The 57,671-nt window shown below is 49.4% G+C and carries 49 protein-coding genes and 3 tRNA genes (2 of these 52 running past the window's edge); 18 read left to right on the top strand and 34 right to left on the bottom strand.

Features of this window, described 5'->3' with window-relative positions:
* The 12 genes from gspL to ACJJI7_RS18585 form a co-directional block, all read right to left on the bottom strand.
* On the bottom strand, positions 1–456 hold the 5' portion of the coding sequence (gene gspL / locus ACJJI7_RS18530; RefSeq protein WP_444901529.1) for a type II secretion system protein GspL. 879 nt of this gene lie to the left of the window's left edge; the window shows 456 of its 1,335 coding nt (coding positions 1–456); the start codon lies at positions 454–456; its stop codon lies beyond the left edge, outside the window.
* Between the two features lie 17 nt (positions 457–473).
* On the bottom strand, positions 474–1,463 hold the full coding sequence (gene gspK / locus ACJJI7_RS18535) for a type II secretion system minor pseudopilin GspK (protein ID WP_444901528.1): 990 nt from the start codon (positions 1,461–1,463) through the stop codon (positions 474–476).
* 22 nt (positions 1,464–1,485) lie between these two features.
* Entirely contained in the window at positions 1,486–2,199 is a 714-nt protein-coding gene (gspJ, locus tag ACJJI7_RS18540) for a type II secretion system minor pseudopilin GspJ (RefSeq protein ID WP_353376245.1), read from the bottom strand.
* Between the two features lie 5 nt (positions 2,200–2,204).
* Complete coding sequence (gene gspI / locus ACJJI7_RS18545; protein WP_020412893.1) at positions 2,205–2,588, bottom strand: type II secretion system minor pseudopilin GspI; 384 nt, start codon at positions 2,586–2,588, stop codon at positions 2,205–2,207.
* On the bottom strand, positions 2,578–3,165 hold the full coding sequence (gspH, locus tag ACJJI7_RS18550; RefSeq protein ID WP_282953401.1) for a type II secretion system minor pseudopilin GspH: 588 nt from the start codon (positions 3,163–3,165) through the stop codon (positions 2,578–2,580). The genes gspI and gspH overlap by 11 nt, the downstream gene beginning before the upstream one ends.
* A 21-nt stretch (positions 3,166–3,186) precedes the next feature.
* The gene (gene gspG, locus ACJJI7_RS18555) at positions 3,187–3,615 is read right to left on the bottom strand and encodes a type II secretion system major pseudopilin GspG (RefSeq protein ID WP_020412895.1); all 429 of its coding nucleotides are present in this window, start codon (positions 3,613–3,615) and stop codon (positions 3,187–3,189) included.
* A gap of 187 nt (positions 3,616–3,802) precedes the next feature.
* Positions 3,803–5,020: a type II secretion system inner membrane protein GspF gene (gene gspF, locus ACJJI7_RS18560; protein ID WP_020412896.1), complete on the bottom strand. Its 1,218-nt coding sequence runs from the start codon at positions 5,018–5,020 to the stop codon at positions 3,803–3,805.
* Positions 5,021–5,022: 2 nt separating this feature from the next.
* Positions 5,023–6,519: a type II secretion system ATPase GspE gene (gene gspE / locus ACJJI7_RS18565; RefSeq protein ID WP_020412897.1), complete on the bottom strand. Its 1,497-nt coding sequence runs from the start codon at positions 6,517–6,519 to the stop codon at positions 5,023–5,025.
* A complete protein-coding gene (gene gspD / locus ACJJI7_RS18570) occupies positions 6,516–8,543 on the bottom strand; it encodes a type II secretion system secretin GspD (RefSeq protein ID WP_020412898.1) in 2,028 nt (675 codons plus the stop codon). The genes gspE and gspD overlap by 4 nt, the downstream gene beginning before the upstream one ends.
* A 58-nt stretch (positions 8,544–8,601) precedes the next feature.
* The gene (locus tag ACJJI7_RS18575) at positions 8,602–9,285 is read right to left on the bottom strand and encodes a type II secretion system protein N (RefSeq protein ID WP_353376246.1); all 684 of its coding nucleotides are present in this window, start codon (positions 9,283–9,285) and stop codon (positions 8,602–8,604) included.
* 210 nt (positions 9,286–9,495) lie between these two features.
* Entirely contained in the window at positions 9,496–10,425 is a 930-nt protein-coding gene (locus ACJJI7_RS18580) for an electron transfer flavoprotein subunit alpha/FixB family protein (RefSeq protein WP_444901527.1), read from the bottom strand.
* Positions 10,425–11,174 carry an electron transfer flavoprotein subunit beta/FixA family protein gene (locus tag ACJJI7_RS18585; RefSeq protein ID WP_444901526.1) on the bottom strand — a complete coding sequence of 250 codons (750 nt, stop codon included), beginning with the start codon at positions 11,172–11,174 and terminating at the stop codon, positions 10,425–10,427. Before ACJJI7_RS18585 ends, ACJJI7_RS18580 begins: the two co-directional genes overlap by 1 nt.
* A gap of 353 nt (positions 11,175–11,527) precedes the next feature.
* Between ACJJI7_RS18585 and ACJJI7_RS18590 the strand changes: the two genes are divergently transcribed.
* Positions 11,528–13,165 (top strand): electron transfer flavoprotein-ubiquinone oxidoreductase, encoded by a 1,638-nt coding sequence (locus ACJJI7_RS18590; RefSeq protein ID WP_444901525.1) that lies wholly within the window; start codon positions 11,528–11,530, stop codon positions 13,163–13,165.
* A gap of 134 nt (positions 13,166–13,299) precedes the next feature.
* Here the strand turns inward: ACJJI7_RS18590 and ACJJI7_RS18595 are convergent, their stop codons facing one another.
* The 5 genes from ACJJI7_RS18595 to ACJJI7_RS18615 form a co-directional block, all read right to left on the bottom strand.
* The gene (locus ACJJI7_RS18595) at positions 13,300–16,029 is read right to left on the bottom strand and encodes a TonB-dependent receptor domain-containing protein (RefSeq protein ID WP_282953397.1); all 2,730 of its coding nucleotides are present in this window, start codon (positions 16,027–16,029) and stop codon (positions 13,300–13,302) included.
* A 121-nt stretch (positions 16,030–16,150) separates the two neighbouring features.
* Positions 16,151–17,800 carry a beta-helix domain-containing protein gene (locus tag ACJJI7_RS18600; protein WP_282953396.1) on the bottom strand — a complete coding sequence of 550 codons (1,650 nt, stop codon included), beginning with the start codon at positions 17,798–17,800 and terminating at the stop codon, positions 16,151–16,153.
* 471 nt (positions 17,801–18,271) lie between these two features.
* The gene (locus tag ACJJI7_RS18605) at positions 18,272–18,835 is read right to left on the bottom strand and encodes a DUF1285 domain-containing protein (RefSeq protein ID WP_282953395.1); all 564 of its coding nucleotides are present in this window, start codon (positions 18,833–18,835) and stop codon (positions 18,272–18,274) included.
* On the bottom strand, positions 18,828–19,511 hold the full coding sequence (locus tag ACJJI7_RS18610) for a TetR/AcrR family transcriptional regulator (RefSeq protein WP_020412906.1): 684 nt from the start codon (positions 19,509–19,511) through the stop codon (positions 18,828–18,830). The genes ACJJI7_RS18605 and ACJJI7_RS18610 overlap by 8 nt, the downstream gene beginning before the upstream one ends.
* A 345-nt stretch (positions 19,512–19,856) precedes the next feature.
* The gene (locus ACJJI7_RS18615) at positions 19,857–20,537 is read right to left on the bottom strand and encodes a hypothetical protein (protein WP_444901524.1); all 681 of its coding nucleotides are present in this window, start codon (positions 20,535–20,537) and stop codon (positions 19,857–19,859) included.
* A gap of 346 nt (positions 20,538–20,883) precedes the next feature.
* Here ACJJI7_RS18615 and ACJJI7_RS18620 point away from each other — a divergent pair, with 346 nt between their 5' ends.
* From ACJJI7_RS18620 to ACJJI7_RS18645, 6 genes are all read left to right on the top strand, one after another.
* On the top strand, positions 20,884–21,732 hold the full coding sequence (locus ACJJI7_RS18620) for an acyl-CoA thioesterase (RefSeq protein ID WP_020412908.1): 849 nt from the start codon (positions 20,884–20,886) through the stop codon (positions 21,730–21,732).
* A gap of 72 nt (positions 21,733–21,804) precedes the next feature.
* Positions 21,805–21,881 (top strand) — tRNA-Pro (locus ACJJI7_RS18625).
* Between the two features lie 232 nt (positions 21,882–22,113).
* On the top strand, positions 22,114–22,563 hold the full coding sequence (locus ACJJI7_RS18630) for a phosphate-starvation-inducible PsiE family protein (protein WP_020412909.1): 450 nt from the start codon (positions 22,114–22,116) through the stop codon (positions 22,561–22,563).
* Positions 22,564–22,868: 305 nt separating this feature from the next.
* Entirely contained in the window at positions 22,869–24,083 is a 1,215-nt protein-coding gene (locus tag ACJJI7_RS18635; protein WP_282953393.1) for a hypothetical protein, read from the top strand.
* A gap of 491 nt (positions 24,084–24,574) precedes the next feature.
* Positions 24,575–24,648 (top strand) — tRNA-Cys (locus ACJJI7_RS18640).
* A 91-nt stretch (positions 24,649–24,739) separates the two neighbouring features.
* A tRNA-Leu gene (locus ACJJI7_RS18645) sits at positions 24,740–24,826 on the top strand.
* A gap of 360 nt (positions 24,827–25,186) precedes the next feature.
* Here the strand turns inward: ACJJI7_RS18645 and lepB are convergent.
* The gene (lepB, locus tag ACJJI7_RS18650) at positions 25,187–25,837 is read right to left on the bottom strand and encodes a signal peptidase I (RefSeq protein WP_282953392.1); all 651 of its coding nucleotides are present in this window, start codon (positions 25,835–25,837) and stop codon (positions 25,187–25,189) included.
* A 194-nt stretch (positions 25,838–26,031) separates the two neighbouring features.
* Positions 26,032–26,580 carry an NADPH-dependent FMN reductase gene (locus ACJJI7_RS18655; RefSeq protein WP_282953391.1) on the bottom strand — a complete coding sequence of 183 codons (549 nt, stop codon included), beginning with the start codon at positions 26,578–26,580 and terminating at the stop codon, positions 26,032–26,034.
* Positions 26,581–26,827: 247 nt separating this feature from the next.
* On the opposite strand from ACJJI7_RS18655, the gene ACJJI7_RS18660 reads away from it, so the two are divergent.
* From ACJJI7_RS18660 to ACJJI7_RS18670, 3 genes are all read left to right on the top strand, one after another.
* Positions 26,828–27,367: a Dps family protein gene (locus ACJJI7_RS18660; RefSeq protein ID WP_020412931.1), complete on the top strand. Its 540-nt coding sequence runs from the start codon at positions 26,828–26,830 to the stop codon at positions 27,365–27,367.
* Between the two features lie 523 nt (positions 27,368–27,890).
* Positions 27,891–28,433 (top strand): RNA polymerase sigma factor SigZ, encoded by a 543-nt coding sequence (gene sigZ, locus ACJJI7_RS18665; protein WP_020412932.1) that lies wholly within the window; start codon positions 27,891–27,893, stop codon positions 28,431–28,433.
* Positions 28,434–28,498: 65 nt separating this feature from the next.
* Positions 28,499–29,200 carry a glutathione S-transferase family protein gene (locus ACJJI7_RS18670; RefSeq protein WP_026305039.1) on the top strand — a complete coding sequence of 234 codons (702 nt, stop codon included), beginning with the start codon at positions 28,499–28,501 and terminating at the stop codon, positions 29,198–29,200.
* An 82-nt stretch (positions 29,201–29,282) separates the two neighbouring features.
* Here the strand turns inward: ACJJI7_RS18670 and ACJJI7_RS18675 are convergent, their stop codons facing one another.
* Positions 29,283–29,702, bottom strand: a complete 420-nt coding sequence (locus tag ACJJI7_RS18675) for a GFA family protein (protein WP_020412934.1) — start codon at positions 29,700–29,702, stop codon at positions 29,283–29,285.
* 148 nt (positions 29,703–29,850) lie between these two features.
* Positions 29,851–30,870, bottom strand: coding sequence for a dipeptidase (locus tag ACJJI7_RS18680; protein ID WP_282953390.1), 1,020 nt, complete (start codon positions 30,868–30,870; stop codon positions 29,851–29,853).
* A gap of 331 nt (positions 30,871–31,201) precedes the next feature.
* Between ACJJI7_RS18680 and ACJJI7_RS18685 the strand changes: the two genes are divergently transcribed.
* The gene (locus ACJJI7_RS18685) at positions 31,202–31,675 is read left to right on the top strand and encodes an LEA/WHy family protein (protein WP_282953389.1); all 474 of its coding nucleotides are present in this window, start codon (positions 31,202–31,204) and stop codon (positions 31,673–31,675) included.
* Between the two features lie 116 nt (positions 31,676–31,791).
* On the opposite strand, the gene ACJJI7_RS18690 is transcribed toward ACJJI7_RS18685, so the two are convergent.
* From ACJJI7_RS18690 to ACJJI7_RS18745, 12 genes are all read right to left on the bottom strand, one after another.
* A complete protein-coding gene (locus ACJJI7_RS18690; RefSeq protein WP_282953388.1) occupies positions 31,792–32,748 on the bottom strand; it encodes a lipid A deacylase LpxR family protein in 957 nt (318 codons plus the stop codon).
* Between the two features lie 56 nt (positions 32,749–32,804).
* A complete protein-coding gene (locus ACJJI7_RS18695) occupies positions 32,805–34,514 on the bottom strand; it encodes a sulfatase-like hydrolase/transferase (RefSeq protein ID WP_444901523.1) in 1,710 nt (569 codons plus the stop codon).
* A gap of 257 nt (positions 34,515–34,771) precedes the next feature.
* Positions 34,772–35,338 carry a CDP-diacylglycerol--glycerol-3-phosphate 3-phosphatidyltransferase gene (gene pgsA / locus ACJJI7_RS18700; RefSeq protein WP_020412939.1) on the bottom strand — a complete coding sequence of 189 codons (567 nt, stop codon included), beginning with the start codon at positions 35,336–35,338 and terminating at the stop codon, positions 34,772–34,774.
* Positions 35,339–35,442: 104 nt separating this feature from the next.
* Positions 35,443–37,257, bottom strand: a complete 1,815-nt coding sequence (uvrC, locus tag ACJJI7_RS18705; RefSeq protein WP_020412940.1) for an excinuclease ABC subunit UvrC — start codon at positions 37,255–37,257, stop codon at positions 35,443–35,445.
* Positions 37,258–37,298: 41 nt separating this feature from the next.
* A complete protein-coding gene (locus ACJJI7_RS18710) occupies positions 37,299–37,952 on the bottom strand; it encodes a response regulator (protein WP_026305042.1) in 654 nt (217 codons plus the stop codon).
* A gap of 601 nt (positions 37,953–38,553) precedes the next feature.
* A complete protein-coding gene (gene murB / locus ACJJI7_RS18715; protein WP_282953385.1) occupies positions 38,554–39,570 on the bottom strand; it encodes a UDP-N-acetylmuramate dehydrogenase in 1,017 nt (338 codons plus the stop codon).
* Positions 39,571–39,582: 12 nt separating this feature from the next.
* The gene (gene kdsB, locus ACJJI7_RS18720; RefSeq protein WP_282953384.1) at positions 39,583–40,350 is read right to left on the bottom strand and encodes a 3-deoxy-manno-octulosonate cytidylyltransferase; all 768 of its coding nucleotides are present in this window, start codon (positions 40,348–40,350) and stop codon (positions 39,583–39,585) included.
* Complete coding sequence (gene lpxK / locus ACJJI7_RS18725; RefSeq protein WP_282953383.1) at positions 40,340–41,374, bottom strand: tetraacyldisaccharide 4'-kinase; 1,035 nt, start codon at positions 41,372–41,374, stop codon at positions 40,340–40,342. The genes kdsB and lpxK overlap by 11 nt, the downstream gene beginning before the upstream one ends.
* A gap of 9 nt (positions 41,375–41,383) precedes the next feature.
* Positions 41,384–43,213, bottom strand: a complete 1,830-nt coding sequence (gene msbA / locus ACJJI7_RS18730; RefSeq protein WP_444901522.1) for a lipid A export permease/ATP-binding protein MsbA — start codon at positions 43,211–43,213, stop codon at positions 41,384–41,386.
* 88 nt (positions 43,214–43,301) lie between these two features.
* Complete coding sequence (locus tag ACJJI7_RS18735) at positions 43,302–43,721, bottom strand: ExbD/TolR family protein (protein WP_020412947.1); 420 nt, start codon at positions 43,719–43,721, stop codon at positions 43,302–43,304.
* Positions 43,722–43,736: 15 nt separating this feature from the next.
* The gene (locus tag ACJJI7_RS18740) at positions 43,737–44,360 is read right to left on the bottom strand and encodes a MotA/TolQ/ExbB proton channel family protein (RefSeq protein WP_020412948.1); all 624 of its coding nucleotides are present in this window, start codon (positions 44,358–44,360) and stop codon (positions 43,737–43,739) included.
* Between the two features lie 79 nt (positions 44,361–44,439).
* Positions 44,440–46,980 (bottom strand): DNA internalization-related competence protein ComEC/Rec2, encoded by a 2,541-nt coding sequence (locus ACJJI7_RS18745; protein ID WP_475717143.1) that lies wholly within the window; start codon positions 46,978–46,980, stop codon positions 44,440–44,442.
* 285 nt (positions 46,981–47,265) lie between these two features.
* Between ACJJI7_RS18745 and ACJJI7_RS18750 the strand changes: the two genes are divergently transcribed.
* Positions 47,266–48,204, top strand: a complete 939-nt coding sequence (locus tag ACJJI7_RS18750) for a porin (RefSeq protein ID WP_282953379.1) — start codon at positions 47,266–47,268, stop codon at positions 48,202–48,204.
* A 133-nt stretch (positions 48,205–48,337) separates the two neighbouring features.
* Here the strand turns inward: ACJJI7_RS18750 and ACJJI7_RS18755 are convergent, their stop codons facing one another.
* Entirely contained in the window at positions 48,338–49,822 is a 1,485-nt protein-coding gene (locus ACJJI7_RS18755; RefSeq protein WP_282953378.1) for a bifunctional 2-methylcitrate dehydratase/aconitate hydratase, read from the bottom strand.
* 342 nt (positions 49,823–50,164) lie between these two features.
* On the opposite strand from ACJJI7_RS18755, the gene ACJJI7_RS18760 reads away from it, so the two are divergent.
* The 6 genes from ACJJI7_RS18760 to ACJJI7_RS18785 form a co-directional block, all read left to right on the top strand.
* Positions 50,165–50,782, top strand: a complete 618-nt coding sequence (locus tag ACJJI7_RS18760; RefSeq protein ID WP_020412953.1) for a Crp/Fnr family transcriptional regulator — start codon at positions 50,165–50,167, stop codon at positions 50,780–50,782.
* A 118-nt stretch (positions 50,783–50,900) separates the two neighbouring features.
* Positions 50,901–51,461, top strand: coding sequence for a cytochrome P460 family protein (locus tag ACJJI7_RS18765; RefSeq protein WP_282953377.1), 561 nt, complete (start codon positions 50,901–50,903; stop codon positions 51,459–51,461).
* A gap of 224 nt (positions 51,462–51,685) precedes the next feature.
* On the top strand, positions 51,686–52,984 hold the full coding sequence (gene trhP, locus ACJJI7_RS18770) for a prephenate-dependent tRNA uridine(34) hydroxylase TrhP (protein ID WP_444901520.1): 1,299 nt from the start codon (positions 51,686–51,688) through the stop codon (positions 52,982–52,984).
* Between the two features lie 499 nt (positions 52,985–53,483).
* Positions 53,484–54,734 (top strand): efflux RND transporter periplasmic adaptor subunit, encoded by a 1,251-nt coding sequence (locus ACJJI7_RS18775; RefSeq protein ID WP_282953375.1) that lies wholly within the window; start codon positions 53,484–53,486, stop codon positions 54,732–54,734.
* Between the two features lie 35 nt (positions 54,735–54,769).
* Entirely contained in the window at positions 54,770–55,486 is a 717-nt protein-coding gene (locus ACJJI7_RS18780; RefSeq protein WP_282953374.1) for an ABC transporter ATP-binding protein, read from the top strand.
* Positions 55,483–57,671: the 5' portion of an ABC transporter permease gene (locus ACJJI7_RS18785; RefSeq protein ID WP_282953373.1), read on the top strand. The gene runs 247 nt beyond the window's last position; only the first 2,189 of its 2,436 coding nucleotides appear in the window; it begins with the start codon at positions 55,483–55,485; the stop codon falls past the right edge of the window. Before ACJJI7_RS18780 ends, ACJJI7_RS18785 begins: the two co-directional genes overlap by 4 nt.

Genomic DNA, 57,671 nt, shown 5'->3' on the forward strand with positions numbered 1-57,671 from the left:
AACCTGGCTGTGCAGCGCTTCCATTTTATCTTTGGCTATGGCATAGACACTGCAGAGATCACCATTCTGTGGCGTACAGACAAAATGCAAATCTTCAACGTCCTCCGCCAGATGCTCTTCCACCATATAGCCAATGGCATTGGCCTGCCGTCGTGCAGCTTTGGGAATAGTTTCCACACCGCTCCACACCCAGTTGCCAGGTAATAACAACAAGGCCTTGGCCCCATCGGCAAAGCTCAAGGGAGCAGTTTCCTGAGAGAACTCTGAAGTTTCAAATTCAGGGGTAAAAGCCGCAATAAATTCATCATCTAATGCAGCAGGCTGCCAGGCACCCCCCTGCCACTGATGGAGTGTGAGCTTTCTATCCGCATTTTCAGTGAGTCTCAGCATTACCAGCGATGGCTTTGGTGGATCCGCAGGCATGCCTATTTCATTCAGGCTTTTCTTTTTAAACATACGATCTTATTGACTACCTACTCTCGTTCTTCTGCCGTGCCGTCATAGTCGAGTAGCTCCTGCATCATTGCACCGGAAAATGTCCGGCGTTGGCGCTGCACTACTTTCACCGTTACTTCTCCGCCTTCCTCAAGCCGGAGCACAGTCTCCCAGTACTGGCGGTGGTCTTCGCCATCTCCCAATTGGACAGCGATACGCGCCAGAAAGTGCTGGCTATGGAATACAAACGAATCTGTCTTGGTGATATTGATTGAGGATAAGTCCCCAGAGTTACTAAAGACCTCTCCCGATTCACGAAGCTGTTCCAGTTTCGAAATACTTGCTGAAGGGTCAATCGCCTCTACCAGTTCTTGGGAGGCAAAATTGATATTGATCTTGGATCCGGTTTCCGGCAATGCACAGAGAAAAGGAGCAAGTTTTTGCCAATCCTCGGCTTCTATTCCCTGTACTGAAGACAATTCAGAAACATCACTGATCGAGGTATCCGGAGTACGGTGTGAGATATCCCTACCGAGATAGCCGTCATCCTCGGTTGCGGACGAGCGCGGTGTATCGTCGTCATCCACCCAATCGGCAATAATCACCGCCAACTCCGGTTTACCAGTGACATTACTCACCAATCTACGAAAAATATCAAACTGGTCATTAGCCGACCTATCAACAAGATTATTGACATTAAAACATGAATTTAAGTCTTTGATATTAATACGAATTTTTCCGTTATCGGGATTGAATTGCAACGCTGGAGAAGCCCAGACCTCCAGAGCGTGGTCCGCTGCTTCCTCGGCTTCCTTATCCTCTTCAAAGTCTTTCAGCAGTGCCACTCGGCTCCAGGCTTCGGCCCCCTCAACAAACTCGGCCAGCTGGGTATTGGCAAGCAATGCGCCACTGCGATTAATGGATATTTGATCTCGAACGATCGCATGAGAGACCAAGGCAATAGCAATCACCATCACCAACAAGACAGTAATAAGTGCAACACCTCGCTGGCCACCAAGGATCTTCACAGTCGCCTCTCTTCGCACATGATTAATCGCCCCCACCAGGTTGAGAACCAGGGGGCTCTACGGTGGAGAAAGGAAAAACCCGGCGAATCTCACCGTACTGCCTGGTGAGTAAGACAAACTCAATGGCCTTAGGTAAGCGGGGGTCTGCGCCATTAGGTGGGTTATTGTCATTGGAAGCCGGGGGCCATTGCGAAACCCACGCTTCGCTCTCTGGGTCGAAATAGCGCAGGGTAAGGCTCTCAACCCCCATCATCAGGGGCTCAACAATAGGCTCGGAATCCGGCCCCCGATCCAGCACCTGCCAGCGGCTTCGCAGCAGTAGCGCGCCTGGATCTTCCTCCTCTGTAGTGCTGAAAGAATCGCGCTCGTCGGATTCCGGGTAGCCAATGCTGTACCCAAGGCGCTGCAGTTCCCCTCTGGGCTCAGCAGTCAGATTGGCCGCGCCCAGTCGGGTAAACTCGAATTCATCTTCATCCCCGCGCAGTGCTGGCTCATAGCCACTGTAGGCATTCTTGATCGGCCTTGCCGTCAGCTGGCGAAGATCATCTTCCAGGCGGTATAAAGCCATAGAAAAGCGGCGTAATTCCTCCGCACGCTGCTCAACTACATGGTCTGTACTTCTAAAAATATCCAGCAGGGAGAAGGAGCCGACGCTGATAATAGCTACCAATACCAGCACAACCATTACTTCGACCAGGGTGAAACCAGACTGCGCTTTTAGTTGGCGGATCATCATTGCAGCTACTCCTGTGCCGCCCAGGCATCCAGTGTCAGAGTCGGGTTCTCAGCATCGGGATAGCCCACTTCGATGGTGATATGGCGAAGGCGCTCTTCACTGGTTGCTTCAACTCTTGCGGTCACTTCCCATTCCCGCTCAGCAAAGGTCACCTCCTCCTTTTGCTCACCGACGGGTGGCCAGGGTGTTTGCAATCGCACTTGGGAAAGTATTTGTTGTGCCACCCAGTTGGCAGCGAGCCGCTCTTCCATAATGCGTTGCTGGCGCACACTGCGCTGCATGGCCTGCAACACACTGGCTGCGATTACCCCAAATATCACTAATGCAACCAGGACCTCCACCAAGGTAAATCCCCGCTGGGCAGAAAATCGTTGCGCACTAAAATTCATCAGCCTGCCATTCCAGCTGTAAACCGTAGAGGCTGTTGTAAGTAATTGTCGCGCCACGAGCGAAGTCACCCTCATCAACCAGGTACATCACCAGTTCCACAGGCAGGACCTCACCACTGGACAAGGCGACAAAATGTGGCTTCGCGCTTTCCTCATCCGAACTCTCCTCCTCGGCAAACTCGGTAGACTCTGTCGATGGAAGTTCTGCCCCGGCAATCACCTCAAGGCGTACATTGGGAGGGAGCTCGTGAAGCGCGAAGCGCTGGCTGCGCTTACCGGCAGCAGCATCCGGCGCCTGCCAGGTCATGGTGGCGGGATTAAAGCGCACCACAGTGTAGGATTCCGGTTCCAAAACCACGCCATAGTGGCTCTTATCGATCAAGGCGCGATCTGAGATCAACTGTAGCAAAGCGGAGAGACGCCTAACCTCACCTTCCCATACGCGCACGCCGGAGCTACCCAAAGACATAACCGCCATCCCGGCAAGAGAGGCGATGATCACAATCACCACCAGGATCTCCACCAGGGTAAAGCCCCGGTTACGCGTGAATTTCAGTTGATCTTTCCGGCTGTACATCAGTTGTCGCTTGAACCGGATTTACAGGTCAGCGGCAAAAATATCAGCGTACTCACCTTCACCACCCGGTTTGCCATCGGCACCCAGGGAGAACAGGTCGAAGGGACCAGAGCTGCCGGGGCTGATGTACTGGTATTCATTACCCCAAGGATCTTTCGGCGATTTCTTCAGGTAAGGCTCAGTCCAGTTCTTGGCCTCCGGGAAACCTGACGGACGGGAAACCAGTGCCTGCAAGCCCTGATCAGAGCTGGGATAAACGAAGTTATCCATACGGTACATATCAAGCGCTGTCTCGATTGCTCGCAGATCAACGCGAGCTGCTTTCATACGCGCCTCACCAGTCTTGCCGAGTACACTGGGCACGACCATGGCGCCAAGGACACCGAGGATTACGATCACTACCATGACCTCAATCAGAGTGAAGCCGCGATTTTTGCTTAGGTTTTGCATTTTTTTCTCCAAGTTCAGCCGTAAGCTGGGAACCCCAAGGGCCACAATATCCTTCGTGACCCCACTCTAAAATATTGACTCACTTCAAGGAAGGCATCCCCCTTCACCCGAGTCAGCAGGTATCAGAGAAACCCTGACAGAATCAGGATTAACAGGAGACACTGCCCCTAAGGCTTCTCTTTGAGCCTTACATGGCCAGTTCGTTCATGCCCATAATCGGCATCATAATAGCCATCACGATAAATAGTACGATAGCGGCCATTACCAGCAACATCAGGGGCTCGAACAAACTCACAAAAGCGGTAACCGCACCCTGTAAATCCTGCTCCTGGGACTCTGCCGCCCTTTGCAGCATCTCATCGAGGGTACCGGAGGATTCACCACTGGCAATCATGTAAACCATCATTGGTGGGAAATACCCGATATCTTCCAGCGCTCTGTGCAGGCTACCACCCTCGCGCACAGATTTCTGCGCGCCTTCCAATCTATCTTTCAGAAAATCATTGCTCATTACTCCGCCGGCAATGCCCATGGCCTGTACCAGCGGTACGCTACTCCCCGTTAAGATGGCCAGGGTTCCCACGTAGCGAGCGCTCTGGGCACCACGTACCATCCACCCTATTACCGGTAAATCCAGTAAGCGATGGTGGAAACGGTAACGTATTGCCGGGCGCTTGAGCAGAAAGACTATGCCTATGATGATGGCGCCTAATACCGGGGGCACCAACCAGCCCCAGGCAGAGATGAAGTCACTCAGGGTAACCAGGATTCTGGTAGGTACTGGCAATTCCTGGCCGGTACCAGTAAATACCTCGATCACATCGGGTACCACATACACCATCAGGCCGGTCACCACCAAGACACAAATAAACACCAGCACCGCTGGGTAGATCAGTGCCAGCTGAACTTTTTGCCGAAACTGCTGCTGGCCTTCCGTGTAGTCACCGAGGCGCTCCAGAACTGCATCGAGATGGCCAGAGTGTTCACCAGCCTCTACCGTGGCGCGGTAGAGCTTTGGAAAAGCGCGTGGGAAGCTCGCCAGGGCGAGAGCAAAACTATGCCCCTCAAGGATCTTGCCTCGAACCGCCAGAACAACCCTGCGAATTTTTTGGTTACGAGTTTGATTGGCGATTGCCCCGAGCGTCTCCTCAAGGGGAATACCGGCACGCAGCAAAGTGGCAATCTGACGTGTTAGCAGCGCCAAATTTTTAATGCTGAGGCCTGGGCTACCAGACATAAGTCCACCGGCACTCTTTTCAGATTGCTCAGTAGCAGGAGCCACATCCAGGGGTACCATCCCCTTGGCACGCAATTGTTGGCGCGCGGAACGGGCACTATCCGCCTCAAGGGTTCCCTTGCTCTTCCGACCGGATGCCGCAAGGGCTGTATACTCAAAAGCTGCCACTTTCAGGACTCCTGGGTAACTCGCATCACTTCCTCAAGGGAAGTCCTACCCGCCAGAATCTTGGCGATACCATCATCACGGATGCTCGGCCCCAATTTACGCGCTTCGGCCACCAGTTTGCTTTCCGACGCACGATCGTGAATAAGCTGGCGCATCACCTCATTCAACGGTACCAGCTCATAGATGCCAATACGGCCGACATAACCGCTATGGTTACACTCCTCACAACCGTTGGGGCGATAAATAATGGTTTCCGCATTTGGGTCCACACCGAGCACTTGCCGCTCGTTTTCATCGGCCACATGGGGCTGCTTACACTCTGGGCAAAGTACCCGCACCAAGCGCTGCGCGAGCACACCAATCACGCTCGATGACAGCAAAAAGGGCTCGATTCCCATATCCACAAGTCGGGTCACTGCGCCAAGCGCGGTATTGGTATGCAGCGTGGATAATACCAAGTGGCCAGTCAAACTTGCCTGAATGGCGATTTGCATTGTTTCGAGGTCACGGATCTCACCCACCATCACCACATCGGGATCCTGGCGCAGAATTGCCCGCAAACCGCGAGCAAAAGTCATATCCGCCTTGGTATTCACCTGGGTTTGGCCCACACCTTCCAGGTTGTATTCCACTGGGTCTTCAACCGTAAGGATATTTTTCTCACGGCTGTTAATACTGCCAAGGCCAGCATATAAGGTTGTGGTTTTACCTGAGCCTGTAGGTCCGGTTACCAAAATAATGCCGTGGGGATGGGAAAGCAGTTCCGTCATTACACTGAGATCGCGCTGCGCCATTCCCAGCTTGCTCAGGTCCATCTTACCAGCCTGCTTATCCAGAAGACGCATAACCACACGCTCCCCCGCAGAAGAAGGCATGGTGGATACACGTACATCCACTTCGCGTCCAGCCATCAAAAGAGAAATACGGCCATCCTGGGGAACACGCTTTTCCGCGATATCCAGCTTGGCCATAACCTTAATCCGGGAGACCAGTAAAGGCGCTAGTGCACGGCGAGGCTGCAGTACCTCCCGCAGAACGCCATCAACCCTAAAGCGCACAACCAGCCGCTTCTCAAATGTCTCAATATGGATATCCGAGGCGCCCTGTTTAAGCGACTCGGCGAAAATTGCGTTGATCAGCTTAACGATAGGTGCATCGTCTTCCTGCTCCAACAGATCTTCAGTTTCCGGCAACGAATCTGCAACCGCGGCAAGATCCAAATCCTCACCAAGCCCCTCCACTTCCGAGAGGTTTCCTCCTTCACGGTTTTCATACAGTCGCTGTAGAGCAACCTGGAAAGCCTCTTCCTCGACGGCCTCCAGGCTCACCACAGCACCATTGATTCGCTGTACCTCGGCAACAGCCGAGGGATTCAACGGGGCCACATACTGGCATATAGGCTGGCCTTCCTGCTCCACTAACAGAACCCTGTGACGCTTGGCGAAAGCGTATGGAAGGCGGCGAATTATTGGAGTTCCTGTTCCTAGTTCAGCCGTCATTTAGATTCTTCGACCTCCAGCACCTCAACATCAACCTCACCTGGCACCCCCTCCAGGGCTTCCTCCAGGTTATCAACGGCATTGATAGAACCATCTACCGGGGCCGGGCTTTCGTTATAGGTTCCTGTTGGCGGCATTAAGTCAGGCAATGCATCTCCACGGTGCCAATCCCACAGCAGGCTTGTACGATCTTTGATATAGATCTGCTTCTGCTGCAGATCCATGTAACGTTTGCGGGTCTCCTCGTAACCTGCCACTTGCGTACTCAGGATCTTCGGCTTCAGGAACACCATCAAATTAGTTTTGAAGACTTCCTTTTTATTATTGCGGAACAGGCGGCCTATCCCTGGGATATCCCCTAACAGGGGTACCTTTTGCACAGAGTCTTTAACGGTATCTTCAATTAATCCACCCAGTACAAGTATTGCACCATCGTCGATGAGTACCTTGGTGCGTATTTCCCGCTTGCTAGTAATAATATCCGAAGCCCCGACAGCAGCATCAGCCGCGGCCGAAGCAAGGTTTTCAACTTTTTGCTCAATTTCCAGGGTTACAGAGTTGTTATTATTTACCCTTGGAGTCACTTTGAGTGTGGTACCAATATCCTCACGCTGAATGGTGGTAAAGGGATCATCATTACTACCCGACAACAGCTGTTCACCGGTGATAAAAGGCACATTTTGACCAACGAGGATCTCAGCCTCCTCATTATCCAAAGCCATAATTGTTGGAGTGGAGAGGATATTCGTGTTGCCTGCAGTGGCAAGAGCATTCACTGCGACACGAAGGTCGGTGCCACTCAGGTAACCTAAATGTAATGCATTCGCCCCAGTTAGACTTTCAAGAGGTAGTGAGAAAGGGTTGATATTTCCATCGGCATCTTTAGCCGGAAGGTTATTCCAGCCGGCAACAACATTATCATCCGCCCCAGCAATCCAGCTGATACCCAGCTCGTTATTGGTATTTTCATTAACCTCAACAATAATCGCTTCGATCAACACCTGAGCACGACGCACATCCAGACGAGCGATAACACCTTTCATGGTTTCCAGCAGTGCTGGAGGGGCAGTAAGAACCAAAGCATTGAGTGATTCATTGACTTGGATACTGACTTCAACATTCGCCGCCTGCTGATCTTTCTCAGTGTTCTGAATACTGCCACTCATACCTTCCAGGATTGGCTTGAGGTCTGCAGCATTAGAGTACTGGATATAAACCACCGCAGTATTGCCATCTCCATCCAGCGGCTGGTCAAGGCGAGCAATAACAGACCTGATCTGCTGGCGAGTTACCGGGTCACCGGTCAACAAAATACTATTGGAGCGTTCATCCACGGCAATACGCAACGGCTGTACTTCCTTACCAGCCCCTTTACCACCACCCGACTGCAAAAGATCGGTGAGAATCTGCTTGACCTCTTTTGCGGAGGCAAACATCAAGGGCACGACTTCAATATCAATTGCACCAGCACGGTCCAATTGATTAACCAACCTTACGATCTGGTCAATATTAGCTGCGCGATCCGCAATAATCAGGGTATTGGTATCAGCGTAAGCCGCTAGATGGCCAGTCTGAGGAATCAGGGGGCGCAGCATGGCAATCAATTGCGATGCGGAAATATTTTCCACCCGCACAGTACGGACTACCAGAGACTCAGCCGGCGCACGGGTGTTGGCATCAGCTACAGGAATCGCTTGCTGTTTTGCTAATGCATCAGGCACTACTTTCCAGGTTCCGCCCTGCTCTACAAGACTAAAACCATTTACCTGAAGCACCGACATAAAAACATCGAAGGCTTCTTCATGGGTCATGGGATCACCGGCAACAACGGTGACTTTTCCCTTGACATTGGGGTGAACAATAATATTTTTTCCGGTGAAATCCGCAGCCCAGTTAATCAGGTCACGAACATCCGCATTATCGAGAGAAAGGGTTACCCTCTCCGGGCCTTGAGCCAGCGTTGCAGTAGACACAAAAAAACCAAATCCGACCGCAATCAGCCGTCGATAAAACATCTTCATCATTATTTATCTGGCTCTAGTAAATGTTCAAAAAACTCAAAACAATCTAGGTTGACAGTTTTTATTGGGGCTGACGTTGCGCTCGCCGTTCGCGAGCAAGTTCACGCAGCTTTTCCATCCGCTCCCGAATACTCTGCTGATTTTCTCCACGCTGCGCAGTATTACTGCTTCGGCTACTCTTGCGAGCAAGGCTGGAGTAATTCTTAAGCGGAACATTCGGTCGACCATCCACTTCTGGATAGGTCAGTTTTTCCATCCTGCCATTACGACGAAGAACTACATGATCTACCTCAACAGAATAAAGTTCTGCGCCACCCGGCAGAGAATCCCCTACATACAAACGCTTCGCAGGTTTTCCTTTTTCGGCCACAAGTGCGCTAGCTTTTTTCTTGTCACTACTGTCTAAAACGCCAGATAAGACAATATTCAATTGGGTGATAGGGAGATTGGAAAGATCGACTTCAGGGACGTCTACTTTTTCCTTGGCATCGGCGAGGCCAAAGAAAGGGGTATTTGGTATCGAAGCGGCCTGGGGCGCACTCACTCTGGAGTTCTTGCGCTCAGCCAGCAGAGATTCTTCAGTTTCTGCAGGAATAAACAGGGAACCATAGGCGAACAGGTTGCCAGAGACCCAAAGCAGACCCACTGCGGATGCCGCCATGGTGCCGCGGGAAATCGCCTTTCGCGACTCACCCTGGCCAAAACCGGTGCCAACTGAGCCAAAGGCTCGCTTTAATGGGGACATGAACATACCCACATACAAGTTCAACTTTTTTGAGGTTATTGGTTTTTGACGCCTATTTTGTTGCCTAAGTCTTTGAAAGGCAACGCTCCTGCCCAGTTAAACGCTGCAAACCTTAAATTCGTCCCCGAAATTGCACACTAGTTCCGCCTCAAATAAAAAAGGCGGCTACCCGCCGCCTTTTCCAGTACTGGTCAGTATAGTAATCAAGGATTACAGCTTTGCTTCAAGCTCGGGAACAGCTTCAAACAAATCAGCGACCAGACCGTAATCGGCAACGGAGAAGATCGGGGCTTCTTCGTCTTTGTTGATCGCAACAATAACCTTGGAATCCTTCATACCTGCCAGGTGCTGGATAGCGCCGGAGATACCGACAGCAATGTACAAATCGGGAGCGACGATCTTACCGGTTTGACCAACCTGCATATCGTTGGGAACAAAACCGGCATCTACCGCAGCGCGAGAGGCACCAACGGCTGCACCAAGCTTGTCAGCCAGCTTGTACAACATCTCAAAGTTGTCACCATTCTGCATTCCGCGCCCACCAGAAATGACCACGCTAGCGGCAGTTAGTTCCGGACGATCGGATTTGGCGAGCTCTTCGCCGACAAAAGTTGAGACACCGGCATCATCAGTAATATCAACTGACTCAACGGCCGCACTACCACCTTCTACTGCAACAGCATCAAAAGCAGTGGTGCGAACAGAGATCACTTTGATAGCATCTGAACTCTGAACGGTTGCAATAACATTCCCTGCGTAGATCGGACGCTTGAATGTGTCAGCACTCTCTACAGCGATAATGTCGGAGATTGGCTGAACATCCAGAAGTGCGGCAGCACGCGGCAGCATGTTCTTGCCAGTGGTGGTGGCGGGAGCCAGGATGTGGCTGTAATCCTTACCTAGATCAGCTACTAATTTGGCAACATTTTCAGCCAGTTGGTGCTCATAGGCGGAATTATCAGCCAGCAGTACTTTACTTACACCTTCTACCTTTGCTGCAGCTTCTGCTACGGCAGCACAACCAGCGCCGGCAACCAGCACTGCGATATCACCACCAATGGCTTTGGCTGCGGCTACGGTGTTCAGCGTAGCGCCCTTCAGCTCGGCGTTGTCATGTTCAGCAATAACCAGGATGCTCATCAGATTACCTTCGCCTCGTTTTTCAGTTTCTCTACCAGTTCCGCAACGTCGGCTACTTTAACGCCTGCCTGACGCTCAGCCGGCGGCTCAACATTCAGGGTTTTGGTGCGAGGAGTAATATCTACACCCAGCTCATCTGGAGTAGTAGTATCGAGGGGCTTCTTCTTGGCCTTCATGATATTCGGCAGAGAAGCGTAGCGCGGCTCATTCAAGCGCAAGTCGGTGGTAACGATCGCAGGCAACTTCAGTTCAACCGTCTGCAGCCCGCCATCAATCTCACGGGTAACCTTAACGGCATCACCCTGCACAGTCACTTCAGAAGCGAAGGTGCCCTGCCCCATTCCAGTCAATGCGCCCAGCATTTGTCCGGTCTGGTTATTGTCACCATCGATGGATTGCTTACCCAGGATGACCATTTGAGGCTCTTCCTTATCAACAATCGCCTTCAGGCACTTGGCCACGGCCAGAGGCTGCAGCTCCGCATCGGTTTCTACCAATATGCCGCGGTCAGCACCCAGGGCCAGCGCAGTACGAATTTGCTCTTGGCATTGCTTGGAGCCCATGGAAACGGCGACTATCTCGCTGACAACGCCTTTTTCCTTCAAGCGTACCGCCTCTTCAACTGCGATTTCGCAAAAGGGGTTGATAGACATTTTGACGTTGGCTGTATCAACGTCAGTGCCGTCCGCCTTAGGGCGAACCTTGACGTTGTAGTCAACAACGCGTTTCACAGCTACAAGAACTTTCATGGAAATCCCGTCTTAAATAAGCTTTTTAACAGCCGCGACTGACGATTCACATCGCGAACGGATACGGTGTTCTGGTCAAACAAGTGTTTGAACGGCGTGTATGGTGGCGGTTCTATACGGCAAAATCAATAGTCAAATAGAAGTCATCACTGCCATTCACAAAATCTATTTCCAACCATTGGGGTAGTCTATCCCCTATTCCTAACCTGTTGAAATACAGCGCATTTGCCATAGCAAATGAATAGTCATGCAATTGGTAGGGTTGATTAAACGCCTATATAATCAGCCACCAATATAAATGATAAGGCCGGAATGGCCGCAAAAAGTTGAATGCAACTGCTGAGGAGAGTGCCGTGGAACGCGAATCAATGGAATACGATGTAGTGATCGTGGGTGCCGGCCCCGCCGGATTGGCAGCGGCCTGCCGTATTCGCCAGCTCAATGAAGACATCTCAGTATGTGTCGTGGAGAAGGGTTCCGAGGTCGGTGCCCACATTCTTTCGGGCGCAGTTTTTGAACCTACTGCCCTGAATGAACTTTTCCCTGATTGGAAAGAGCGCGACGCCCCACTGAACACCGAAGTCAAGGGCGATGACATCTACGTCCTGCGCAGCGATGAAAACTCCATTAAAGTGCCCAATATGTTTGTGCCCAGCACCATGCACAACGAAGGCAACTACATCATCAGCCTTGGAAATCTATGCCGCTGGCTGGCGGAGCAAGCAGAAAATCTGGGAGTGGAAATCTTCCCTGGGTTCGCCGCATCTGAAGTGCTTTATAGTGAAGACGGATCCGTAAAAGGCATTGCTACAGGTGATATGGGAATCGGCCTGAATGGGGAGCAGAAAGACTCCTACATGCCCGGCATGGAACTGCACGCAAAGTACACACTTTTTGCCGAAGGCTGCCGTGGCCACCTGGGCAAACAGTTGATTGAGCGCTTCAAACTGGATGCCGATACCGACCCACAACACTACGGCATAGGCATAAAGGAAATCTGGAAAGTACCTGCTGAAAAACACCAACAGGGCTTGGTAGTTCACACCGCAGGCTGGCCTCTGGATCAAAGCAACACCCACGGTGGCGGCTTCCTTTACCACCTCGAGGACAACCAGGTAGTGGTCGGCCTGATTACTGATCTGGCCTACAGTAACCCACATGTCAGCCCCTTTGATGAGTTCCAGCGCTACAAGCACCACCCGGTGATTAAGCAATACCTGGAAGGTGGCGAGCGCGTGGCCTATGGCGCCCGAGCTATTGTTAAAGGCGGCCTACAGTCTCAGCCAAAAATGACTTTTCCTGGCGGGCTTCTAATAGGAGATAACGCCGGCACCCTGAACTTTGCCAAGATCAAGGGAAATCACACTGCGATGAAGTCTGGCATGATTGCTGCAGAATCCGTAGTGGAAGCTATTGCCGCAGACCGCAACAGCGAGGAGCTGACCGATTATACCTCCAGGTATCGTGACAGCTGGGCCTGGAAAGAGCTACATATGCAGCGCAACTTCGGCCCTGCCCAACACAAGTGGGGCAACATCCTTGGCTCCGCTTATGCCTTTGTGGATATCAACCTGTTCAAAGGCAAGTTGCCCTGGACCTTGCGCGATACTAAGGCAGATCACGCACAGCTCAAACCCGCAGCAGACTGTGCAAAAATTGACTACCCCAAACCCGACGGTGTACTTAGTTTTGATAAGCTGTCCTCTGTATTTATTTCCAACACAAATCACGAGGAAGATCAGCCCTGCCATCTGATCCTGAAGGATGCGGAGATTCCGCTGAACCACAACCTGCCAATCTATGACGAACCGGCACAGCGCTACTGCCCCGCCGGCGTATACGAAGTTGTTGAGGATGCCAACGGCAAGCGATTCCAGATAAATGCACAGAACTGTGTTCACTGTAAGACCTGTGACATTAAAGACCCAACCCAGAATATTGTTTGGGTTACTCCGGAAGGTGGCGGCGGTCCCAACTACCCAAATATGTAAACCCATCGACTTAAATGGCGCCTTCCGGCGCCATTTTTATATCTACTTTTTCACTTGAACTCTCTGCAACGTGAAAAAGTAGAGAAAATTCCTGCGGGCGAAAAAGAGGCAGCAGAAATTATTGAGAGAGAAGATCAGAATTTATATTGAGCGTTTATGGCAAAGGTCTGGCCCGGCTTTTCTTCAAAGACAATAACGCCATCTCGCTCAATCTCAATTGATTCATCCAGAAGGTTTTGCATCTTGGCTTTTATAGTCACCTCCTCAGTAGGGTACCAGGAGTAAGTTAGGTCAAGCGAATGGAAAGGTTGCTCGTAAGAATCTGGATCCAAGTTACGGCCAGCCAGATGCAGGCGCTCTCCAAAAACGTTGTAACCCAGCGTCGCAGAGTGATTGCCATCAGGGCTGTCGAAACCCATCAACATATTCACAACGTATTCGGATGCTCCTGTCATTTCACGCACCGGATTCGTCGGAGCATCAGCCTCATCTCCAGCAACCAACTCGGTTTCCTGCAAGGTTACATTGCCCTGCACAAAGAAGCTCTCCATATTATCGCCAAGGAAACCAAGTTGCTTCATGCCTTCGATTTCAATACCGGTAATCTTTCCAGACTCGGCATTAATAATCTCGCGAGCCACATTGGTATCACTGGAGGCAGCCTCGAAAAACTCAATTGGGTCAACCACATCCTTATAAAAAGCAGAAACTGTCAAACTGTCCCCGCTGTCAAAGAACCACTCAGCACGTAAATCATAATTGTTGATTTCTGAAGGCCTGACATCGGGGTTCCCTTTCACCTGCTCATCGGTAATAGGGTCAATATAGAACGCATCGGTAATTTCACGAAGATCAGGGCGCACGGCTGTTTTTGAAACCCCCAAACGAAGCTGGAACGTCTCCGCCCAAAATGACCCCATATAAGTCAGGGAGAAAGATGGGTAAATGTCATCTTCAGCATAAACAGCCTCCAGCAACTCATCCGGGTCAGCTGTTACTTGCGGGTCATCTATCGTGTAGCCATATGGGTTCCACTCAAGTGCCACCTGGCTGTAATCCTCCCAGCGCGCCCCTGCCGAAATTCGCCAAGCTTCATTGAACGTCCAATCGAATTTACCAAACACTGCATCTGTTGCCGTTGCAGCTAAATAGCTTTGCTTGTTGCTCCCCGCCAAGTCAAAAACAAAGTCATTATCGCCGCTGATAATATTATCATCACTAAATACTTCATCTAGGGGGCTGCCCAACACATCCTCATCGTTCACACTGAAAATATCCAAGCGTAGCTCAGTTTGCCTGTATGAGCGTCCCTTCTCTATCCTGGCAAAACCACCGCTTAACTCCAGGCTGGAAGTGGAAAATTCCAAAGGTAAGGTGGCCGACCAACCATAATTTTTAACGTCATCCTCAAGCTCTGTGAAGCGGAACCCCGCGCTTCGCGAGCCTGTACTGACCTTCGAACTCAACACTTCGCCTGTCGCAGGATCAGTAACCGTATCGGAAATAACATCCACCTGATTAGGAATATCCGTGGTCGCTGTCGCGTCCGAATAGAACCAGTCGAAAACCACCTCTTCCGGAACCCAGTTGAAAAAATCAAAAGGAAGGATAGCTTTGGTCTCAGGCCCCAAGGAGTGGCTACCCTTGACCTGATTCAGGGCCAACTCCCTCTCTTCATATTTCAACAAATACTCACGATAGCCAGAACCATCTGATACCTGACGATTTTCATTAAAGTAATCGGTGATAGAAGTTTCATCATCAGTGTTACGTAGAAAGAGGCTTGTATTTTCGATTACATGCTCATCCGCAAAGCGCAAACCTAAATTTAAGTTTCCGCTGATATCCACTGAGTATGTAGACTTGCTACGGTTGTTTAATTGCTCATTGGGAGCCCCGAAATTGCGCAGAGTTCTCTCAGACTCTCTCCACTCGCTTTTATATGAGGCACCAGCCAGAAGCCCCAACTCCCATTTATCACCGAGATAAAAACGATTACCTACACTCGCTTTCACATCACCATCAGGATCGCTGGACTCCTCTTCGATGGCAATATCACGATTAAGGTTTAGGGCCAGCTCACGATTTAGCCCCCGGGCTGCAGCATCAGCTTCCTGCTCACTGGAATACTGCTTTCCCTCCTCAATCAGAATTTTTCTAATATCAGAAATTCCCAAACCACCCCTGAAGCGCTTTAACGCAACAGAGATTTCGCCCGGTAGCGCCCTGGTTCCGTCATCGGTTCCGAAGTGATCATTACCCCCTCCCCGATAGCTCAGAACTTCACCGCTGGTTTCTGAGTTGGCTCCTGTCCCCAATTCAATTGAATACGTAAGATCATCTGGAATTCCCTTTGTCCGAATATCCACATTTCCACCGCCAAAACTCGCGGCCTGGTCAGCAGAGTAACTTTTCTGTACAGCCAGCGAATCCACGATAGAGGTGGGAAATAGATCGAGGGGAATCACATTTCTCGTCAAGTCCGGTGAGGGTACCGTAGCGCCATTCAGCGTGGTACTGGAGTAACGCTCTCCCAATCCCCGCACATAAACAAATTTATCGCTCACTAGCGATAGTCCCGACACCCTGCGTAACGCCGCAGCCACCGTTGAGTCCCCTACCCGACCAATCATCTCAGCACCGAGGATGTCGGTGACCACCTCCTCTTCCAGGCGCTCACTAACCAGAGATTCCGCCGAGCCCCTTAAACGCCCCTGGACCATTACTTCTTCAAGACTTTGTATCGAACCAGTCTCTTTTTCCACAAGATCTGCATCCTGGGCAATTACACCAGGAGCAATAGCAGTGGCCGCGGCAATAGCCATTACCAGCGGCACCCTCTGAAAATTTTCATATTTAGCCATCACATAGGCCTCTTATCATTCCCATTATTGGGTGTCTAAACCAAGCAGGGCGCCGACTCCATCAGCGAAGGCGGCGCCCTGCAAGATCAGGAGAGCTTCCCCTAACCACATCTTTGGCTAATTATTCAAACCAGAGAGGCTGTGCACGGCTGCCTTGATGTAAGCCATAAGTCCAGCCTTGAGTCCAATCAGTACCGTTGATATCAAGTGCACCCAAATAAGCACGCTCAAACGCGGTGACAGCGGGTTCCGCGTCGTTGATTCGCTGCTGGTCGGCGCCCACGGTATAGATTGCTGGAGTGCCGTCTAGCAGAATAAAGTTAGTATCAATGCCGATAGTTGGGCTCAACGCTCCTGAAATTGGAGCAAACTGATTGCCGCTATCTACAGCCCACGCCTCCAGATCAAAGGTATCTTCATCTGTCTTGGTGCGATCCTCACAAGCAAAGATGTTGGAGGTCAGGGCTACTTCCGTACCAGAGGTTGCTTCATTGCGCGTTTGAACACTCTCCATACGCAGACAGTAATTGCTACCATCATCTGACGTTTCATCAGCTTTAAAAGAAGCAACAATTATGGAATTCGTAATCATTGGATAGATACCCTCACGCAGACGCCAACCTGCACCCGGATCATGAGTACCTTCTTTTTGAGCAGAAACGATACAAGTCAGACCATCAATCATTGGGCGGCTGTTCAGACCCTGATCAATCAGAGCGGTATAATCAATCGTATCTTTGTAAGAACCGATTCCATCTGCCTCAATACAGTGGTTCCCATCATTTTCACTCTGTACAACCAAGGCATTGGTAATCCTTCCACGATAACCTTCATCAATATCGATTGAATCATCTCGCACATAGAGAGCAACATAATTGCTAACGTCTACTGCACCACCAAAGAACTCAATTCCATCATCAAAAGTGGAATAAGTTTGCAGGTTATTTATCACTGTGCCGCTGCCAACTGCATCAAAAGAGATGCCATTTAATTCATCACCACTAGCAACCAGGGCACCCGTGTGCTTTACAACAACATAGGAAAGCTCGCCAGAGTTATCTCCATTGTTGTCTCCACCGTAGTATGAGGTGTTATCGTCAGTGGAACCTTCAGCGGCAACATGACACTCGCCATCCAAGGTGAGATCTCCACCGGCAATTGAGCCTGAGTATTTGCACTTATTGGTTACACCAAAACCGTTGATAACCATTCCACCCCACTGGGATACGGCGTCTGCAGTTACAGTGCCGCGCACATCGGTTTCAGAGGTAAATGTAATTGGTGCGGATTCAGTACCACGGGCAAAAACCTGTGAACCACGATTTACAACCATAAAGGCTGAGTTATCCTTAAAGGCAACGGTTGCCCCGGCTTGTATTTCCAATTTGACGCCATCACCGCCCTGGGTAATATCGGCAGCCTGTAAGTCGGCATCACTGGAGTAGTTTTCACCAACAAAGAGACTACCGTCAAAAATGTGCGCGCCATCATCTGAAAGCGCAGGAAGATACAAGTCCTCGGTTAAAGGATTAGACGCGGAAACAAAGTCGGCTCCATATCGACAGTTACCGCTTTCAAAAGAGCCTTGTACCCCCGTACTTTCGATCATTGCGCAGGGATTTTCAGAAGATCCGCCACCAGAATTATCGACAGAGTTGTCTACTGAATTATCAACAGTCTTAGGCTCAACACTCACTCCACCACCGTCACAACCCGCCAGTAAAGCTGTAATGGCGGCAGCCAGAATGATCTGATTTTGTATGCGTTTCATATCTCCCCCACAGGAATGTAATCCTTGAAAAACAGTCAATCAGTACGAAAAGCTATTGGATAGCCCTACTAAGCCAAACAACACACTGTTGACTGCCTAAATTTCTGTTTAATTTATTCGCTTAAGCGGTTAGGACGCGGGGGAGTGTAGAAATGCCGTGTTGCGAACTTGTTAACTTTTTATATATTTTCAGTAATTTTTGCAATAAAACACCCAGCTTTACACTTTTTGGAATGTTTTATTGCTTTCAAATTTCATTCAGCTTTCAAGTAAATGAATAAAATATGGATATTTAATAAATCCGTATCAATTAAGTAATACGTACAACATTCAGTACATATAGAAAACCAGCAAGGAGAGAAAACAGGAAAAGCAAAAGCCTCCGGCTTAATATAAGACTAAGTAATAAGGCAAAGAAAAGAAGCTTAGAGCCAGCAGAACGCTGGCCCTAAAATGGCAGTTTTTCAAAAATCAATTATAAGAACCGAGCAGAAAATCCTTGCCGGCACTACGCACAAAAAGTTTCCCGGTATCACTGGGGCCATTATTAGCTTCTTGAGCCCAATCGACCAGCTGGTAGAACACATCACGGGAAACCCTGGCTTGAAGGCCACCACGAACCTCCAGGTAAGGAATTAGTTGCTGGGGGGCGCCAAACTCCTTTAGGTGCCAATTGCGGTCTTCGTCTAGTGCGATCACATCACCCACATTGGTTGTGAAAAGTAAGGTCTGAGCATCACTATTCGGATTACGTGCCACCTGTGTCGCCACAAAAGGTACATCTTCCACCAGTATGCGCAGCTTCTCCACTGGAGTCACCAGGAAATATTCATCCCCTTCCCGCTTGAGGATGCTCGCAAACAGCTTAACCAGTGTGTGCCGCTTTATTTCTGTCCCTTCATGAATCCAGCGACCATCATGCTTGATGACCATATCCATGTCGCCACAGAGGTCGGGGTTCCACTTTTCAACCGGAGGATATCCGTGGAACTCCCTCTGTAGTTTTTGCAGCTGCTCGAAAAGTGGCTCAGCCAAAGGACGGCCCCGCAGCTTGACCAGTGGTATGACTGCTTGCCGGTGGCTTGCGGGAGGAAATATCTCCGATATGGACCCCCACGTCCATGATGAACTCCATCAGGCCCTCTCGGTCCTCAATCACGTCAGCAAACGACTTGGAGTGATAAAGCTCTACTGCACCCTGAACCAGGGCCCAATAGGTTGAATAGTAATAGTAGGCAGGCACCTTCTTCAGCATGCCCTGCTCCATCCTTCGTTCAAACACCCGGTTCAGGGCAGAAGCATTGGAGTTGCGAATGGCATGTAGCTCAGAAATCATCTCCGGAGCTAAATTGAGGGTGATTATTTTCTCTTCCAACCGCTGGAAGAGCCTGTCCTTGCCCGGATCAGCCATACGGGACTCAAAATAGGCTCTGGCTGGAGCTGTGATATCGCCTTTTTCTTCAGCATTCTCAACAGCTACCTTCAGGCGTTCAGCGAGGGACCTCTCGTAGTCCATCAGCAAACGCATGTAAATCTCTGTCTTTGAAATGAAGTGCTTGTAGATGGTGCCCTTACCAATATCTACCCGCTCGGCGATCTGCTCGACCGTGACCTTTTCTTCACCGTGCTCCAGCAGAAGCTCCAGAGCCGCATCCAGGATGCGCTGCTCTCTCGCGCGAAACCTCTGAACCTTCTCTTTTGCCTTATCCATACTTCCGACCTTCTCTGCCCGTAATAATGGGGACTGAAATTGACTATTCATTCATGAATGATAGGCAATTCAACTCGGTTGGAAAAGTGAATCGAGAAATTAGACACTCAAATATTAAAAATTTTAGCCTGTTTTGCTCAATTTTTGTGCTATTAGTGCAAGATACAGAGTGTGGAGGGGAACGTCACCCGAAAAAGTTGGCGCCAGTTATCGAAGACATAGAATTCTCAGAGTAGGAGCTTACGGGAATAAAAAACATTGGAGCTATCAAAAATTTTGGCAGGTAGTCCATTACCCACCCGCAAGCAGGTGCTTTCCCAAAACAGCGCTTTAAGCACCTGCCCCCTAAACCGACTTCATCTTAAGCTCCAGTAAGGGAGCTACGACATCGTTGTCCTGAGTACGAATCCAAAGCATCTCTTCCTCACTATAAAGCTCCGCCACAATAGCGTTTGCCAACTCACAGTCATGGGATATGAGGTGCTGAGCCAGCCATTCGGCGGCAAATGTGCGCTTCTTGCCAAGAGTCCCTTGGGCGCGCTTATATAGATTCTTTATCGCTTTGCGGCTGTACTCTAAAGTGGAAACTCCCGGGGTGGCTTCTACCATCTTGCGGTGCAGCTTTTTCGTCTTTTGCTCAATAATATAGGGCAGTACCTGCCCCGAAATATAATCGTGTGCAACAGAGCCCTTACATGTACATTCAAAAGATTTTCTTTCTTGAAAGATCTTTTTAAGACCATTGAGGTGGTTGTGAGTTTTGTATGCTGACCTGGCGGCCAAGCCAGCGTAACCGACAGAGAGCGCCGTCCCGGCAACGATTAAGCCTACGCCCGTAGCCGAAGTGGCTACAGCAGCCCCGGTTGCAAGGCCTGTAAGTGTTGCACCCGTAGCGGTTTGTGCACCCCAGGTGCCATAGTAAGCTGCGGACCCTACCACTCCAGCCACCGCCTTTGCAGTACGATGTCTGCTAACTACCTTGCCAAAGTTTTGCGGTGGACGAATATCAATATCGTGATGTGGCATCTGGCAACATTCCTTTCCCGTTATTGCATTTTTATCGGTAATTAATCGGCCGGGGTTACGCCTCAAGACATCTCTCCCAGGCACTATATGGCGCGTTATATCACATCAATAAGCACACAATCGACAAATTGAAAAAATCAAGAGCATATTTTTTCAAATTTAATGGGTTATATGATTTGGCCATACACAACTGCGATTCGGTATTGGAGTGACCAGTCGATCGAATTCGTTCAAAATGTGAATGGAGATAGTACATTTGGCTGCTATCATCGCCGCTTCGGGCAAGATTGAAATGCCTGCCCGGATTATTCCGACTATCACTATTAGGTAACAGGTAGAGTCGTCCATGTTGGAAAAGCTGAGCAAACTACTCGACGTAGAAGAGCTGGATCGCAATCTCTTTCGCAGTCGTCACCACGTCGAAAATTATCGAAAAGTACTATTTGGAGGCCAGGTGCTTGGGCAAGCACTGATGGCCGCTACACGCACTGTTGAAGATCGTTTGCCACACTCCCTGCACTCCTATTTTTTGCGCCCCGGCTCCAGCGAACTACCGGTGATCTATGAGGTGGACCCTATCCGCGATGGAGGTAGCTTCACCACTCGCCGCGTTGTCGCAAAGCAACGAGGTCGGGCAATTTTCAACATGTCTGCTTCGTTCCAGATCAAGGAGCCCGGATTCGATCACCAGGCTGATATGCCATGCGAAGGGATTCCTGCCCCAGAGAACCTAAAGAATACGCAGCAACTGGCGCTTGAGGCAGGCTTAGTCAGCCCACAATATGATCAGCGCCGCTATATGATTGACTTCCGCCCGGTAGATCCTAAAAGCTACTTTGGTGCCGAGCTAAGTGAAGCGAAGTGCATGTTCTGGCTCCGCGCCGAGGGTGAGATGTCTGATGACCCTATGGAGCACCGCGCTGCGCTCTGTTACGCATCGGACATGGGATTGCTTGGAACCTCCTTACAGCCACACCATATTTCTTTGTTCGACCCCCACTTAATGCCGGCCAGCGTCGATCATGCGATGTGGTTCCACCGGGACTTCCGCCTGGACCAGTGGCTCCTCTATGTAACCGACAGCCCTTCCGCTACTGGCGCACGCGGATTTGCCCGTGGCCAGATTTTTACCCGCGACGGCGTACTGGTAGCCTCCACTGCGCAAGAGGGCCTAATTCGACAAATTAAAAGTTAAATCAATGGTTTACAGTAAAAAAAAGGTTGCTATAATGCCGCCCACTTCGCTGATGAAGCGAGACCAATAAGTCGGTGAGTAGCGCAGCCTGGTAGCGCACTTCGTTCGGGACGAAGGGGTCGGAGGTTCGAATCCTCTCTCACCGACCAGATCTCAAAACCCGCACTAAGCGGGTTTTTTTGCGTCTGGATGACATCTATTTTCATCGCATAGTGGATTGATAGCTCTTTTCATCCAGATAACTCTTCTACCCACAACTTCCTGCTATTTTTCAACCACTCTCCCTTCAATCCACTGAAGTAGTCCAAATAGCTGACCTGGTGGTTTTGACATATATTCAAGCTAAAGCATCACCCTGCCACCAGGGAAAGAGAAAGGCCCATGAAATACGAAGAAATTCATGAGGAACATGACGACCCCCTGATCAATCAGCTGCACCGGGCGATCAAGGCAGCGGTTAGATTTCTAGCCATTCTTATGGTCATGGTTATTTTTTGGACCATTGCCGATGTGATTTATGTGCTTTATGAGAAACTCAAGTCTCCCCCATTCCTCCTGCTCGACATGGAGGACATCCTCGCAACATTCGGAGCCTTTCTGGCTGTCCTGATCGCAATCGAGATTTTTACCAATATACGCTTGTATCTGGGCACCAATGTCGTACCCGTCCAGTTAGTTCTGGCTACTGCCCTTATGGCTGTGGCCCGTAAAGTAATTGTTCTCGACCTTGGACTGGTAAGCTCTGAACAGATCATAGGTATCGCCATGGTCACTATCGCACTGGGCGTTTCCTATTGGTTAGTACAGGAAAAAATCAAACGTTCAGCGTAAAACCCACTACCGGTTCCTTTACACACATGGTTTACGACCTCGTAAATCAGGGCTCATAACCCTTCTCCCCCGTTATTGATTAACAAAGAATGGGGATATTTCTGGTGTTGTCAGATTTGCACATTGATAACGACTTTATAAGTGTATACTTTTTGTTAGTGTTTAATGCTAATTGATAACTTCAGTCACCGGGAGCTGGTAGACACAGGTGCCTTACTCTCGCCAATTTGCTTGAAGGTGACACTTGGGCACCTGTAGGCTTGGAAGCTGTCCAAATCTCAACCTGTTGGATTTCCTGCCAAAAAATGATGCTTACAAGACTGCTTACTCTCTCCATACTCCTCCTTTCTATCACCCCGGCCACCTGGGCTTATGACTTGCTTTACACAGCGAAAATAGACCCGGAAACCAAACTCGCGCGGGTGGAATTGGCACTTAGCGGGAAGAGTATCCCCAGTAAACTCACGATCAATTTAAGTTCGGGTCGCTACAAGGATCTTAAAAGTACAGACCCTCTTGAGATTAAAGGTGACAAGGCAGTCTGGCGCCCTAAAGGCCGTCAGGCAAAGCTCAGCTACAGCTTTGTGATAGACAACCAGAGGAGCAATGGCGGGTATGACTCCAGAATTACCGAAGACTGGGCAATCCTCCGCAGTGACAAGTTAATAGCCCCCATCTCTGCGACCAGCCGTGGACGTTCAAATGCACGCCTAAAGCTAGACATGCCCAAAGGCTGGTCATCTGCCCTGCCCTATCCAAAGATTGAAAATAATCTATACCGGCTATCTGATCCAAAACGTCGCTTTGTAAGGCCCAAAGGGTGGATGATCGTGGGCAAAATTGGCAGCCGCCAGGATATCATCGCGGGAACCGAAACCCGGATTTCCGGCCCCAAAGACCAAAATATACACCGCCAGGATATCCTCGCCTTCCTTAACTGGAACCTGCCGGAGTTAAAGAAAATTTTTCCGCTTTTTCCCGATCACTTATTGATCGTTACAGCAGATGATCCAATGTGGCGTGGCGGCTTATCAGGTACCCGATCATTATTTATGCATGCTGATCGACCACTAATCAGTGGAAACCGTACCAGCAGCATGATCCATGAGCTGGTACACGTCGGTACAGGCATCCATGGGGACGATCGGAGCGATTGGATTGTTGAAGGCTTGGCTGAATTTTACTCGCTTGAAATCCTACGTCGCACCGGCGGAATTAGTGAGGACCGCTACCAGGAGGCTATGGATAAACTAGCACGCTGGGGCAAAAAGGCCCCCTCTCTTTTGGTTAGACGCTCTTCGGGCCCAGTCACTGCCCGTGCTGCCGTAGTTATGCTGGAGCTGGATAATGAAATTCGAAAGGCTAGCGGCGGAAAAGCCAGTATTGATAATGTAGCGCGGGAGCTGGCAAGCACCCGGGGAGAAGTGACCCTGGAACGATTCCGTGAGCTATCCGAACAAGCTGCGGGCCAACCTATAAAAACCCTGGCGGTGGAAAACCTTACCGACGAGGGTCGGTAAAACGCCAAAACGCAAATAAAAAAAAGCCCTGACGACGGGGGGGGAGAGCGTCAGGGCCAAGACCATTAGGAGTGAAACTTGGAGGATTTCATCCTTGCTACACAGAGAGCAAGCCATTTCAGTCTGCTCTACCGGCGCTACTAAACACGTTTTGGGGGAGACGTGCTAGCCAGATAAAGACAGTATCGAACACACATGAAAGATTGCCAGCAGCGCTGAAAATAAATTTAGAACAAATGGAAATAGGTTCATTGGGAGCAGTGCTAAAAGTTATTACGCCTTCTGCCTAACCGTTCCACAGGAACTTTCCCGACTTTTTCACCTTTCTTTTTCATAATGTTGAAATCAACGCTTGACTAATCTCCGGGAGTCCATAGAATAGCGACCTCTTACGCAGCCAAGTGCACGTAAGTATAAGAAAACGCTAGGATTTTTCAGATTTATCAGATAGAATTCGCAGCGTTCCATTTCGCACTAAGTGTGAAATAAAAGGCTAGGTGGCAGAGTGGTCATGCAGCGGACTGCAACTCCGTGTACGCCGGTTCGATTCCGACCCTAGCCTCCATTTTCCTTTTCATCGCAAAGTCCTGTGAATTGCGCTGGAAGTGAGGATGAAGGACAGAGCAAAAAGCTAAGGTCCCCCTCGCAAAGGAACTGCCCGGGTGGTGGAATTGGTAGACACAGGAGACTTAAAATCTCCCGGCTTCACGGCCGTGCCGGTTCAAGTCCGGCCCCGGGCACCACACAGCACTTCAAAGTTAGATAGTTATTGTCCCCTCTAGTAGGAACGCTTCTCTATATTTTTTTCCTCAGAATTTGAAGCCCCAGCCCCACTTCAACTCAGTTTTAACTTGATCAAAAAGTTGGCAGCTTACATAAGAAACTCATCACTCAATGAAGAGTCAAGCAACCCTTCGGTAGATCCGGCCATACCAGTCATAAATTCCCTCAAGTGATTTACTAAATATGACCCAACAATACGCATTGGGGTTAAGTTACTGGCGAACCCCTACTCCACGCACTTACTAATTACGATTAAATATACTCCTCAGATCCAAACCCCTCCCTTGAAGTTTATGCCTCTTCCAGGTTGCCCTTAAAATTTACAACGACTTCAAAAAACGCGCTTCACGAGGAAGAAAGCGATTCTCATAGTCCAGAGAAAAAACAACACGACTTGCCCTGCCGACTATTTCCTTTCGGGGAATAAGACCTATGACCCTGGAATCAGCGCTGTTATCTCTGTTATCCCCAAGGGCTAAGTAATGACCTGAGGGGATAGTGCCAGCGCTAAAACTCGACATTGGGGAAGAGTGTTTGTCAACTCTGACGAAGTGCTCAACACCTAGCAGATTTTCTATTTTATCCAGGCTATCACCATCAGCTTTAACAAGCTCATAATCAAGCCGCCGCCCATTAATTGTTAAAATATTATTTTTCATCCTAACATTATCCCCTGGAACACCAACAACACGTTTTACTAGCCTCTTTCCGGAAACTTTAGAATCAAAAACTACTATATCCCCCCTATCTGGGTTGGAAAGTTGATAAAGGGAAAAATGTGTAAACGGTACACGAACATCGTAAGCCATTTTATTGACAAGGATTCGATCACCTTCAACAATTGTCGGCCTCATAGAACCTGTTGGCACATCGCTCCAATCAGCTACAGCACTTCTGAAAATTAACATTAAAGCCAAAAATAATAAGATTGATTTATTCGATCCCCAAGCTCTAACCATAAAATTCTTCATCGCAATTCCTTTTTGCCTGACTCACATAAAATCTAGCATCCAGAGACTAGAGATGATAAATATCGAATGCAAGACACCCCATCGCAATAGGCATATCTACTCAGCGCAAATCAAGATAATATCTATCTAAATGGATCATATTTATGAATGTATGTAATTCTTATAAACGAAGACGGAATTTACCACCCTGCTCCTCATCCCCGGTGGACCATTCTGGATAAGTTCTGCATCTGGCTTTGCACGAGCTTTTCAACCCTATCATCGACCAATCGCCCATACTGATCGAAAGCCCTGGAGGCATCACTTACCATAATTTCTGGCTCATTGAGAACCCACGCTTTCAAAAACACCATCACCTGCCGCAAATGATACTGACACCGACAAGTACCCATACGGCCAGGGCTAGCCCCCATGATTGCAACCGGCTTATTATAAAACCCTTGTGGTTCATACCGAGACAACCAATCAATCGTATTCTTTAACACCCCAGGCATTGAATAATTATATTCTGGCGTGACAATCAGCACGGCATCAGAAGCAAAGAGAAGCTGATTTAATTGATCAACACTTTTTGGAAAACCAACATTCTTTACATCTTCATTGTACAAAGGAATATCATCAATTTTCCTAAGGTAAAATTCTAATTCCTTCGGCGCTAACTGAATGGCTTGATGCATCAGCTTTTTATTAAAAGATTCTGTTCTGAGACTACCACACAAAGCCAACACATTGATGGGAGCCATATAAATTCCTCTAACAGCCTTCTTGTGCCAACCTTAACCAGAAGATCGATACCTTTTAATATACTATAGGTACCTTGCACTACTGTTATTAACGCTTAAGATTTGACACCCGCCCAGATACCAACCTGCTTCTTGAATATCGCGAATGGCTAGTCACGTCACCACTGTCTACCCTTAGCCTGATTGGCATATTTTTCTTCATTTTGGTTTCTCTCCTTTTCTGAACGTGAAAGACACGAGGTTTACTATGAGGAAGTCAGCAAGAGAAACGCTGCGTACTAAAGAGCTCGCACAACTCAATACCCCAACAGACTTGAGTGAGAGCGCGCGTGAAGACATTACCAGCGCAGTGAATACATTGCTGGCAGATACCTTCGGGCTGTTTATGAAAACCAAGAATTTCCACTGGCATGTGAGCGGCCCACACTTTCGCGACTACCACTTGCTGTTCGATGATCAGTCAGAAGAAGTATTGGACATGACCGACGCGCTGGCTGAACGTGTGCGCAAGCTGGGAGGCACCACATTGCGTTCCATAAGTCATATCGCCAAATTGCAACGCTCAACTGATAACAACTCCGACTTTGTAGACCCACAAGACATGCTAGCGGAATTATGCGAAGACAATCAGGAGCTTGTTGCTTTTATGCGTGAAGTGCATGAGTTGTGTGATGACCACCATGATGTTGCAACAGCGAGTTTACTGGAAGAATTTATTGATCAGTCGGAAAAACGGGCTTGGTTCCTGTTTGAAGCAAGCCGGAGATCAGGTCTAACACGGCATTAGATTTCTCATGTCCCTAGACTTTAGAGCGGATTACATCCTATGGCACTTTAGGAAATATATCGTATTACAGGCCCGCTAGGATTAACATGACAACTTCAGTTCATAATCGGCGGGTCTCCAACCTATCAAGCTCATCATTATCCAGAAAAAGAAGAATTAGATTAAGATCATCACTTCTGTAAAATGCTTTACTTTTATACACCGCGCTTTGCATTTAGCATTTAGGAAAGTCACATTTCTAAATGCGCTCTCAAGACATTATGCTACTATCCCCCACCACCCCAAACCGCATGCCTTCCAATAATTGCTGACACATAGGATTCTAATATTGTTTGCAATCGAGAATACGAACGGCGGCTACCAGTTTCACTAGGCTATATGGCCTTTAAATATGATTGACAGCGTAACATTGCTAAAATCATATGGTTCAATTAAATGCCGCTAGTATTGCGGCAACTATAATTTTTATTGCTCCGTGAAGCTTATGACCCTCTGCGGAGAGACTGAAAAGCAGTAATGAAATATGACCATTGATTCTATCTGGAAGAAATACAGCGCAGCCCTCAAAGCTTTCCTCCATTCCAGGATCTCATCACCCGATATGGTGGATGATATTCTTCAGGAGATTCTGATCAGAACCCACAAGAATATCCATACGATCAGAGACCAAAAGAGTATCAAGTCCTGGTTATTTCAGGTCGCCAATCACGCGGTGATTGACTTCTATCGTAAGAAAGGAAGAGTAAAAGAGGTGACCCTAGACGATTCTTTTACGATAGAGGAAGACACCAATACACAACAAAGTTTATCGGCATGTATAGAACCCTTCATTAAAGGGCTGCCACCTCAATCGGCAGAACTGCTGATAGTAATCGAGCTAAATGGCCAGTCGCAAAAGGCTTATTCTGAGGAACATGGGATCCCCTACTCTACTGTCAAGTCCCGGGTACAAAAAAGTAGAAGGGAACTGCGCAGTCTATTTGAGGATTGCTGCCACCTGACACTCGATAGTCACGGAGCCGTGATTGACTACGTTCCTAAGTCCAATAAATACAGAAATTGTTGAAATCTTATCGTCCTTTTTAAGAGTGGCCCGTCTTATAGATATATACACTAGAGATGAGGATCAAAATGCTTGAGGTCATTAGCTTTAAAATTTGCCCCTTTGTACAACGGGTGACCGCTCTTCTTGAGGCCAGAAAGATTCCCTACAAAATCCAATACATCCGGCTTAAGGACAAACCACAGTGGTTCCTGGATGTGTCTCCGAACGGGCAAGTGCCAGTACTCATAACGGAAAGTGGCATAGCTCTATTTGAGTCCGACGCAATCGTTGAATACCTAAATGACATCTACCCCCGCCTGGAACCAGACATCAGCCCTGAACAGCGCGCCCTTGATAGGGCCTGGAGTTACCAGGCCGCAAAGCATTACCTGGTGCAATGTTCAGCTCAACGTAGCGCCGATAAGCAGACCTTGGAGGAACGTAGCAACAAACTTGACAAAGCCCTTGAGAAAGTCGAAAAAACTATTGGAAATGGGCCTTTCTTTAAAGACGCAAGGCTAAGTGACGTCGATATCGCATGGCTACCAATACTACATCGTGCCGCCATTATTGAGCTCCATTCGGGATATGATTTCCTGGCGGACTTTCCGAAAATGAAGGCTTGGCAGGCCAAGATGCTGCAGACGGGGCTCGCAGAAAAATCGGTGCCTGAAGATTTTGAGCAGCAATTTGTAGATTTCTATCTATCAGAAAATACTTACTTAGGTACTGGTAAAATTAGTATCAACAATCAAGATAACTCCTGCGCGAATCGCAGTTGTTGTTAAAGAACTTTGTTGTGCCCCCTTCTTGGGGGCACAGACAATCGCTAATCAGCCTGACCCCTAATATCAAAGTAATGGATGTATTCTAATCTGCCCCTCCCTTACGTCTACTCGGCTCATGGGCCTCATAGCGAGGCAAGATATCCAGACTGTCCCAGTTTGCCCTTGAAGTTACAAAGTTGTGAGAAATTGGGCGCTCCTGAATATCTGAATCAAGAATGCCAAGGCGAAGGCGGAACCTTGAAGGGTCTTCAGAATTTGAGCTGTAGATCGGCGATGCACATACCTTACAAAAGTGCCGACTCTTTCCCGGGCGAAGCTCGAATGAGCCGATCAGATGCCTCCCTTGATCAATTGTTAATCCGCCTGCGTCTACGAAGCCATTGGTAGCAAAGGCAGTTCCGCTAGACTTACGACAAAGGGAACAATGGCAGTGAATAATATCCTTCACTCCACCACGGATAGAAATCTTAACGCCTCCACAAAGGCAGCTCCCTTTGTACATAACATCTCCATTAGTTATTAATAGAATTGGCCATACGTGCCGAAAGGACAACCCGAAGCCATTGCACACATCTTCCACGTGTAATAAACACACAACTTCGCCATTACACCCCACCCTATAGCCACTTCAGGAAGCAAATTAAAACGCTTTAGGGCAGATACTTCAGGAAAAACTCTTGTATATTTTCTCCCATAACCTTGCGGATTTCTCTCTCTGTAAATCCTTGATTCAACATTTCCCCAGTCAACAGATCCAGGTCGCCAACATCAAACGAAACCTCAACACTACCGTCATAATCTGATCCTAAAGCAACCTGATCCACTCCCAACAACTCTACGGCATAGCGAATTGTTTTAACAATATTATGGGGGCTGTTATCGCAAACTGCCCCTTTCCAAAAACCGATACCTACTAAGCCTCCACGCTCAGCTATCTCCTTCATAAGGTCATCGCTAATATTTCGCGGCGAGTTACAGCTGCCTTTCAATCCTGTATGAGAAACAATCAAAGGCCGTTCTGTCAGTGCCAACACATCTCTAACAACGGTTTCAGAAGAATGGGCTACATCAATAATAATCGAACGACGATCCATCTCCTGAACAGCCAGGCTTCCAAACTCCGTTAAACCGCCTTCACTTTGCCCATGAAGCGATCCACCCAATTCATTATCAAAAAAATGCTGTAATCCCATCACCCGAAAACCAGCATCGTATAAGCGATCTATGTTAGATAATTTACCCTCCAGTGGATGGGCTCCTTCAATACCGAGAATTGCCGCGAGAGTGCTGGCTCCTCGCTCCCGGGCCTGAAGGACTTGGCGCAGATCTTCAGCGGTGTGTACAATGCGAAACTGCTCCGGGAAAGATTCCTGTAGAGCAGTGGCCCTTTCGGAGTGGAAGAGCGCACGCTCTACAAGGCTATTCCAGGTTCTCGGTGGCCAACCTTGAGCGACCGCTAATAGCGTTATGTTGTCTCCGGCATCAGCAGAATTTTCACGATAGTTTTGCCCTCTGGGAGACTTGGTGACTGAAGTAAAAACCTGTATTCCGAGATTGCCGCGCCGGGCTCTGGGTAAATCAAGATGACCATAACTGGCGTCATTTGATAAATCTCTCGCCCAGAGGAAGCTATCCGCGTGCAGGTCACCAACAATAAGTGATCTATGCAATGTTCTAGCCTGCTCGGAGGTCTCAGAATAACCAGCAGAACCTATTTTGTTTAAATTTCGTTCGACCTCTGGAAGTAAAAACCACCTCCAACTCGAGAACAATATCAGTGCCAGTGCTGTCAAACTTGCAAGCCACGTCTTCATAATGAGTCTCGGTAGTCAATAATGTTGCGTAAAGTTGCCGTTATAACCTAAGAAGTTGTGGTATGTCAGGAACTTTAGGGGTCAATTAGTAATCACTGGGCAAATGAACCGGAAAGCTCGAACTAATTACGCTAAGGTTCAGCAGCCCAGTGTAATAACTAGCAGATAGGAAGACTAAGGAATAACAGTGGCAAAATACTATCGACTCACTCTGTTAATACTGATTACGGCACTATTCACTGGTTGTGCAGCACTTTCGCCTAACTTTCAAAAACCCGAGGTAGAAGTGATCGCAGTAGAACCACTGCCCGCAAGAACTGGCAACAACCTGAAGTTTCGAATACACCTCAGGGTCTTTAACCCAAACAATAGTGAGCTGGCACTATCAGGACTTTATTACACCTTACGCTTAGGAGGACATAAAGTGCTGACAGGCACCTCCAACAACCTCATGCCCATTGCTCCCTACGGTCAGGATGATATTGCTGTGGATGCTACTGCCAGCCTGGTTGGGTCTATCTTTGCTGCTGTCGACCTTATTAATCAAAATCAAGATTCCATACCTTATGAGCTGGAAGCAAAAATAGGCTTGAGTAAATCGCTGCTCCCTTCAATCAGGGTGAATAGAAGTGGTGTGATTAGCTTGAATCAGTATCAATAAGTCTTCTCCAGGGTTCATTACTCAGCATTACTACTTCAGTGCCGTGTCTTAATTAAAGCTTGTAGCGCAGCTATTCAGGAGGGCAAGTAGATATCGTCCTCCTGACAATGAAAAACTCATAATTGCTTAGTGACAATCAAAGACATTACAAAGTTACCCATCGGGGCACCATTGTGGCTCAGAAAGCCTTCATCAGGACGAACCTGGGAAGTATAAATTTTCGTGTTGTACCTGATATTGAAGCCAAATTCATAGGTATTACGCCCCCAAAAAGCCCCGATATTTGCGAGGATCACTTCTTTCTCTGGGACTACACCATAACTGAAAACTTTTACTCCCCTCTTAATCTCGGAGTTTCCCTCCATTAATACATTTCTCTGAACTGCTTTATGTTCCATCCCCAGCTTAAAATACCAGTATTGATTCCCTACTCGCGGTAAAGATATCGCACTGAAAGCTGGTAAAGAACTACCCAATAATAAGGTGATTCCGGCAGCATAATCTCGGACTATGTTGCCGGTTTTCCAGCGTAAGTAAGGGACCAAGCGATAGTTCATGCCTCCAAGATTCACTTTAGGTAATCGGTAATCCAGCTTAAGCTCCGGCATTAGCCCCCATTCATTAAAAATCTGGGAGTCCCACCCATGTGGAGGTGGCGAGGAGACAATCCAGTGTAGAAAAGTCTGTGTGAGACGAGCACCAGACCTAGGACCAATAGTCCCCGCATCAAGAGTGAAATCAACAATCCAGCGATTAGAGAACTGATATTTGTAGCTTGCGCCTAAATAGCTCCAACCAGCATATGGATGTTCATCATTGATTGGTGCAGATCTACCGAGATGGTCCGGGGTATAGATCTCCTGGCCAAGCCTTAAAGTGTAGGCTTTGCCTAGAGGACTCCAACGGATAAAGAGACCACCGGTATAGTCCCTATCAGTTTGGAAAAATGCATCATTAACCAATTCCAGCTGGAGTTTCCCCCTGGGAGAGTCATTCGCATTGGCCAATGAGTGATAACAGGCAGTAACCAAACTAACAATAAAAATCGGGAGTTTTTTTATATTCCTCAGCACCCTTAACCCGCCCCTTCATCCGTTGAAACCGGTACATCAAGTTAGTAGCCCTGTGATTAATTGCCCCAGTCACCAACTTTATCAGCCCCAGGAATTTCAAACTCAAGGTACTCCTGAATGCTAAATGGCATTTCTTCCATAACCGCTCTAACCCGCTGCCCAATGGCTTTGGTTTCGGGGCGCGCATTGGCCAGTCCGGTGTAGGGGATACCCTTCCCACTGGGCACATCCGGGTACTTCTTTTTAAAGAGCCGGTGCCGGGCTACCATGTGATTGAACTGCCCCTGGGTATAAATTAAGGGCACTAATTGCGGATACTCTTCACGAGGGTCCATATATAGGTCGTAGTAAGCCTCCGGCATTCCTGAAGATGCGACCTCACCAGCACCAATCCAGTGACGCTTATATCTCCCTTTTACCGTAGCCCCCAGATTGTGACCGGCATAGATAAAAACATAATCCCGACGGCTGTAGGTGTCACCATTTAGCAGCAGCGCTGTCTGGTCCAGACCATCCACTACCCTATCGGTGGGAATATGCTCAGTCGCACCGCCAAGCCTTGCAAATGTGGTGTATAGGTCCGTGATATGAATGATGTCCCCAACTGCCTGACCGGGCTGAATCATGCCCGGCCACCAAGCAAAAGCCGGTACTCTCACACCTCCCTCAGTAAAATCCCCTTTCCCCCCCCGATATAACATTGGGAGCATGCCCCAACCTGCCGGCGGGCTATGCACCATGGGGCCATTGTCTGCCATGGCGACAAAAAGGGTATTCTCCGCAATACCCAGCTCTTGCAGCTCTGCCATCAATTGGCCAGTGAAGTCATCGACTTCGGGGAATGAGTCTGCCACCATCAGACCAGAAACTGAGGGTTTGGGCATAAAGGCAGCCATAAAATTCAGAAAATTGGGCCAGTAAGCCACAAAAAACGGCTTTTTGGCTTCGGCATTCTTACGGATGAATGCCATGGTGCGACGCTCCGCCTCCGGGTCAAACTTGCTAAAACACTCGTTGGAAGTACCGCACCACTCCCTACCCTGCTGCCCTTTCTCACCCTCAATGTTCATTACCCAACCGGAGGGAATCAGGCCTGGATTGTCTAGGCGATAAGGATCGGGAGGGTATATCTCAGGAAACATACCAAGTACTGCATTTACAGCATTGGCCTGGGGATTGAAGAGAGAGGTTATCTGGTTCATGGGAGTAAATAACGCCTCATCAAATCCCTGGTTATGCAGATAGCTCTCCTCGATATCTCCCAAGTGGCCCTTCCCAAAGAATCCCGTGGCATAGCCGGCCTTTGACAGTACCTCCGCAATGGTTACCTCTTCAGCGCGAAGACCGGAAAATTCGTGGGGCATTCCCACAGTCCCCATGCCATACCGCACCGGATGACGACCGGTAAGCACAGCTGCTCGGGTAGGCGTACAGGAGGGTTCGGTATACATACGTGTAAAGTTGATACCCTCTGCCGCCATCTTGTTTAAATTGGGTGTTGTGTAACCAAAGTTCTTTTGAAGTACAGGAAAGCCAACAGCACCAAAGGCGGTATCATCCCAAAGTAGGAAAATGATATTGGGTGGCTGCCCATGCTTTTCCCGCAGGGCCTGCAAGCGTTTGGCTATTTCAGAATCTTCTTTTTGCCAGCGCCCACCATTTTGCATCTTCAGCACGTAATATTCGGCATCATGCACCACCTGCGCCTGCGGTAACATTGAGCACAGCAGCGCCAGTAGCCCTGCCAGAGATTGCCTCACTAACACACCCACCCTCCTATATTTATTTTGGCTGGGACAGCAATACTTTGATGAATTGAGTTACAAACCCAATTCATCACTCTAGAAGAACGACCCAATGGCAGCGCTATATGTGACGACAAATAGAGAGTTTTTGTAAATGGTTGGACGTTACAAGCTCAGTAATTACGTCAGGAAGGGTAGACTTTGAGATGTGGAGAGCCCCCGCCTCAAGCAGGGGGACACCTATAAATAATAAGACCGGTAATATGAAGGGATTTAGGTCATGGAGACTTATGATTGTCCGCCATTAACACCGGCCAAGCTGCGCGCAGGTACATCACCATGGTCCATAGAGTGAGCGCTGCGGCAACATACAGCAACAGGTAGCCCAGTGTTTCCATCACTGGAAAGTCTCGGACATCAAAAGCAAGAAGGACTATGATCGCTGCCATTTGTGCGGTCGTTTTTATCTTACCTACATAAGAAACTGCAACGCTGCTACGCTGGCCCAACTCTGCCATCCATTCCCGCAACCCAGAAACAGCGATCTCACGACAAATTATTACTGCGGCCGCCACCGTAAACCAGGCGCTCTTATGCAGCCCAACAAGTAACACTAGAGCAGTGGCCACCATCAACTTATCTGCAACCGGATCAAGGAAGGCGCCAAAGGCTGTACTTTGGTTTAGTTTTCTCGCCAGGTAACCATCCAACCAATCTGTGGCTGCAGCGGCAGCAAAAATCACGGCAGAGGCGATATAGCTCCACTTATAAGGTAAATAGAAAACCAAAACCAGGACCGGAATCAGTGCAACGCGAAGCAGTGTCAGTTGATTGGCGAGTGTCATACTTTTCTCTGTTCTTGTGGAGGGCGTACGTTAACAAGCCATCGCACAAAATGAAACGCTCAGTAGGAAAGCCGGATAATTTTTTCGACAACTTCAGCTGTTTATCATTCGTGATGTAAGGCCGAATATATATCTTGTGCGAGTTTGCGACTTATTCCTTCCACGCTGGCAATTTCTGTCACCGTAGCCTTCTTAATTTCCTGCAAACCACCAAAGTGGCGCAGCAATGCTCGCCGACGCGCAGGCCCTACCCCACCAATGCCTTCGAGTGGGGACTCTCGCCTCTTTTTATCCCGACGAGCTCTATGCCCCGTAATAGCAAATCTATGGGCCTCATCTCGAACTTGTTGAATCAGGTGCAATGCAGCTGAATCAGCGGAGAGCACGAGTTCTTTATTGCTAGAAACAACATGCAGAGTTTCAAATCCAGCCTTGCGAGTGGTGCCCTTAGCCACACCTATAATTTGTACGCCAACAACCCCAAGCTGATTGAGGGATTCAACAGCCTGGCTCACCTGGCCTTTACCCCCATCGATTAACAGGATATTTGGAAACTTACCCTCCCCATCAGACAGTCTTGTATAACGTCGCTTAAGGGCCTGTCCCATTGCGGCATAGTCATCCCCGGCCTGTATTCCCTTGATGTTAAACAGACGATAATCCGTTTTAACAGGGCCGCCGGTATCGAACACAACACAAGATGCGACCGTTGCTTCACCGGATGAATGGCTGATATCAAAACACTCCAGTCTTTCTGGCAGCTGCTCTAACCCAAGTACCTCCTGAAGAGACTCAAAACGACCAATTAACTTTTGCTGGGCAGCTGTACGGCTGCTTAAATTCTGTTGTGCCGCCTGCTGTGCCATTTCTACCCAGGTAGCTCTTCTGCCTCGCAAACGATATACGATCGCAACGTCCCTTCCTGCCTGTACACCGAGAGCCTGCTGTAAAGGCTGCATATCTTCAAGGGCTTCCGAGACCAATATCTCGCGAGGAATTTCACGAGGATTGCCAATATAGAATTGGGGTACAAAAGCAGAAAGCAGCTCCACGGGGCTCAAGCCGAGACGTTCACTGGGGAAGTAACTGCGACTGCCCAAGATACGCCCCTGTCGAATAAACAGAACGTGTACACAGCAACTTCCCCCTTCACTTGCCACCCCGAGCACATCGACATCGCCACTATCACCCTCTACCACCTGATCGGCCTGGAGGCGGCGCAAAGCAGAGATCTGATCCCGCAGGCGCGCAGCTTTTTCAAACTCCAAGGCTCTGGAGGCATCATCCATTTGGTCGGCAAGTTCGCGGATTATATTGTCGCTCTTGCCGGTGAGAAACATTTCCGCATGCCTCACATCCTGTCGATACTCATCCTCACCGATAAAATTCACACAGGGCGCAGTACAGCGCTCAATTTGGTATTGAAGACAGGGCCGGGAGCGATTGCGGAAGACGCTGTCTTCACAAGAACGGATACGAAATGTCTTCTGTAGGAAATTCAGGCTATCGCGAACCGATGAGGCATTAGGGAAAGGGCCGAAGTAGCGTCCCTTCTTACGCTTGGCTCCACGATGCAAAGCAATACGTGGGAAAGTATCGCTGCTCGAGAGAAAAATGTAAGGATAGCCCTTATCGTCTTTCAACATCACATTGTAAGGTGGATGCTGGGACTTGATCAGGCTTTGCTCAAGTACTAAGGCCTCTGTCTCGCTACGGGTGACAGTGACTTCAATATTGCCAATACGCTGCACCAACGCCATGGTCTTTGCGGTAAGGCCTGAGCTTCGAAAATAACTAGAAAGCCGGTTGCGAAGGTTTTTCGCTTTACCCACATAAAGGATCCGGTTATCCGCATCAAACATCTGGTAAACGCCAGGCTTGCGGGTAACCGAGGATAAAAAACGCTTGCTATCAAACATCTGGCAATCGGTACAGTGGGTTCATCAGGTTCCCACAGAAATTAAAGAGCCGCTTCTGGGTCAAGTATCTGGTACTTAACGGCAAGCAAAGTTAGCTCCACATCGCTGTTAATATTCAGCTTCTCAAATATCCGGTAGCGATAGCTATTTACGGTTTTCGGGCTTACGGAAAGCGACTGGGCAATCTCTGCGACTTTAGCGCCGTTAACAATCATATCAGCGGTCTGTAATTCACGTTTGGATAGTTTCTCGAAAGGAGACAGGTTTTCCGCCTGGCCAGAGACATTCCGCAAAGCCATTTTGGTGGCCATGGAGTTACTGATAAAGACACCACCACTGACAACAGTACGAATAGCGCGAACCATCTCCTCCAGGTCTGCCCCCTTAGTGACATAACCCATGGCGCCGGCCTGCATTAATCGACCAGGGAATAGGTCATCATCTAGGGCACTAACCGCGATCACCTTGGCCCCTGGACAGCGGCCGAGCAACTTTCGCGTTGCTTCAAGACCACCCATTCCAGGCATTTTAACGTCCATCAGGATGACATCGACCTCAGACTGGCGCACAAACTCCAAGGCTTCTTCGCCACAGTTTGCCTCGCCAACAACCTCTATATCCGCGACGTCACTCAGCATGCGCGAAATCCCCATTCGCACAAGATCGTGATCATCCACCACTAAGACTTTGATCAAATTATCCCCAACTACGGATAAGTGCAGCGGCTGCGCAGCGTATTAGTCCCCATCGCGCGCTCCCTCAAACTGCGTTCTTCTTTTTACTCACGAGGAAACTACCCCGTGTAGATCCACCCCAAGAATCCTGTCGCAACATACCAGACAAAAACGCTACTGCAAAGCAATACTGCCGTTTCAAATGCTGCCGAAAAGACATTTGGCCACAGGATCTTGCTGCCTTTATAACCATTTATTATACCGTAAAAACGTACCAAGTTATTTTTCTGCGATCAACATTCTCCTTTCCGCACTATTTGCGCCCTTTGATACGGATATGTGAAGAAAATGTTTATGGTACAAATCGAAATATATGAATCATGCTGCATTACTTTTGGTTATATAGTTACAGTTTGGAAAGGGCAGCATAAAGCCCTGTTGGGGATGATAGTTTTCTGGCAGTCAAACTCAACTGGCCCGGGAACTTTTGATCAGGGTAACTACGACCAACAAAAGATTGACTCTGCGCACGATTAACTGTGCTTAAGGAGCAGCCCCCAAATGAAGAGCCTATGAAAGAAAAAAGAGTCCGTGAGCTGCAAGCAAAAGCACCGAAGAGATGTTAGGGGTAGTAACGGGGTTCCGGCTCCAGGGATACACCAAATTTAGCATGGACATCTTCAGCAATATCTTCAGCCAATCGCGTCACTTCAGCACCGGGTCCTCTACCTGGATTTACCAGTACCAGAGCCTGCAACTCATGAACCCCGACAGCGTCACGCCTGACACCGCGCCAACCAGCCCGATCTATTAACCAGCCTGCAGCTAACTTCCAACAATCCCCAGCAGCAAATGCAACGAGATCCGGGTGCTCTGCCTTGAGATTCAGATAGCTATGGGTATCGACAATAGGGTTCTTAAAAAAGCTGCCGGCATTTGGGATTTTATCCGGCAACGGCAGCTTACTGTTGCGAATATAAATTACCGCCTGAGCAACCTGTGAGGGTGTAAGCCTATCAACATTCCAATTTTGTCCAGCTACATACTGGCTTAGCGCGGGGTAATCAATATGCGCTTGCCATTTCTTGGGAAGGCACAAGTTCACCTGGGTAATAATATATTTGTCCCGGAGTTTCCCCTTAAAAACACTGTCACGATAAGCGAAACTACAATCTTTTGCTGCAAAGTTTCGCAATTCACCGCTTGCGATCTCCATTGCCTGGAGACTCACGAAGCGATCACACAACTCAACTCCGTAGGCACCAATATTCTGGATTGGTGCAGCACCTATCTTGCCAGGAATAAGGGCAAGATTCTCAAGCCCTCCCAACTCCCCTTGCACCGTAGCCATTACTATTCGGTGCCAATTTTCACCAGCCGCCGCTTCTAGAATATGGCCCGAATTGTCAGGCCTAATAGAAAAACCACGAAGGTCGACCTGAATGACCAGGCCCGGATAATCACCTGTTAAAACTATATTACTACCACCACCAAGGGGCAATATTGGCAGGGAGCGCTCGCGGGCAAATGCTAATGCCTCACGCAACTGCTCCAACGTTTCCACCCTGGCAAAGAATGCACTGTGCGCAGAAATTGCCAGAGTATTATGCGGTTGCAGATCAATATCATTCTCTATCATTGAGGTTCAGCTTTAGCCGAGCAGTGAGCGCATGCGCTGAAGATCCTGTTCAGTATCTACACCGCCAGGTACCTCTGCACAAGCATTAGCCACATGAATATTCTCATCGTGGTACAAAAAGCGCAGCTGCTCCAGAGCTTCAAATTTCTCCAGAGGGGCCATTGGCCAAGTCACAAAACTTTGTAGCTGCGCCACTCGATAAGCATAGATTCCAATATGCCTACGTGGTTCCAGGCCTGCAGGTAGGTCGCTGCTATCCTGAGCAAAAGCATCCCTGGGCCAGGGAATGGGAGCACGTGAAAAATAGCGGGCCAAACCGGATTCTGCAGTTACAACCTTAACGATATTCGGGTTATGGAAATCCTCCAGGGTAAGAATTGGCTCTGCCAGAGTAGCAACGCCCGCATCGGTATTTTGCGCGAGATTGGAAGCTACCTGATCGATAACCTGAGGCGGAATCAAGGGTTCATCCCCTTGTACATTTACCAGGATACGATCGTCGGACAACCCCAGGTTTGCTGCCACTTCTTGTAAGCGATCAGTTCCTGACGCATGCTCCGTGGATGTCATACACACTTCACCACCAAAAGAACGTACAGTCTCCGCCACGCGCATATCATCAGTAGCGACAAAAATCCGCTCTGCACTACTCTCACTGGCACGCTCGTAAACATGCTGAACCATAGGCTTGCCGGCAATATCAGCCAGGGGTTTACCAGGTAACCGGCTTGAACCGAAGCGAGCGGGAATAATTACGTCAAAAGAGAAACTATTTTTCATGTTGGCAAAACTGTTGCAGGTGCTGATGCACCTTCTGATAGAAAAGGTCTGGTAATTTCGCTCGCACCTCAAGTGCCCACCAATGGCTCTCCCAGAAATCCCGGCATTTCACCGCGTCTTTCATAGTCATTAGCACTGGGGTTTCGCCATCAAAATGCAGCTCCTGTGGACTGAACTGATGATGGTCCGCAAAGGGCTGCTCCATCACCTTGTAGCCAAGTTTCTGCAGTTCGCGGAAAAACCGCTGGGGATTACCTATTGCTGCAACTCCATGACAGGGGCCGATCTCTGGTCCGGAAGTCAGTCGCAGGGTGGAGGTCTGGTCTAGATTGAACTGGTGCCAACAAGATGGCTCCAGTGTCATTTGGAATTCGAGCAAATCACCACACTGCTGCTTTACCTTGGGCTCTGGCTCGCCATTACTAACCACAATATCCACACTTTGCAGGCGGGTGGCGGGTTCCCGTAGCGGGCCCCGCGGCAACATATGGCCGTTGCCTAGGCCACGATGGCCATCCACTACGCAAATTTCCAGGCTCCGCCAGAGACTGTAATGCTGTAAACCATCATCCGAGAGAATCACATCGCACTGGTGGTAGTCGATCAGGGCCTGGGCGGCTTCAGTGCGTTGTGGGGAAACCATCACTGGAACTCCAGTGATCAGGTGCAGCATCAAAGGCTCATCGCCAGACTCCAATGGATGTGATTGCGCTGTAACCTGATAGGGGTAACGCTCAGCTCGCCCGCCATAACCGCGACTGATAATACCGGGGTTGTGGCCCCGCTCTTTAAGCCAGCGCGCGAGCTCTGCCACAAGTGGTGTCTTGCCAGCACCACCAACGGTAATATTCCCAACCACAATAACCGGTACTGAAAGAGGTTCCGGTGGCGTACGTGAGTTTAATACCCGACGCCGCCTACTCACTCCACCGTAGAGCATTTCCAGTGGCGTCAACAGGGAGAGGGAACGCCCCTTCCCTTTCTCCGGATACCAGCGCTTGTTAAACCAGTCTTCCAGTGACATCCAAGTGCCCTATCCCATTGTCTGCTGTTGCAACAAAGTGGCGTAACGCCCCCCGCGAGCGAGTAACTCTACGTGGTTACCACTCTCTACGATGTGTCCTTTCTCCATTACCAAAATACGATCGGCATTCTCGATGGTAGTTAAGCGGTGGGCAATAACAAACGTAGTGCGATTTTTCATCACTTCTGCCAAGGCAGCCTGGATATGCCGCTCTGATTCATTATCCAATGCAGAGGTTGCTTCATCCAAAATCAAAATTGGCGCATCCTTAAGCAGGGCCCGAGCAATTGACAACCGCTGGCGTTGGCCACCAGAAAGCATCTGCGCATTATCACCCAGAACAGTTTCCAGTCCCTGAGACAGCTCTTCAATAAAGTCTGCTGCGTGCGCCTGCTCAATTGCACGCAATACATTTTCCTTTGGCGCATGTTCAAGCTCACCGTAAGCAATATTTCGATAAACTGTGTCGTTAAACAGCACAATATTTTGCGACACCATACTGATATGCCTGCGGAGATCTTGCAAAGGTACCGATGAAATATCGGTACCATCCACCAGAATACGGCCACCTGTTGGCTCGTAGAAACGTGCCAGCAGGCTCACCAAAGTACTTTTACCGGAACCGGAGGCGCCGACCAATGCAATAGTCTCACCCGGCTCTACTGAAAAGCTGATATCAGATAGCACCTGGGGCGCGGATTCATCGTAGCTAAAGTCAAGTGCCTCAAAGGAAACCGAGCCACGAACTGGCTTGGGCAAATCCACATTTCCGCCTTGCGACTCCTTCGGCGCATCCATCACTTCGAAAATACTCTCCGCCGCAGCAATACCCTTCTGGATATCAGCAAAGACTTCCGACAGACTGCGCACCGGTTTTGCCAGGGAAGCCGCCGCGCCAATGTAGGCTGCGAAAACACCGGCAGTCATCGCCTCCACCATGCCCGGGGCCAACGCCAGCCATACGATAGTGGCAGTTGAGAGCCCTACCAGGATTTGGATCACAGATACACTGGCGTTGTTGGCTACCACCAGTTTCATAAACTGCCTGCGATTGTTATCGCTGGCAGACTGGAATCGCGAATTTTCGTATTTCTGACCACCATACATGCGTACCACTTGATAGCCATTAATTGCCTCTTGGGTAACATGTGTTACGTCACCCATGGAGTTTTGTATCCTGTGGCTCAACTTGCGGAAACGCTTGCCCACCGTACGCACAATCAGGGCAATAAACGGCGCAAACAAGAAAAAAGTCAGTGTCAGCTTCCAGTTCACTAGCAACAGGTATGCCAGCAAACCAATAGTGGTAAAAGACTCACGAAATAAAACCTTTACGGCCTTAGTGATAGAGTTAGTTACTTGCTCGACGTTATAGGAAACTTTGGAGATGAGGTAGGCGCCCGTGTAGCGATCAAAATAAGCACTGGGCAGCTGGCCAATCTTCTCAAACAGCTGGGCTCGCAGCTCGTGAATCACCGCACGACCCACATAAGCCAAGCCGTAGCTGCCGACAAAGTTTCCAATTGCTCTCAACACAATGATCAAAAGCATCGCAAGAGGTACCAACCAACGAGCAGTCTCCTGGGGCATAACCCCCCCGGGATAATGGGATGCTACAAACTTGGATAGGAACCCCCTGCTCTCCTGAATACCTGCACCAACAGCGTCGAGCAATAGCTCAGTAACAGCAATCAGGCTCACGCCCATGATGGAGAACAGGAAAAATCCCAGTACCGCAACAGCAAAAATGGCCAGATGCGGTCGGGCGTAGGCGAGCAGGCGTCGATAAGTGTGCGCCCCGCGCTGTGGTGTGCTCGGGGGCAAGGTTACTTTCTTCATACAGACCAATGACTGGACCCACCCCCTAAGGGGCGGGATCGCACACAAAACCTACAACCAATCGCAGTACCGAGGCAGGCTTTGCGCGCTAGTTCTCTTCCGGTTGCCGTGTAGTAATGCTTAGGTTGACAAAGCCCAGCTGTCCAGCGGCATCCATTGCACGAACCACGGCCTGGTGGTGGGCTGTGGCGTCGGCGGTTATAACAAGCGGGCGATTGTACTCGCCTGCGGATACTTCCGACAGCGCAGATTTCAAAGTGGTCAGTTTTTTATTGATCAGTGCCTGACCATCCACCGAATAGGAGCCATCTGCACTGATCAGAATTTCTACAGCTTGCGGTTGATCCGCTGCCTGAGGGCCCGCGGCCTCAGGCAGGTTCAACTTGAGATGGCTCTCTTTGGTGAAAGTAGTAGACACCATAAAAAATATGAGGAGCAGAAAGACCACATCGATCAATGGCGTTAGGTTTACCCCATCCTGCTCTTTGGTTTGGCGGCGAAACTGCATGGATTGCTACCTCGCTCAGGCCGCATCTTCGATTTTGCGGTCACTGTGTAAAGCATCCACGAGTTTTACCGCTTCCTGCTCCATAGTCACTACGATGGTATCTACCCGGCGCTGAAAGTACCTGTGTGCCATCAGTGCAGGAATCGCGACAGTCAAACCGGCGGCAGTGGTAATCAGAGCCTGGCTGATACCTCCGGCCAGTACACCCGCGTTTCCGGTGCCTTCAAGCATAATTGCCGTAAACACCTGGATCATACCGATAACAGTACCCAATAAACCAATCAAAGGGGCAACAGCAGCAATCGTGCCCAATGCACCCAGGAAACGCTCCAGGTCGTGGACCACTTGGCTCGCAGTTTCCTCAATACTGTCTTTCATAACCTCCCGCCCATGACGGGAGTTGGAAAGCCCTGCAGCAAAAATGCGCCCTAAAGGACTGGAGTCACGTAACTCTTTTAACTTGTCGGCGTTTACCTGGTTGCTTTTCAGCCACCCCCAAACATCTCCTAGCAAAGTACGCGGTGCAATACGCTGGGGATTCAAAGTCCAAAGGCGCTCAATACAAATTGCAATTACGGCAACAGAACAAAGCAGGATCGGCAACATCAGCCAGCCGCCAGATTTTATTATTTCAAACACTTTTTTGGCCCCAAACAGCGAGAGGGATTTTCGTAATTTTCTTCTGCACTTGAGATGCAGGATGGGCACTTTATCACAGCTACTCCCGGCGGCTAAGTCTTCCAGGTAATCCTTCGCTATCAGTGTGACTCGCATACCAAAATCGCGGAGCCGACCGCGCGATAAAAATTTCAGGTTCTAGAGCGTTTTCCCCCCAGAAAAATTCAACCGCGCCACTGTCGGCAGTATTGAAAATTCGCGCACCAACTTCATGATACCGCGCAACCACATCTGAGTGTGGATGACCAAAGTGATGACGAAATCCCGCACTGAAAACAACATGTCTGGGCTTTGCCCAGTTCAACAAAGCCATGGATGATGAAGTCTTTGAACCATGGTGAGGTGCCACCAGTACATCCACTGGAACAAACTGCGGATAAGTCATTACCAGGCGGCGCTCTACTGCAGCACTGATATCACCGGTTAGCAATATCCGTACCTCACCCCATTCAACCAGGGCAACACAGCTGTGGTCATTCTCCTCACCAGTAACTGTTACTTGCTCGGGCCAAAGCCAGCGGATATTAATATCACCAAATTTTTCTTCTTTGCCCGCAACGCAAGTTTTGGAGAATACATCCAAGCCAGCCGCTAATTTTTGCCCTAACTTTCCTGGTGCGTACAGGTTGCTAACAGATTTACCAGACAACACCCCCTCAACGCCCCCGGCGTGATCCTGATCACCATGGCTGACAATCAGCGCATCCAGTTGATCAATTCCTCTACCACTGAGAAACGGTGCAACAATTGTATTTCCCGCACTCCATCCGGAATTCGAAACCGGCCCGGCATCAACTACCAGCTTACCCCGTGAAGAATAAAGAACTAAAGCCAGGCCCTGCCCTACATCCAACACAGCAAATGTGAGCCCCTCACGCTCAGTTGCAGGTAGAGGCAATACCGGTTGAATCAGAGGTAACAGGAATAGCCACCCCAGGTTTCTTCCCGGCATTCCCCTCGGCATCAGTAACATCAGCAGGCACCCCGCGACAACTGATAACATCAACACACCCTGGGGAGGGCTCAGAGCCTGCCAGGTGGGCAAGTATCTGTCAGCTCTCTCCAATAGCTGCAAGAGAAGGTCCAGCTGCCATCCGGCAAAACTGAGAAACAAATGCCCCAACGCCGTGTTTATTAACAAAGCCCCCAACATCAAAGCTGGCAGGATTAGCAAGCCCAACCACGGAATAGCGAGTAAGTTAAGCAGTAATCCGCCGCTGCTGTAACCGGAAAAGTAGACAACTGAAGGTAGTATCAAGCCCAGCGCGACCAGCCATTGGCTACGTAGCAGCTGAAGAAAAGCATTGAGAGTATCTGCAACCCTGGGTAACGACCGCCAACCCCCTTCCCTACCTTGGTCCTGGTGTCCCTTCCCAATCACCTGTCGCCCACCGAAGCCGAGGAGCAACGCCGCTACTGCAGCGAATGACAGCCAGAATCCAGCTTCGTAAAAGGCAAGAGGCTGAATCACCAGTACAAGCGTCAAAGCCAGAGCGAAAGCAAATCCCGCACCTATCCTACGGCGCCACTGCCAGGCGAGTAGCAACACCCATGTCATTACCATCGCCCTCTGGGCTGATAGCGGTGCGCCAGCCAGCAGGGTGTAAACCAAGACCCCGGAAGACGCCAAGATGACCGGAAGTAACCTCAGGCTAGCGCCAATAAACACACCAGCACTTCGACTAATCATATTACCGATCAGCAGTAGAAAGCCCGCAACCATCCCAACGTGAAGTCCAGAAATGGCCAACAAGTGCGCTGTCCCCGTCCGCTGCAATATTTCACGTTCCTCTCCACTGAGCCCACTGCGATCCCCTAGTAGCAGCGCAGCCGCCAGTGCAGGCCTTTCAATCGGCAGTTCTCGAAGAGCTTCACGAAACACATCGCGTATTTTCGCCAGTCCCCAGCCCTGCCCCAACCATTCTGGATTTAGATCTTTCGGGCGAACATAGCCAGTTGCATACACACCACGACGCAATAACCAGCCCTCGTAGTCAAACCCATAGGGGTTTACACTACCCCGCGGTCGCTTTAGACGGACGGGCAACCTCCAATGACTGTTACCTCGCAATTGAACAAGAGCGCTCGGAGTTACTCGGTACCAGGTGAGATAGAGAAGACTCCCAGAGACAATATCTTCATTCGTAGAGACCACTTTAGCCTGAAAGCGTATATTGACACCCGGATCTCGCTGCCAGCTCCCTCCGTCTACTGAGCGGATTTCTGGCAAAGAAGTGACTTCTATATCCAAGAAATGATCTGACCCATGAGCCCAAAGAGGCAATCGTTGATCCAGGACTGCCTGGTTGGAAAATAGTGCCCAGGACGACCCAGCAAAGGACACTAAAAGAATGCCCCATAGACTGATACGCTGCGAAGACGGTGCCACAACAAGGCTTACTACCAGGTAGCCACCCAATAGCTCTGTGGGCCGGGGCAATACGGGAAGTAGCCCAACCAATACAATTGACAGGGAAAACACCCATAGCCACACAATCGGCCCGCCAAGTATCGGTACCCTAGATCCACCAGCTCTTCTTTCTCCTTTGGCGACAGGGGAACCTGTCAGCCTGCGGCCCATTGCTATCAATAAGAAATACTCCCTGTAAGGAATCCACACAAAGGCTTCATCTACAAAAGATATACAGCTGCACCACTCAAGGCTTAAAACGACGTGATTTACAATTTTCAGGCTGCCTTAACTGTTATTAATGGCACCGCCTGGTCATATTTTTTTAAGAAAAGTGCCATCTTTAACATGTTTGTAATATTCAAGTCGCAAAATCCGCACCAAATAGAGGGACAGCCAACAAACAGAACGGAAGGCCACCCCTCAACCCAAAACCATAAACTGTGCGAGACGACTATGAATAAGACCGCTCTCTCTCTGGCCATCGTTGCCATGATTCCTACAATGGCCAACGCCCAAGATGAAGGCGATGTACTCGACTTTTACGGCAAAGCCAATGTCACCTTCCAGGCTGCTGATGAGGGTGATGGCTCTGAAACTGACGTTCAGAGCAACGCTTCCCGCCTGGGCGTTAAGGGTGAAATCGCCCTGACCGACGGCATCAAGGGTATCTACCGTATGGAATACGAAGTAGATATGGACGGAGACGCCGATGACACCTTCTCCCAACGCAACATCTACGCTGGCCTGGAAGGCGGCTTTGGTCAGGTTATCGCGGGTAAATTTGACACCCCGCTGAAAGTTGCGCAGAAGAAAGTTGACCTGTTCAACGACCTGGAAGGCGATATCAAAAGCCTGATTACCAGCAGCGACAACCGCGAAGAAGATGCCCTGCAGTACACTACTCCTTCTTTCGCTGGCTTCAAAGCTTCTGCTGCTTATATCAGCAATAAAGGCGAAGTCATTAACGAAGAAACTGGCGAAGAGCGCAACAACGGTATCTCTGCTTCTGTTGCCTACGATAACAATGGCGTTTTCATGGCCTATGCATTCGACCAGGATGTTGAAGGCCAGGACATCGACGTTCAACGCTTTGTAGCCCAGTACAACATCGGCCCTGTACAGGTAGGTGCGTTGTTCGAAGACCAGGAAGACGCTGCTGGCAACAGCACCGACGGCTGGATGGGCTCTGTAGCCTACAAAATCGAACAGTGGACTATGAAGGCTCAGTACGGCCAGTCTGATATTAAAAAGGAAGGTGGTGAGACCTACAGCCTGGGCCTTGACTACAAGTTCAACAGCTCTGCCAAAGTATTCGGTTTCTACACCGACGAAACTGCTGATGGCGACTACGACCGCAGCTATGCCGGTATCGGTGCTGAGTACAAGTTCTAATTATTGCTTTATAGGGCAGTCATCCAAATTGGGTTTGGGTTGAGCAGTTTGGCTGTCATATATCTTTAGAACTTAAGAAAAGGCGGCCTCTGGCCGCCTTTTCTGTATCCACTTTAAGCGAAAATTGAATTGGTCAAATTACCAATAAATCCATAAATCTATTTACCGGCGTCTCCTCAAATTTCTTTTGTGCTTTGAAGAGATCAATGATTTTTTCCGCCCGATGAGGAGGAAAACGCGAGAGCAGGTTTGACCTGAACTTTTCCTCTAGCAACGGCATACCCTCCTTACGTCGGCGTCTGTGCCCCAATGGATATTCCACTTCAATCTTTTCTGTCTCGCTACCATTCCTGAAAAATACCTGGACCGCGCTGGCAATAGATCGCTTGTTCGGGTCGAGATACTCATCGCTATAACGCTTATCCTCAACAACTTCAATTTTTTTACGTAACTCATCTATTTCCGGATGATCCTGGTGAAAATCATTCTCATAACACCCGGCGGACAAATCTCCAAACAGCAGGCCGACTGCAACAATATATTGAAGACAATGATCTCTATCCGCGGCATTAGCCAAGTGACCTGTTTTGGAAATAATCCGAATTGCCGACTCATGGGTAGTGACTACAACCTTATCAATATCTGCAAAACGTCCTTCAATCTTTGAATGCAGAATAATCGCCGCCTCACAAGCTGTTTGACTGTGGAACTCGGCTGGGTAAGAAATTTTGAACAAAATATTTTCAATAACATAGGAGCCGTACTCCCGGGAAAAGTGAAATTGGCGATTTACCGGCGCCTTTATTTTCTGATCGGCATTGGTTTTACTGAAAGAAACATCATAGAACCCCCACTGCTTTGCTGTCAGCGCGCTAGGCACCCCCATTTCCCCACCCAAAGCCATTTCAGCCAGACGCACTCCCCGGGATGTGGCATCTCCTGCAGCCCAGGACTTACGGGAACCAGTATTAGGCGCATGTCGATAGGTACGTAAAGCACTGCCATCCACCCATGCCAGAGAGACTGCAGCCATCACCTCTTCCCGGCTCCCCGCTTTTAACCAGGCCGTCACTGCCGCCGAAGCTACCCGCACAAGTAAAACATGATCGAGTCCCACACGATTAAAGCTGTTAGCCAGTGCCAATACACCCTGGATCTCATAGGCTTTAACCATTGCCTCCAGGACTGTTCGCATCTTTAGCGGGGGCTCCCCAACGGATATCTTCTTCCGGGAAAGATAATCACTGACCGCCAATATGGCCCCCAGGTTATCAGATGGATGCCCCCACTCTGCCGCAAGCCATGTATCATTGTAATCCAGCCAGCGAATGGTAGCGCCTATATCCCAGGCGCTCTTTACCGGGTCCATACGGAATTGGGTACCCGGCACACGGGCCCCATTAGGCACCACAGTGCCCTCTGCCAGAGGACCCAATAATTTAGTGCATTCAGGAAAACCTAATGCCAGACACGCACAACCCAGAGAATCCATCAAGCAATAGCGGGATGTTCGCCAAGCCTCATTAGAATCAACCTGGAATTTGAGAACATAATCAGCAATATCCTGTATCACCTGATCATAATCTGGGCGGTCAGCCCGGCTTGAATCAGAACACATAGCTAAGAGCCTGATGCAAAAAACAAAAGGAAATTACACAAGTTTAGCTGTTTTCGACAACGCCACTAATCAGTTTGAAGTGAGATTCTCGACCCGAAGCTTGATAATCGAGAAAAATATCTTGATGATACTGGCTCCTGGAATTTACGACCGCCACATTAAGTCGGCCTGCCAGACCATTACTATTTAAGACACCAGCTTGTGAGGGATTTAGGGTGCACCCGACGCGATATTGTTTGAAATTAGACATTAGGCTAAGGGTTCAATTCCCCCCCCAAAAAAACTAACTCGCTCGAAACAAAGAGACCTAACTTTAAGAGCCCCCAGCAGGATTATGTTAAATTGCAAGAAATAGCCGCTAAAACAAAAAGAATATACTGCGCTAAAGAAACAGTATTATTCCGCCAGGGACAAGAATCCAGAAAAATCTATTTTATTCATACAGGCTATGTTCTTATCCATAAAGTGGATTTTCAAGGCAATTCTGGGCTTGTAGACTTATATGGACCAGGCTCCTGGTTTGGCCCCGGCCTAGGCGGGAATTCACAAGATATCGAAGCAATTGCCAAAATAGGCTGTGAGCTAGAGGTAACCTTTCCAGAAAATCTCAATACACTGATGCTTTCTCTGTCACAAACCCCAGAAGACCTTATAGAGCATTTAGCCAACAGGGAATCCCTGTTGCAGCAGCGTATATTTCAGCATATCACCGCACCACTGCCTGTAAGATTAGCAAGCTTGTTATCTCAACTCTTTTATTTTCGGGGGCAACCCTGCGCCCACGGGCATGAACTGGACGTTAGGCTTTCCCAGTCTGAGTTAGCGGCTATGGCCGGCGGCAGTAGACAAACTGTCAGCCAGCTACTTAACCGTTGGAAACAGGAAGGCGTAATCGATTACACACGCCAACATATATGTTTACTTAACAAAAACGCCCTCAAAGACTTAGCGCAAGGCTAAATCCAATTTTTTTGTCAGCTAGCTGACAGTTCATCACCCCTCGCCTCCCTATACTTTCAAAATATTGAGGGCCAGAGTTAATCCTCATCTCTATTGAATCAACATAGGAAGAGACGTCATGCGGACCATCTGTTTAGCGACACTGGGAATTCTCTTTAGCTTGCAGGCCATAGCCAAGGAAAACCTAAAGTCCACATTCAGTGATTTCGTCGATCCACGGGGAAATATCACCTTGCCTAAGGATTACCGCCAAAACTGGACCTTTCTCGGCTCTTATCAGGTAAAGTCCTCGAATGGCGAGGGATGGGATACCCACAATGTTTACACCCAACCTGCGGCAGTTAAAGCCTTTCGTAACACCGGAAAATTCCCGGATGGCGCAGTACTGGTAAAAGACGTCAACAGCACCAAATCAGAACCACTTACTACTGGTTTGGCATACTACTCCTCTGATCTCCAGTTCACATTTATGATGGTAAAGGACACTGAAGGGCGATTTCCCAAAAACGAGGCCTGGGCCGAAGGCTGGGGATGGGCTTTATTTAAGCCAGGAATAGCCAAAAGTGAAACTGAAACCTGGAAAGGCACCGGGCTTAACAACTGTTTTGGATGTCATTTGCCTGCCAAGAATAATGACTGGGTATACACACAGGGTTATCAGCAGGTCCTGCAGAACTAAAAAGTAAACAGCAAAAATCAGAGGTTAGAGGTCTATTATTCGGCTAGAGTAACAGCATAGATTCCCTCCATAACAGCTTATCACCCCCACCCCAGCGCTAATTGATTTATATCAATTAGCGCGATCTTGAATACCGTTAACATGCGGCCGCGTCCGACTATTCCACTATGAGTTTTTCCGTGTTTAAACCTGAGTTACTGTCCCCCGCAGGGACTTTAAAAAATATGCGATATGCGTTCGCCTATGGTGCCGATGCCGTTTATGCCGGCCAGCCCCGCTACAGCTTGCGTGTGCGCAATAATGAATTTAAAAATATTGAAACCCTGCGCCTAGGCATAGAAGAAGCACACCAGCAGGGAAAACAGTTCTATATCGCCTCTAATATCGCCGCTCACAACGACAAAGTTCGCAGTTACCTGCGGGACCTGGAAGAAATTGTCGAAATGGGGCCTGACGCCCTGATTATGTCCGACCCAGGTCTGATAATGATGGTAAGGGAGCGCTGGCCTGATCTGCCAGTCCACCTATCCGTGCAGGCCAATGCGGTAAACTACCAAACCGTAAAGTTCTGGCATCGCCAGGGGTTATCTCGGGTGATACTTTCCCGGGAACTGTCCCTGGATGAGATTGAAGAAATTCGCCAGAAAGTGCCCGAGATGGAGTTGGAAGTCTTTGTCCACGGTGCGCTCTGTATCGCCTATTCCGGGCGCTGCTTGCTATCCGGTTATATGACCCATAGAGATGCCAACCAGGGCGCCTGCACCAACTCCTGCCGCTGGCAATACCAAGCTCATGAAGCCAAAGAGAATGAAGTTGGCGAGTTGATTCATGTGCAAACCCAGGAACCTATCCAGCAACCCGCCCAGCAACCCACCTCCGCCAGTGAAAGTACTTCCCAGGCCTTTTTACTACAGGAAGAAGGTCGCCCTGGAGAATATATGCCGGCCTACGAAGATGAGCACGGTACCTACATCATGAACTCCAAAGATCTGCGGGCCGTACAGCACGTCAAGCGCCTCTCGGAAATGGGCGTTCACTCTTTAAAAATCGAAGGTCGCACCAAATCCCACTACTATGTGGCTCGCACTGCTCAGATCTATCGTCGCGCGATAGACGATGCTGCAGCAGGAAAAGACTTTGACATGAAGATGATGGACGAATTGGAAACCCTCTCGAACCGGGGCTACACGGAAGGTTTCTACCGTCGCCATCCACCAGCAGAATACCAGCAATATGAAAAGGGGTTGATATCAACTCCGGGCCAACAGTTCGTAGGCGAGCTTATTGACGGAAGTCCTGAGTATTTGACGATTGATGTTAAAAATCGCTTTGAGCGCGGTGATCAATTGGAGTTAATGACTCCCAGCGGTAGCTTGTTCTTCCCCTTGGAGCAAATGGAGAATACGGAAGGCAAAGCGATCGATGTAGCTCCGGGATCCGGGCATATCGTGCAAATACCCCGACCAGAGGGGGTTGATGACGATCAACTTCAACAGGCGCTATTGGTCAAAGCTCTGGGATAACCCTCGGCCTGTAATTTGCACTATGGCTTATCAAGCTCTTCGTTTTGCAAATATATTTTGTTAAAGGTGTAGTGGTTTAGACAATCTACCGGATTCACTAAGCCACGACACCTTTATTCCCACTACATCTCCACAATTTTACTTGTGAACCTATCCTCAAAATGCATTGGGTAATCGTTAAACCTCTCAAGTGACTGCCCACCTCATAATATTCAAACCGTCCTGTATTTCCCCACCATTCACCGCAAGCAACTGGTTCTTGTACCAATTTTCCTGCATTTTCAGCCTCACCTAAAACCCTTTTAAAGCCCTGAGTTTTGATCACAAAAATATGCTCGACAGTACTAATTACAAGATAAAAATCCGCCCTACCTCGGAGTTCCAACAGGAATACACCCTTTTTAAATAGTTATGATTTTCCACCTCTAACTCGCCTCTGCATCAAGGTTTCACAGTAGAAAAGCGTGCAACGATTGCTTAACCAAGGAAATGCCGCAATATGGATATTCTTAAACCTAAGAAACGCCCCCTGATTAAGCACCCTTTAATGCTAGGTGGTGCTGCTCTTGCTTTTGTGGCATTTACCAGCACCCTGTTGTTACTTCCTGACAGCGCCTACAAGGTTGAGCGGGAACAGCTGATGTTGGGTACCGTCCAACGGGGAGACCTGCAGGTTGTGGTAGATGGCTACGGTAGGCTGCGTTCAGACAAGCAGACTTTAATTACCGCCCTAACCGCAGCGAATGTTGAAAAAATCATGTTGCGTCCCGGTGCAGAAGTACAAAGTGATAGCATCATTATGCAGCTGAGTAATCCAGAGTTAATGCGCGACCTGGATGCAGCCGAAACCTCCCTGGAACAAGAGGAAGCTAATCTGCGTCGGCTTGTTCTGAACAACCAGCGCGATGTTCTCGCGGAGGAAGCCATACTCGCGGAACTGAACTCCAATTACCAAGTGATCAAGTTGCGTCGCGAAGCTGAGGACGAGCTGGTAAAAAGTGGAGTGGTTTCCCAGCTCACCTACCAAACCACCGTCTTACGCCAGGAACAGATGAAAAAACGTGTGGACCTGCAAAAACAGCGTATCAACCATCTGCGCAAAGTCGCCGTCGAATCAGAGTTAATCCAGCGCGAGCAAATCAACCAAGCCCAGACCCAATTGCAAAGTATCCAGCAACGTACAGACCGACTGACAGTACGCGCCGGCCTGGACGGCATACTGCAACGACTACCGGTAGAGCTGGGGCAAGGTGTCGATCCCGGCCAGGAGCTGGCATTGATCGGCAGCGAGACAGATCTACTCGCCCTGGTTCAAGTACCACAATCCAAAGCAGAGCAACTGGAAGTTGGCCAGCCCGCTGAAATTGATACCCGCAGGGAAAAAGTCGAGGGTGTGGTAACCCGTATTACTCCTGAGGTTCGGGACGGCAATATTGAAGTGGAAATTGCTTTTAGCGCGGGCGCCCCGGAGTCTGCCAGGCCACAACTCAACGTCGATGCCCGGATCTTCACCGCCACGATGGAAGATACACTGTTCGTCGAGAGACCTATCAATGTGCAAAGGCACAGTGAGACCAACCTTTTCCTGATTAACGAAAACGGGGAGGAAGCGGCACTCCAGCCCATCAGCTTCGGCGAGGAGTCGGGCCGATACATCCAGATCACCCAAGGCGTCAATGAAGCGGACCGCATCATCCTCTCGGATATGGCCAATTTTAATGAAGCTGAGCATATCCAGATTATTGACTAAAGCCTGAAACCCAAAGCGAGAACAGGGAGTTCGCTATGTCCAAGCCAATCCTTCATATGGCCGGGATCACTAAGGTGTTCAGCACCGAAGAAATGGAAACTCACGCCCTGCGGGGCGTTGACCTGAGTATTTACTCGGGGGAATTTGTTTCTATCTGCGGCCCCTCGGGTTGCGGTAAATCCACACTTCTCTCGATTCTCGGCCTGCTGGACCTCCCCACCAGCGGCAGCTATGAGATTGAAGGCACTGAAGTCGCTCAATTGACGCTAAGTGAGGCGGCAACAATTCGTAACGAGAAAGTAGGCTTTATCTTCCAGTCCTTTAACCTGATTGACGAACTCTCTGTCTACGACAATATCGCCCTGCCCCTGCGATACCGACGCAATCCGATTTCCAAGTCTGAAGCCGACAAAAAAGTGAAACACTGCCTGGAGAAGGTGGGGATGAGTCACCGGGCCTCTCACAAACCTAACCAGTTGTCCGGTGGCCAACAGCAGCGAATCGCCATAGCCCGGGCGCTAGTTGGCAATCCGTCCCTGCTGCTGGTAGACGAGCCCACCGGCAACCTGGATTCCCACAATGGCGATGCGGTAATGAAAATGCTGCGGCAGCTCAACAATGAAGGTACCACCCTGTGCATGGTGACCCATGACCCTCGCTATGCAGATATGGCCAGCCGTCAATTGCATCTGCTGGATGGAAAAATCTCAACGCCGCAGCCCATACTAGAGCCCCATGAGATGGCCCTATGATCACCACAAAGGACCTGTCCATTGCCCTCCAGTCCCTCAATCGGGCGCGGAGCTACGCCACCACTATTATTCTGACCCTGGGTATCACTCTCGGCGCCCTGGTAACACTATTTAATCTCAACTACCAACTGTTAGCCGCACCCCTACCCTACCCGGACGAAGATCGGCTGTATGTCGTGAATGGTAATCTCTACCAGAACAAGCAGCTGCGGCTGGAAAACAACAGCCAATACCCTGCCCTGGTTGAAATCTATAAGAACGATAGTTTCTTCGAGTCCAGCGCCCTGGTGTACTTCTGGGAAGATGTGGTTCGCAATTTATCCGGATCACCACGGATTAATGTTTCCTATGTCTCTCCGGAATATCTCCAGCTGGCTGGAGCACCCCTGGCCCTGGGCAGACAATTCAATGCCGATGAAGGGCTCGACAGCCGAGTTCCCGTGGCGGTTATCAGCTATCAAACCTGGGAGCAGATGTTCCGGCGCAACCCAAATGTCTTGGAGCAAAGCCTGCAATTTGGGGAGGTGGACTTTCGCATTGTCGGCGTCACCGCCAAAGACTTCATTGAACCCCAAATCTATAAGCAGGGCCGGCAAACGGCGGTCTGGCTGCCCTGGGACTTTAACGATACACAAGTAGAGCGCAGAAATAATTGGAGAGGCTTCCTGCCTTTCCGCATGCTCACAGGAAAGCTGAAGCCGGGCATTGACCCCGCCAGTGCGGGGCATGAATTGAGCACATTAATGGATGCCCAGTATCAAGCGGCCCTAGCCGGGAGATCCTCTTCGGTAGAAAGGTCCGTTGAATACCGACTCACCCCCTTCGCCAATAAAATCCTTGGTGACAGCGCCACGCGAACCCTAATGATTATGGGCGGCACACTGGTACTTCTGTTAATTGCTTGCGCCAATGTTACCAACCTGATTCTTTCTCGCGCAGCCAAACAACAACGCAATATGGCGATACAGGTCGCGTTGGGCGCACACAAAAAACATATCTTTTTGGCCCTGCTATGTGAAATCGGCCTACTTATGTTAGGGGCTGCATTACTTTCTCTACTTTTAGCCCTGGGATCGACGGAAGTATTAAAGGTGATGGCTACGGAACAGATTCCTCGCATTCAAGAGCTCACCTTAAACTGGCAGACACTGGTTTTTGCACTGTTGTGTGCCTCACTTCTCGCCCTGTTCTTCTCAGCCATAGTCAGTCGACAGGTTAATTACCGCGCACTGAATCAAATGTTGCAGAGCAGCGGCAAAGGCTCCGGTGTACAAATTTCACCACTGATCCGCAAAGTCCTTATCAGCAGCCAAGTGGCGATGACCAGTTTGCTTATCGTCGCCAGCTTGCAGATTTTCCTGCAAGCTAACCGACTGATTAACCAGCCCTTTGGCTTCCCCTTGGACAACGTTCAAGTGATGACTCTGAATATCGGCAATCTTAGGAGCGCCCCCACTGCCGAACGGGAGAGTTACCTGAAGGCCATCAGGCAGAGATTGCTGGAGCACCCTAAAGTACAAAATGCCAGCCTGAGCCTAAACACTCCTATCTCTATCAGCCGGCCACTTTGGACCACATCCCTGAGTCATGATGCCAGCCGACAAAACCCGGTGATGGCCAAGACCACAGTTGTCGACGAAAACTACCTTTCCATTTTGCGTATGCCACTGGTAGCTGGCCGCCATATCAATGCGGCTGAGTTTTCCGATAACAATCACATGATGCTCGTCAACGAAACCCTGGCCAAGCAACTGGAGCCGGATGGAGAAGTATTAGGCAATCGCTACTACTGGCGAGGTGACTTGCCCTACCAAGTGGTCGGTGTAGTACGCAACGCAAGCCTGCCCGGCAAAAAGGAACCCGCCCGCTTATTTGTGCGCGGTATCAACGTGAGCTATCCCCTACTCGTACTTAGACATAAGCCTCACCAACCGCTCAGCACCACAGAGATTAATCGGGAGTTTGCCGAAGTAAACAGGCAGTACAAAGTTTCTGAGCTATTCACCCTGGAGCAGGCGCGAGACCTACTCCTAAGCAATGACCGGGTCTCAGTTTGGGTAACCACCGCCCTGACATTACTGGCACTTAGCCTCGCTGCCATCGGTATCTTTGGAGTGCTCAGTTACAGTGTACAACTGCGGCGTACTGAGCTTGGCGTGCGCATGGCAATCGGCGCCCGCCCAGC

This window comes from Microbulbifer variabilis (genome assembly GCF_056232115.1).

Coding starts and splice junctions, on each gene's coding strand:
- gspJ (WP_353376245.1), bottom strand. CDS start 2,199: ATGATGATCCGCCAACTAAAAGCGCAGTCTGGTTTCACCCTGGTCGAA.
- gspI (WP_020412893.1), bottom strand. CDS start 2,588: ATGAATTTTAGTGCGCAACGATTTTCTGCCCAGCGGGGATTTACCTTG.
- gspH (WP_282953401.1), bottom strand. CDS start 3,165: ATGTACAGCCGGAAAGATCAACTGAAATTCACGCGTAACCGGGGCTTT.
- gspG (WP_020412895.1), bottom strand. CDS start 3,615: ATGCAAAACCTAAGCAAAAATCGCGGCTTCACTCTGATTGAGGTCATG.
- gspE (WP_020412897.1), bottom strand. CDS start 6,519: ATGACGGCTGAACTAGGAACAGGAACTCCAATAATTCGCCGCCTTCCA.
- gspD (WP_020412898.1), bottom strand. CDS start 8,543: ATGATGAAGATGTTTTATCGACGGCTGATTGCGGTCGGATTTGGTTTT.
- ACJJI7_RS18575 (WP_353376246.1), bottom strand. CDS start 9,285: ATGTCCCCATTAAAGCGAGCCTTTGGCTCAGTTGGCACCGGTTTTGGC.
- ACJJI7_RS18580 (WP_444901527.1), bottom strand. CDS start 10,425: ATGAGCATCCTGGTTATTGCTGAACATGACAACGCCGAGCTGAAGGGC.
- ACJJI7_RS18585 (WP_444901526.1), bottom strand. CDS start 11,174: ATGAAAGTTCTTGTAGCTGTGAAACGCGTTGTTGACTACAACGTCAAG.
- ACJJI7_RS18595 (WP_282953397.1), bottom strand. CDS start 16,029: ATGGCTAAATATGAAAATTTTCAGAGGGTGCCGCTGGTAATGGCTATT.
- ACJJI7_RS18600 (WP_282953396.1), bottom strand. CDS start 17,800: ATGAAACGCATACAAAATCAGATCATTCTGGCTGCCGCCATTACAGCT.
- ACJJI7_RS18610 (WP_020412906.1), bottom strand. CDS start 19,511: ATGGATAAGGCAAAAGAGAAGGTTCAGAGGTTTCGCGCGAGAGAGCAG.
- ACJJI7_RS18615 (WP_444901524.1), bottom strand. CDS start 20,537: ATGCCACATCACGATATTGATATTCGTCCACCGCAAAACTTTGGCAAG.
- ACJJI7_RS18620 (WP_020412908.1), top strand. CDS start 20,884: ATGTTGGAAAAGCTGAGCAAACTACTCGACGTAGAAGAGCTGGATCGC.
- ACJJI7_RS18630 (WP_020412909.1), top strand. CDS start 22,114: ATGAAATACGAAGAAATTCATGAGGAACATGACGACCCCCTGATCAAT.
- ACJJI7_RS18635 (WP_282953393.1), top strand. CDS start 22,869: ATGATGCTTACAAGACTGCTTACTCTCTCCATACTCCTCCTTTCTATC.
- lepB (WP_282953392.1), bottom strand. CDS start 25,837: ATGAAGAATTTTATGGTTAGAGCTTGGGGATCGAATAAATCAATCTTA.
- ACJJI7_RS18655 (WP_282953391.1), bottom strand. CDS start 26,580: ATGGCTCCCATCAATGTGTTGGCTTTGTGTGGTAGTCTCAGAACAGAA.
- ACJJI7_RS18660 (WP_020412931.1), top strand. CDS start 26,828: ATGAGGAAGTCAGCAAGAGAAACGCTGCGTACTAAAGAGCTCGCACAA.
- sigZ (WP_020412932.1), top strand. CDS start 27,891: ATGACCATTGATTCTATCTGGAAGAAATACAGCGCAGCCCTCAAAGCT.
- ACJJI7_RS18670 (WP_026305039.1), top strand. CDS start 28,499: ATGCTTGAGGTCATTAGCTTTAAAATTTGCCCCTTTGTACAACGGGTG.
- ACJJI7_RS18675 (WP_020412934.1), bottom strand. CDS start 29,702: ATGTACAAAGGGAGCTGCCTTTGTGGAGGCGTTAAGATTTCTATCCGT.
- pgsA (WP_020412939.1), bottom strand. CDS start 35,338: ATGACACTCGCCAATCAACTGACACTGCTTCGCGTTGCACTGATTCCG.
- uvrC (WP_020412940.1), bottom strand. CDS start 37,257: ATGTTTGATAGCAAGCGTTTTTTATCCTCGGTTACCCGCAAGCCTGGC.
- murB (WP_282953385.1), bottom strand. CDS start 39,570: ATGATAGAGAATGATATTGATCTGCAACCGCATAATACTCTGGCAATT.
- kdsB (WP_282953384.1), bottom strand. CDS start 40,350: ATGAAAAATAGTTTCTCTTTTGACGTAATTATTCCCGCTCGCTTCGGT.
- lpxK (WP_282953383.1), bottom strand. CDS start 41,374: ATGTCACTGGAAGACTGGTTTAACAAGCGCTGGTATCCGGAGAAAGGG.
- msbA (WP_444901522.1), bottom strand. CDS start 43,213: ATGAAGAAAGTAACCTTGCCCCCGAGCACACCACAGCGCGGGGCGCAC.
- ACJJI7_RS18735 (WP_020412947.1), bottom strand. CDS start 43,721: ATGCAGTTTCGCCGCCAAACCAAAGAGCAGGATGGGGTAAACCTAACG.
- ACJJI7_RS18745 (WP_475717143.1), bottom strand. CDS start 46,980: ATGGGCCGCAGGCTGACAGGTTCCCCTGTCGCCAAAGGAGAAAGAAGA.
- ACJJI7_RS18750 (WP_282953379.1), top strand. CDS start 47,266: ATGAATAAGACCGCTCTCTCTCTGGCCATCGTTGCCATGATTCCTACA.
- ACJJI7_RS18755 (WP_282953378.1), bottom strand. CDS start 49,822: ATGTGTTCTGATTCAAGCCGGGCTGACCGCCCAGATTATGATCAGGTG.
- ACJJI7_RS18765 (WP_282953377.1), top strand. CDS start 50,901: ATGCGGACCATCTGTTTAGCGACACTGGGAATTCTCTTTAGCTTGCAG.
- trhP (WP_444901520.1), top strand. CDS start 51,686: ATGCGATATGCGTTCGCCTATGGTGCCGATGCCGTTTATGCCGGCCAG.
- ACJJI7_RS18775 (WP_282953375.1), top strand. CDS start 53,484: ATGGATATTCTTAAACCTAAGAAACGCCCCCTGATTAAGCACCCTTTA.
- ACJJI7_RS18780 (WP_282953374.1), top strand. CDS start 54,770: ATGTCCAAGCCAATCCTTCATATGGCCGGGATCACTAAGGTGTTCAGC.